Annotated in this window: 46 protein-coding genes and 2 pseudogenes; 20 read left to right on the top strand and 28 right to left on the bottom strand. The window is 40.3% G+C overall.

The annotated features are described in order from the left end of the window. Nucleotides 1-63: 63 nt before the first annotated feature. From ON09_RS26740 to ON09_RS01635, 7 genes are all read right to left on the bottom strand, one after another. Nucleotides 64-357 (bottom strand): calcineurin-like phosphoesterase C-terminal domain-containing protein, encoded by a 294-nt coding sequence (locus ON09_RS26740; RefSeq protein WP_394358211.1) that lies wholly within the window; start codon nucleotides 355-357, stop codon nucleotides 64-66. A 7-nt stretch (nucleotides 358-364) separates the two neighbouring features. Then, complete coding sequence (locus tag ON09_RS01655) at nucleotides 365-1,636, bottom strand: calcineurin-like phosphoesterase C-terminal domain-containing protein (RefSeq protein WP_394358210.1); 1,272 nt, start codon at nucleotides 1,634-1,636, stop codon at nucleotides 365-367. A 78-nt stretch (nucleotides 1,637-1,714) separates the two neighbouring features. After that, nucleotides 1,715-3,253 carry a DUF5689 domain-containing protein gene (locus ON09_RS01650; RefSeq protein ID WP_051010151.1) on the bottom strand — a complete coding sequence of 513 codons (1,539 nt, stop codon included), beginning with the start codon at nucleotides 3,251-3,253 and terminating at the stop codon, nucleotides 1,715-1,717. Between the two features lie 17 nt (nucleotides 3,254-3,270). Beyond that, nucleotides 3,271-4,833 carry a SusD/RagB family nutrient-binding outer membrane lipoprotein gene (locus tag ON09_RS01645; RefSeq protein WP_010599325.1) on the bottom strand — a complete coding sequence of 521 codons (1,563 nt, stop codon included), beginning with the start codon at nucleotides 4,831-4,833 and terminating at the stop codon, nucleotides 3,271-3,273. Nucleotides 4,834-4,845: 12 nt separating this feature from the next. Beyond that, nucleotides 4,846-7,005 (bottom strand): TonB-dependent receptor domain-containing protein, encoded by a 2,160-nt coding sequence (locus ON09_RS01640; protein ID WP_051010150.1) that lies wholly within the window; start codon nucleotides 7,003-7,005, stop codon nucleotides 4,846-4,848. 233 nt (nucleotides 7,006-7,238) lie between these two features. Then, complete coding sequence (locus ON09_RS25805) at nucleotides 7,239-8,114, bottom strand: TonB-dependent receptor plug domain-containing protein (RefSeq protein WP_051010149.1); 876 nt, start codon at nucleotides 8,112-8,114, stop codon at nucleotides 7,239-7,241. A 460-nt stretch (nucleotides 8,115-8,574) separates the two neighbouring features. Further along, on the bottom strand, nucleotides 8,575-8,889 hold the full coding sequence (locus tag ON09_RS01635; RefSeq protein ID WP_010599324.1) for a hypothetical protein: 315 nt from the start codon (nucleotides 8,887-8,889) through the stop codon (nucleotides 8,575-8,577). Between the two features lie 272 nt (nucleotides 8,890-9,161). On the opposite strand from ON09_RS01635, the gene ON09_RS01630 reads away from it, so the two are divergent. The 3 genes from ON09_RS01630 to ON09_RS01625 all read left to right on the top strand — a co-directional run bounded on the left by ON09_RS01630 (nucleotide 9,162) and on the right by ON09_RS01625 (nucleotide 13,009). Then, nucleotides 9,162-10,361 carry a serine hydrolase domain-containing protein gene (locus ON09_RS01630; protein ID WP_157258801.1) on the top strand — a complete coding sequence of 400 codons (1,200 nt, stop codon included), beginning with the start codon at nucleotides 9,162-9,164 and terminating at the stop codon, nucleotides 10,359-10,361. Beyond that, the gene (locus ON09_RS23985; RefSeq protein ID WP_010599322.1) at nucleotides 10,361-10,633 is read left to right on the top strand and encodes a hydrolase; all 273 of its coding nucleotides are present in this window, start codon (nucleotides 10,361-10,363) and stop codon (nucleotides 10,631-10,633) included. Before ON09_RS01630 ends, ON09_RS23985 begins: the two co-directional genes overlap by 1 nt. A 90-nt stretch (nucleotides 10,634-10,723) precedes the next feature. After that, entirely contained in the window at nucleotides 10,724-13,009 is a 2,286-nt protein-coding gene (locus ON09_RS01625) for a M60 family metallopeptidase (RefSeq protein WP_010599321.1), read from the top strand. An 87-nt stretch (nucleotides 13,010-13,096) separates the two neighbouring features. Here ON09_RS01625 and ON09_RS25800 read toward each other — a convergent pair. After that, nucleotides 13,097-14,025, bottom strand: a pseudogene (locus ON09_RS25800) (DUF6377 domain-containing protein). Nucleotides 14,026-15,341: 1,316 nt separating this feature from the next. Between ON09_RS25800 and ON09_RS01610 the strand changes: the two are divergent. The 3 genes from ON09_RS01610 to ON09_RS25540 are packed head-to-tail and all read left to right on the top strand — an operon-like array spanning nucleotide 15,342 to nucleotide 20,064. Beyond that, nucleotides 15,342-18,329 (top strand): SusC/RagA family TonB-linked outer membrane protein, encoded by a 2,988-nt coding sequence (locus tag ON09_RS01610; RefSeq protein ID WP_010599320.1) that lies wholly within the window; start codon nucleotides 15,342-15,344, stop codon nucleotides 18,327-18,329. Between the two features lie 11 nt (nucleotides 18,330-18,340). After that, the gene (locus ON09_RS25545) at nucleotides 18,341-19,027 is read left to right on the top strand and encodes a RagB/SusD family nutrient uptake outer membrane protein (RefSeq protein ID WP_202947098.1); all 687 of its coding nucleotides are present in this window, start codon (nucleotides 18,341-18,343) and stop codon (nucleotides 19,025-19,027) included. Continuing rightward, the gene (locus ON09_RS25540; protein WP_202947097.1) at nucleotides 18,982-20,064 is read left to right on the top strand and encodes a RagB/SusD family nutrient uptake outer membrane protein; all 1,083 of its coding nucleotides are present in this window, start codon (nucleotides 18,982-18,984) and stop codon (nucleotides 20,062-20,064) included. The genes ON09_RS25545 and ON09_RS25540 overlap by 46 nt, the downstream gene beginning before the upstream one ends. A gap of 212 nt (nucleotides 20,065-20,276) precedes the next feature. Here ON09_RS25540 and ON09_RS01600 read toward each other — a convergent pair whose 3' ends face one another. The 4 genes from ON09_RS01600 to ON09_RS01585 all read right to left on the bottom strand — a co-directional run bounded on the left by ON09_RS01600 (nucleotide 20,277) and on the right by ON09_RS01585 (nucleotide 28,505). After that, nucleotides 20,277-21,422, bottom strand: coding sequence for a glycoside hydrolase family 43 protein (locus ON09_RS01600; RefSeq protein WP_039841723.1), 1,146 nt, complete (start codon nucleotides 21,420-21,422; stop codon nucleotides 20,277-20,279). A gap of 355 nt (nucleotides 21,423-21,777) precedes the next feature. Continuing rightward, nucleotides 21,778-23,709, bottom strand: a complete 1,932-nt coding sequence (locus ON09_RS01595; RefSeq protein ID WP_010599318.1) for a RagB/SusD family nutrient uptake outer membrane protein — start codon at nucleotides 23,707-23,709, stop codon at nucleotides 21,778-21,780. Nucleotides 23,710-23,719: 10 nt separating this feature from the next. After that, nucleotides 23,720-26,899, bottom strand: a complete 3,180-nt coding sequence (locus ON09_RS01590) for a SusC/RagA family TonB-linked outer membrane protein (protein WP_202947096.1) — start codon at nucleotides 26,897-26,899, stop codon at nucleotides 23,720-23,722. Between the two features lie 670 nt (nucleotides 26,900-27,569). Further along, the gene (locus ON09_RS01585; RefSeq protein ID WP_010599315.1) at nucleotides 27,570-28,505 is read right to left on the bottom strand and encodes a glycoside hydrolase family 43 protein; all 936 of its coding nucleotides are present in this window, start codon (nucleotides 28,503-28,505) and stop codon (nucleotides 27,570-27,572) included. Nucleotides 28,506-28,777: 272 nt separating this feature from the next. Here ON09_RS01585 and ON09_RS25535 point away from each other — a divergent pair, with 272 nt between their 5' ends. The 4 genes and pseudogenes from ON09_RS25535 (at nucleotide 28,778) to ON09_RS01575 (ending at nucleotide 32,719) form a co-directional block, all read left to right on the top strand. Continuing rightward, a complete protein-coding gene (locus ON09_RS25535) occupies nucleotides 28,778-29,626 on the top strand; it encodes a ligand-binding sensor domain-containing protein (RefSeq protein ID WP_202947095.1) in 849 nt (282 codons plus the stop codon). Continuing rightward, nucleotides 29,577-29,837, top strand: a pseudogene (locus tag ON09_RS26735) (two-component regulator propeller domain-containing protein); the annotation flags it as partial. The gene ON09_RS25535 and the pseudogene ON09_RS26735, both read left to right, overlap by 50 nt. Before the next feature lie 183 nt (nucleotides 29,838-30,020). Next, on the top strand, nucleotides 30,021-31,946 hold the full coding sequence (locus tag ON09_RS25525) for a sensor histidine kinase (RefSeq protein ID WP_202947094.1): 1,926 nt from the start codon (nucleotides 30,021-30,023) through the stop codon (nucleotides 31,944-31,946). Between the two features lie 2 nt (nucleotides 31,947-31,948). Further along, nucleotides 31,949-32,719, top strand: coding sequence for a response regulator (locus tag ON09_RS01575; protein WP_029204043.1), 771 nt, complete (start codon nucleotides 31,949-31,951; stop codon nucleotides 32,717-32,719). A gap of 50 nt (nucleotides 32,720-32,769) precedes the next feature. On the opposite strand, the gene ON09_RS01570 is transcribed toward ON09_RS01575, so the two are convergent. Then, complete coding sequence (locus tag ON09_RS01570; RefSeq protein WP_010599313.1) at nucleotides 32,770-33,873, bottom strand: glycoside hydrolase family 88/105 protein; 1,104 nt, start codon at nucleotides 33,871-33,873, stop codon at nucleotides 32,770-32,772. Nucleotides 33,874-34,749: 876 nt separating this feature from the next. Here ON09_RS01570 and ON09_RS01560 point away from each other — a divergent pair. Both ON09_RS01560 and ON09_RS01555 read left to right on the top strand, forming a co-directional pair. Further along, nucleotides 34,750-36,111 carry a 3-keto-disaccharide hydrolase gene (locus ON09_RS01560; RefSeq protein ID WP_010599312.1) on the top strand — a complete coding sequence of 454 codons (1,362 nt, stop codon included), beginning with the start codon at nucleotides 34,750-34,752 and terminating at the stop codon, nucleotides 36,109-36,111. A 6-nt stretch (nucleotides 36,112-36,117) separates the two neighbouring features. Further along, complete coding sequence (locus ON09_RS01555; protein ID WP_010599311.1) at nucleotides 36,118-37,473, top strand: Gfo/Idh/MocA family protein; 1,356 nt, start codon at nucleotides 36,118-36,120, stop codon at nucleotides 37,471-37,473. Nucleotides 37,474-37,688: 215 nt separating this feature from the next. On the opposite strand, the gene ON09_RS24665 is transcribed toward ON09_RS01555, so the two are convergent. The 6 genes from ON09_RS24665 to surE all read right to left on the bottom strand — a co-directional run bounded on the left by ON09_RS24665 (nucleotide 37,689) and on the right by surE (nucleotide 42,612). Then, nucleotides 37,689-37,886, bottom strand: coding sequence for a hypothetical protein (locus ON09_RS24665; RefSeq protein WP_029204041.1), 198 nt, complete (start codon nucleotides 37,884-37,886; stop codon nucleotides 37,689-37,691). Between the two features lie 241 nt (nucleotides 37,887-38,127). Next, complete coding sequence (locus ON09_RS25450) at nucleotides 38,128-38,304, bottom strand: DUF6496 domain-containing protein (RefSeq protein WP_010599309.1); 177 nt, start codon at nucleotides 38,302-38,304, stop codon at nucleotides 38,128-38,130. A 504-nt stretch (nucleotides 38,305-38,808) separates the two neighbouring features. Further along, nucleotides 38,809-39,081, bottom strand: coding sequence for a hypothetical protein (locus tag ON09_RS01545; protein WP_010599308.1), 273 nt, complete (start codon nucleotides 39,079-39,081; stop codon nucleotides 38,809-38,811). A gap of 1,582 nt (nucleotides 39,082-40,663) precedes the next feature. Continuing rightward, entirely contained in the window at nucleotides 40,664-40,897 is a 234-nt protein-coding gene (locus tag ON09_RS01540) for a hypothetical protein (RefSeq protein WP_157258800.1), read from the bottom strand. 153 nt (nucleotides 40,898-41,050) lie between these two features. Continuing rightward, complete coding sequence (locus ON09_RS01535; protein ID WP_010599306.1) at nucleotides 41,051-41,527, bottom strand: JAB domain-containing protein; 477 nt, start codon at nucleotides 41,525-41,527, stop codon at nucleotides 41,051-41,053. A gap of 353 nt (nucleotides 41,528-41,880) precedes the next feature. Beyond that, nucleotides 41,881-42,612: a 5'/3'-nucleotidase SurE gene (gene surE, locus ON09_RS01530; RefSeq protein ID WP_010599305.1), complete on the bottom strand. Its 732-nt coding sequence runs from the start codon at nucleotides 42,610-42,612 to the stop codon at nucleotides 41,881-41,883. A gap of 57 nt (nucleotides 42,613-42,669) precedes the next feature. Here surE and ON09_RS01525 point away from each other — a divergent pair, with 57 nt between their 5' ends. Then, nucleotides 42,670-43,590 (top strand): diacylglycerol/lipid kinase family protein, encoded by a 921-nt coding sequence (locus ON09_RS01525; protein ID WP_010599304.1) that lies wholly within the window; start codon nucleotides 42,670-42,672, stop codon nucleotides 43,588-43,590. Nucleotides 43,591-44,002: 412 nt separating this feature from the next. Here ON09_RS01525 and ON09_RS01520 read toward each other — a convergent pair whose 3' ends face one another. The 6 genes from ON09_RS01520 to ON09_RS01495 form a co-directional block, all read right to left on the bottom strand. Further along, complete coding sequence (locus tag ON09_RS01520; RefSeq protein WP_010599303.1) at nucleotides 44,003-44,629, bottom strand: alpha-ketoglutarate-dependent dioxygenase AlkB; 627 nt, start codon at nucleotides 44,627-44,629, stop codon at nucleotides 44,003-44,005. A 141-nt stretch (nucleotides 44,630-44,770) separates the two neighbouring features. Then, on the bottom strand, nucleotides 44,771-45,058 hold the full coding sequence (locus ON09_RS01515) for a hypothetical protein (protein WP_010599302.1): 288 nt from the start codon (nucleotides 45,056-45,058) through the stop codon (nucleotides 44,771-44,773). A gap of 41 nt (nucleotides 45,059-45,099) precedes the next feature. After that, nucleotides 45,100-45,720 carry a class I SAM-dependent methyltransferase gene (locus ON09_RS01510; RefSeq protein ID WP_010599301.1) on the bottom strand — a complete coding sequence of 207 codons (621 nt, stop codon included), beginning with the start codon at nucleotides 45,718-45,720 and terminating at the stop codon, nucleotides 45,100-45,102. A 195-nt stretch (nucleotides 45,721-45,915) separates the two neighbouring features. Continuing rightward, nucleotides 45,916-46,596 carry an SOS response-associated peptidase gene (locus tag ON09_RS01505; protein WP_010599300.1) on the bottom strand — a complete coding sequence of 227 codons (681 nt, stop codon included), beginning with the start codon at nucleotides 46,594-46,596 and terminating at the stop codon, nucleotides 45,916-45,918. Nucleotides 46,597-46,680: 84 nt separating this feature from the next. After that, entirely contained in the window at nucleotides 46,681-47,925 is a 1,245-nt protein-coding gene (locus ON09_RS01500; RefSeq protein WP_010599299.1) for a Y-family DNA polymerase, read from the bottom strand. Then, nucleotides 47,909-48,337: a LexA family protein gene (locus ON09_RS01495; RefSeq protein WP_010599298.1), complete on the bottom strand. Its 429-nt coding sequence runs from the start codon at nucleotides 48,335-48,337 to the stop codon at nucleotides 47,909-47,911. Before ON09_RS01495 ends, ON09_RS01500 begins: the two co-directional genes overlap by 17 nt. Nucleotides 48,338-49,007: 670 nt before the next feature. On the opposite strand from ON09_RS01495, the gene ON09_RS01490 reads away from it, so the two are divergent. Continuing rightward, nucleotides 49,008-49,997, top strand: coding sequence for a DUF5700 domain-containing putative Zn-dependent protease (locus ON09_RS01490; RefSeq protein WP_010599297.1), 990 nt, complete (start codon nucleotides 49,008-49,010; stop codon nucleotides 49,995-49,997). A 306-nt stretch (nucleotides 49,998-50,303) separates the two neighbouring features. Here ON09_RS01490 and ON09_RS01485 read toward each other — a convergent pair whose 3' ends face one another. Together ON09_RS01485 and ON09_RS01480 are read right to left on the bottom strand one after the other, a co-directional pair. Further along, the gene (locus tag ON09_RS01485; RefSeq protein WP_010599296.1) at nucleotides 50,304-51,077 is read right to left on the bottom strand and encodes a DNA-formamidopyrimidine glycosylase family protein; all 774 of its coding nucleotides are present in this window, start codon (nucleotides 51,075-51,077) and stop codon (nucleotides 50,304-50,306) included. Between the two features lies 1 nt (nucleotide 51,078). Next, on the bottom strand, nucleotides 51,079-51,363 hold the full coding sequence (locus ON09_RS01480) for a DUF3606 domain-containing protein (RefSeq protein ID WP_010599295.1): 285 nt from the start codon (nucleotides 51,361-51,363) through the stop codon (nucleotides 51,079-51,081). Nucleotides 51,364-51,484: 121 nt separating this feature from the next. On the opposite strand from ON09_RS01480, the gene ON09_RS25055 reads away from it, so the two are divergent. Beyond that, on the top strand, nucleotides 51,485-51,676 hold the full coding sequence (locus ON09_RS25055; RefSeq protein WP_157258798.1) for a hypothetical protein: 192 nt from the start codon (nucleotides 51,485-51,487) through the stop codon (nucleotides 51,674-51,676). 89 nt (nucleotides 51,677-51,765) lie between these two features. After that, nucleotides 51,766-52,776: a zinc-binding alcohol dehydrogenase family protein gene (locus ON09_RS01475; RefSeq protein ID WP_010599294.1), complete on the top strand. Its 1,011-nt coding sequence runs from the start codon at nucleotides 51,766-51,768 to the stop codon at nucleotides 52,774-52,776. A gap of 146 nt (nucleotides 52,777-52,922) precedes the next feature. On the opposite strand, the gene ON09_RS01470 is transcribed toward ON09_RS01475, so the two are convergent. Continuing rightward, complete coding sequence (locus tag ON09_RS01470; RefSeq protein WP_010599293.1) at nucleotides 52,923-53,894, bottom strand: NAD(P)H-quinone oxidoreductase; 972 nt, start codon at nucleotides 53,892-53,894, stop codon at nucleotides 52,923-52,925. A 147-nt stretch (nucleotides 53,895-54,041) separates the two neighbouring features. On the opposite strand from ON09_RS01470, the gene ON09_RS01465 reads away from it, so the two are divergent. From ON09_RS01465 to ON09_RS01455, 4 genes are all read left to right on the top strand, one after another. Then, entirely contained in the window at nucleotides 54,042-54,839 is a 798-nt protein-coding gene (locus ON09_RS01465) for an SDR family NAD(P)-dependent oxidoreductase (protein WP_083837930.1), read from the top strand. A 28-nt stretch (nucleotides 54,840-54,867) separates the two neighbouring features. Continuing rightward, a complete protein-coding gene (locus ON09_RS01460) occupies nucleotides 54,868-56,937 on the top strand; it encodes an excinuclease ABC subunit UvrA (RefSeq protein ID WP_010599291.1) in 2,070 nt (689 codons plus the stop codon). Further along, nucleotides 56,915-57,376 carry an ATP-binding cassette domain-containing protein gene (locus ON09_RS25790; RefSeq protein WP_010599290.1) on the top strand — a complete coding sequence of 154 codons (462 nt, stop codon included), beginning with the start codon at nucleotides 56,915-56,917 and terminating at the stop codon, nucleotides 57,374-57,376. The genes ON09_RS01460 and ON09_RS25790 overlap by 23 nt, the downstream gene beginning before the upstream one ends. 53 nt (nucleotides 57,377-57,429) lie before the next feature. Continuing rightward, on the top strand, nucleotides 57,430-57,671 hold a 242-nt coding region (locus ON09_RS01455), incomplete at its 3' end, for an SDR family NAD(P)-dependent oxidoreductase (protein WP_010599289.1).

Here is a 57,671-nt window from a genome sequence, read left to right as displayed (position 1 = left end):
TTGTAAAGTGAAGTTTAATGGCATGTTAAAAAATCATCTATCCCCACCATCAATTAAGCTATCCTAGTTTTCCAAAATTTTATATTTTTTACTCTGACTGAAAACCTTCCCATACATGTTGGTTGCCTTTACTTCAATAAGGTGCTCTCCTGCGGTTAGATTCATAGGGATAGCAGCTTTCCAAAGATGTTTGCATTCTGCTGCCATACTTGGTCTTCTTCCGGTAAGTAATGTTTCGGTATTATCCCATTTATGCAACGTAGAAAGAAAATTTGGATCTTGTTCTAAAACATAAGTCATTTTCTTCCATTTACCATTGTCTATTCTAAAAAGCACCTCATCTTTTTCACTACCCATAAAAAAGTTAGCATAAATCCCTGCTGAAGTTTTTTTTGTCTTTTTCCAGCACTTTAGGCGCATAAATATCAATCTGATAACTCTTTTCTTTGCCCGCAACCTTATAATCAACATTGTATTGATTTCCTTTGAAATTGATAAAGGCATATCCTTTTGGCGTACCATCGCTCATCGTGGATACCGGCACGCCAATTTCATTGAGTTCTCCTGAATACCAGTTGCCCGAAGTAGTACCCACATTGTAATGATGATGGGCTTTGGGTTGCTTCCAACCATCCTTTTGAGTAAAAAACATTTGCTTTTGATTGTGGGTATGTGCCGACATGGATAAAGTATTCGGGAAGTTACTCAATAAATTAAAAAGCTCAATTCTGTCAGCCTCCCTGAAAGCTTCATTTTCGCCGGCAAAACCAATAGGGATATGGAAGGCAATCACAATGAGTTTATCTTTGGGCACAAATTTTAAGTCATTTTTTACAAATTCCAATTGATCTTTCCTTAGGCCACCCCAGTAAGATTTACCACCCCTTGGATCTGGATAAATAATGTCATCGAGCACAATGAAATGAACATCTGCATAATTGAAAGCGTAATCCGCAGGCCCAAAGTGTGCCTCATAAGATTCATCTGAATATCGGTCTTCCTTAACATCAAAATTGATATCATGATTACCCATGAGGTTATACCACGGAATACCAATTTTCTTTACGGCCTTGATATAGGGCGTGAATAATGAGGGATCGTTTCCAACCAGATCGCCCATACTTAATCCGAACTGAACATTCTTTATATTTTCCACTTCAGCAACTACGCCTTTTGCAAAATAATCAATCTCTGTTAAATTGTACGCCTGTGGATCACCAAAGATCAATGCCGTAAAATCTGGATTTTCTTGAGCAGCAGTGAGCGGAAAGTCGGCCGATTTAGGCAACCCTCCTGTTGGTGAAACCCCTTTGTACTTCAAAACTGGTGAACCATTCGGTTTGTGATTATAAAAAAATTGAGGTAATTGGTCATCATTTACCGGCACTTTGTAGCCTGTGGGTTTGATGAGGGAAATGATCTGATCATTGCCGATAGGGAGTTCATACCTACCCTTCTCATCGGTTTGTACCACTTGAATGCCATTCGTTACAGAAATTCTGGATAATCCTTTTTCTGATCGATCATGCTTTCCGTTTTTATTTGCATCAATATACACAAAACCTGTTACTTTTTGCTGTGCAAAAACACTCAACGAGAAGATCATACCCGTTCCAAGTAAAATTATATTTTTCATTGTAAACTGTTATTGAAATTGTTAGAATCTGAGATTCAATTCAAAAAAAACTGCCCCGATTGGAGCAGCTAAAAGCTTCTAATTAATTACCCTTGTTGCACCGGTCATTTCCTGAATCACCGCGAGTGGTGATGTTTTAGGAACTGCCACTGTTTTGTGGCTGCGCTTGGTGGTCCAGGTTTTGGTCGCGGCGTTGTAAACACCACCTAAATAACTGAACTGGGCAGCTTCCGGATTAGCACCAACCTTATCCGTATTGGTGCCCTGACGGTAAAAAGGCTGGAAACTTGTTCCATTGTTTCTTTTGTAAAAATCGTTATCAACAATGGCATAACCTACGCCACTTGCAAATGCATTTCCTGTTCCTGCATAAAATGCAACATCAGATGGAACGGTATTCAAACCAACATTAGTTGTTGCAAAGACTGCCATACCGGCTGCATTACCACTGTTGGCCAGTAAGTTTGCAGTAACATCACCCACCCCATCATCGCCAGGCAGATTGTTATATAACTTGCTCACTACCCAGTTTGCCTGACTGATATCTGTTGAGTTTGTGCCACCAATTACCTTATATCCGCCTACATAAAAAAATGTACCTTTTGCAACAGTTCCTCTGGTGATATTGAATTTATAGGTACGTAACCCGCCTGTTGCCCAACCGCCTGTTGGCGCACCCGTTGGGGTTGAAGCACCGGCATTGTTCGTAGTGAATACACTAAATGGTTTTTGTCTGAAATCCAGATCCTGCGTTGCCATTAACTGGATATATTCGTAATTGGCATCTGTTCCATCAGGATCTGCAAAATAACCAGTAATAATTGCAGGATTCGGACCAAGAGGAACCGAAGGATCTACAACAATACTTGTTGCCATAAAATCAGATTTGATTCGAGGCCATATTTGCGGTACGCCAGTTGCCGAGGGAATAATTAAACCCATCACATTTGCTGAATATGGCAGGAATTCTGTTTTGAAAGTTGCTGTACTATTCACATTCATCTGAATATTACCCGACCCTTCATTGAAAGTTTTAACACCTTCAATACGCTCTACCCCAATATTTGGTTCGAAGTTCGAGTTATAAACGACACCAAATAAACCCTCAAAATTTTCAGGTTTAGCTAACATGGTGACAGCAGATACCGGTGTCATAATCACATTGATACCACTAGCCACTTTTTGAACATTTGAAGCTGGGATACCTGTAATCTGAAGTACGCCGTTTAATCTTTTGAGTACACCGCCTTCAATTCTGATGTGTACTGAATCACCTGGAAGGTAGTTCGCAGCCGCAGCTCCAATATTAATGGCTATCCCCCTCAACGAATCGATGGTTGCACTTACTTTTCTTGAATTTTGGACAAAAAGCAAACCTTCTGGCAGGTTTCTGCCAGTGTGATCTGAAGTAACCTGACCAGCAATGACTGTCGCTTCTCTCATCTCTTCCTTCGTCAGGGTAACATCGTTTCCTTTATAAAGCTTGCGAATATCCAAATTTGATATAAATGGACTCGGTGTACTGATTACAAACTGATGATCTTGTTTACTGCAGGCTGCCAGAATGAATAGCAATGCGCCTGCGACAAGTAAATTTATTTTGAAGATCTTTTTCATATCTGATAAAATTGAGCTTAAGGTCTTTGCCACCAAACTAATGTATTAATGTCGTCAGCGCCTTGGGCAGCAACAGCGTTTCTGTAACTTGTTGGGTTGGTAGACTGTGTAATCAATGGATAATTTAACCTGGTTGGCATCCGTCCGCCGTTCACTAAACCAGGGCCTTTAGGAAGGATGGGATGCCCTGTACGTCTATATTCAAACCATTGTTGAAAATCGACCAGAAACATTGCATAATACTTTTGTACCAGAATAGATTCCATCTGGCTTTTGCTCCCAAAAGCAGTGGCGTCTAATGGCAAAGTAGCATCCCAGGTTAACCCAGCAGTATTAATATAATTCTGAAAATTAGCATCTGTAGGATTGGTAATGTAAGTAGGCATCCAGTAATTAATTGCATCTGCCATTCCTTTATAGTAGTAGTTTTGAACCGGACCTGAAATCCATCCTTTAGCCGCAGCTTCAGCTTTTATAAAAGCAACCTCGGCACTGTTCATGATAATCCCCGTGTTTACGTCGGTTTGTAAGGTCAGTTTATTTTCCGTATCTGAATTGAAATGCGTTTGTTGCACCACCCCCGATCCTGGGGAATAACCACTCGAAACGCCAACCCATCCATCTGGTCCCCTATCAAGTCCGAAACGCGGCACGCTTGCGGTACCTAAAGCCGGATCAACACGAGGATCATCCCAGTTTACCAGTTTCCCCAAGAAGAAATCGCAAACTGGCATATTTCTAAAATCAACGGCCCTGATATTAACCATGAATGGGGAAGAAAATACAGCGGTGCTGCTGTTTGTTCCGTTCCATAAAATTTTGGCAGTATGGGAATTATTTTCCATCACCGGATACTCTGCTGGCGCAGTATCTACCATTTGTTTGATCTTGGCGATGGTAGTTGCCGAAACTTCAGCCTTACCGGCTACACGCAATAACAACCTTAGGTACAAAGAGTTGCCGAAACGTCTCCATTTAGAAACATCTCCTTTAAAAACAGGGTCACTGGTAGGCACAATGGCAGTACCTTCTTTTAAAAGTTGATTAGCCTGCTCAAGTTTTAAAAACATATCTTCATAAATTGCCCGTTGTTTATCAAATGCGGGCTCCATGATATCTGCTTTGCCAGAATTCGCATCCGAGTAAGGCACATCACCATAAGTATCAGTGAGCAACGAATAAACCCAACTTTGTGTAATCAGTGATATCGCCTGGTAAGATTTATTTAACGATCCCGGCTGGCTGGCGATGGTGTAGATATCTCTTAAGTCTGTTAGGTTGGTATACCAGTTATTCCAGGTATAATCGGCCTGATTTCTCCGTACATCATAGCGAAATACCCTGCCTTCAGAATCGTTGATTTCAACCGTTACCTGCATCAACTGGTTATTGAAATTCCAGTTGCGCACCATGTTGGCATTGAGCACGTTTACCAGTGCGGGAGTAAGCAACTGGTGTGCTTCAGCAGTTCTTCTGCCTATTGGATCTGTGTTCACCTCCGTAAAATCCTTTGTACAAGAAACTGTCGATAAGGAAAGAATGGTTAACAGCAAATAGATTATATTTTTATTATTTTTCATGATATCTATAGATTAAAGACCGACAACTAAACGGGCACCATAAGTTCTGGTCGAAGGCAATTGCCCCACTTCAAAGCCCTGTACAATATCAGAACCGGCAAGTGTTCCAAATTCCGGATCGAAGGCTGGCCACTCCGACCAGATAAATAAGTTACGACCGTAAACCCCTAACGATAATTTGTTCAGGCCCAATTTCTTAGTGAATTTGTTAGCGAATGTGTAGGTAAGGTTAGCCTCTCTGAATTTCAAATAATCCGTTTTGAAGATACTGCCTTCTGCCTGGCCACTTCCATAAAGGGATTCGTAATATGCCGCAATATCAGTAGCAATCACATCATTCTTACGGTAGGTTCCATCAGCATTTTGCAGCACGCCATCACCAATTACACCATTGTATCGTCCTGGAACGGTAATGGCATGTTTTCCTAATGAGGCCATTCTTGAGAAAGTTAAGGAATGACCAACAGCGCCCAATTGCGCATCGAACAATGCAGATAAGCTAAATTGTTTATACGTTACTCCCGTTCCAAAACTAAATCTGAACTGCGGAGTGGTATTGCCTAAATAAATTAAATCCGGATTTTCCAAGGCTACACCAGTACTTGGATTGTAAACAATTTGTCCATCAGGTGCACGAAGGTACCCTCTTCCAAAAATGTCGCCCATGCTTCCACCAACATTGGCCACTACCTGGCCGCTACCCAAAGCACCTGTTCTCAACACCAAAGAACTATCTGCTAACTCTTTAATTTTGTTTCTGTTTGCAGTAAAAGTTCCGTTCAGTGTCCATTTAAAGTTTTTAGTTTGAACTGGTGTACCATTTACAGCTAACTCGATTCCTTTATTATCTACCCGTCCAATGTTCACTACCTGTACATTGTAACCAGTTGATTTATCTACAATTCGATTCAGAATTTGATTTTTAGTGTTTCCAGAGTATACTGCTAGATCGAAGTTCAGTCGGTTTTTAAACAACCTTAAGTCTAATCCCAATTCTACCGTAGTTGTTATTAAAGGTTTTAAATTTGGATTTGGCAGAATTCTGGTATTGTTCAATGCACCATCCGGATAAATTCCATCGGCTGCCGAAAGATATGTATACTCTGTTCTGAAAGGTGTTGTACTTCCACTACCTACCTGAGCAATTGAACCTCTTAATTTAGCATAGCTGATTGATGCTGGAAGTTTCCAGAAATCTGAGGCAATAAAGGCCAAACTTGCAGATGGGTAGAAAAAGCCAACATTATCTGTTCTGGTAATGGTTGCCAAGGTACTGTTCCAATCCTGGCGAGCCGTAATATCCAAATAAAGATAATTTTTGTAGGCTAGTGATCCTGTTCCATAAAAACTGTTGATTCTATATCTGGCCGTATCAGGGGCATAAACTAAAGGGCTTCTATTGTTATTCAAATCGTAAACACCTGGAATAATTAATCCATCGGCACGTGTTTCCAACCTGTTATAGCTGTTACGCAGCTGGCTTCCGCCGACGGTTGCAGTAACCTGGAAATCTTTACCAATTTTTTTATTGTATCTCAACATGAAATCAGCACTGATTTCATACGAGCGGATGTTAGCCAACCTGAATGAACCCTGTGCAAATTTATTTCCTGAAGCATCCCATGGACGTTTGGTTTCACGCACATCATTGTTTAAATCACCAGATGCCCTTACCATTAAGCTTAAATCAGATGTGATTTTGTAGTTTGCCGATAAACTTCCTAAAAACCCATTCCTTCGTTGCCCGTTCAGATATTGCTCTGAAATTGCATAAGGACTTTCGGGATTCGTTGTCGTAATATTTTGGAATTGCAATAGTTCTCTTCCTGGAGCCCAATAATCCCTGTACCAATCTACGTTTACGTTTGGTTGCGCAAACATAAACCAATACATTAGCGACTGATTACCGTAACCCGTGGCCGGTAAGTTATCACTATGCCGGTTGCTATATTGTCCTTTAAAATTGATGGTCAGTTTTTTCGCGATTGTGGTATTTGCATTTAAGGCTACCGTTGTTCTTTCCAGACCTGTATTGGGTACAATCCACTCGTTATTGCCGTGGCTGGCCGACAGGCGCAACCCGACACCCTTGTAAGTTCCATCTAAACTTAAAGAGTTGCTCGACTCGAACCCCGTTGTAAAAAAAGCATCAACCGGATCTTCGTAAGCCACCCATGGGGTACGCTCAACACCTCTTGCTTTGGTTGCAGGGTCGTATTGATAAAACGAACTTCCTAAAGAAAATGGCGGCCCCCAGGTAGAACTGGTAGCATTAGTACTCGGACCATCAGGACTTGTACCATATGAAAAATAAGAATTACCATAAACACCTGCTCCGAATTCCTGTTGCCTGTCCGGACCACTGTTTACCTCTTCCCACGCACTATTTGAAGTAAACGTAATACCTAGTTTTTTCTATCTAGCGTTGCTGATTTGGTCGTGATGATGATCGCACCATTTGCACCTCTCTGACCATACAAGGCAGAAGCTGCAGGTCCTTTCAATACCGTTACGTTCTCAATATCATCAGGATTTAAATCGTTTAAACCACTACCGAAATCTGCAGGCATAATATCGCCCGAAGTACCATAAACGCCACCACCAGTTGGACTGCTGCGTCGGGCGCTACTGCTTGCAACCACACCATCAATAACAATTAAAGCCTCGTTATCGCCTGTAAGGTTATTTTCTCCACGAAGAATAATTTTGTTTGACCCGGCAGGACCACTATTGCGCACCAAATTTAAACCAGCAACCTTACCCGAAAGGGCTTCAGTCCAGTTACTGGCTACCGCATTGGTAAGCGCCGTGCTGTCTACAACCGTAGTAGCGTAGCCTAGTGAACGTTCTTCCCGCTTAATACCTAAAGCAGTTACCACAACTTCATTTAAAATATTGTCTCCTGATTTTAAACGAATGTTTAGGATACCTGTATTTTGCGATACCAGGCGTTTGATTACCGTGTAACCCAACATACTGAAATTTAATTCAGTTCCCAGAGGCACGCTAATGGCATACTCTCCATCGTTATTGGTAATACCAAATACCCTTTTGTTTCCATCCATTATGGTTACCCCAGGCAAAGGCAGATTATCGGCATCATCAACCACTTTACCTTTAATCGTAACATTTTGTTGGGTTTGGTAATTTGAGATCAGTTTTCCACCAGCAAACAGGCTAAAAGGCTGGGCTAAAAAAAGAATGAGAATACAGCTTACTTTAATCCACATTGGATTAAAGGACTTTTGCTTCCTATACTTTTCATGTAAAATTTTCTTCATCAGTTTTTTTAATTAGTTATCCTTTCCTTGCCGCAAAGGTTCACTTTTAAGATAAAGAATATGTTAAACTCATATTAACACAAATACCAAAAGAAAATAAGTTTTAGTCTCACTATTTAATGATTAAATCGCTTATAATCAGTTAATTGAAGAAAGAATATAAGATTATCGCAAACCAGCGATGAGGAATTGCAACAAATATTTTAAAAAAAATTAACCCAGGGTTAATCCTGATAAGCAAATTAATTTAATACAAATTTCATAGACAGATATGTCTTGAGATGTTGCCGGCTCCAAACATCCTTGACAAAGTAATCGCAACAGTACTATGTAAGCGCTTTGCAGGGAGAACTTCGGTATTTTTTGGCACAAAAGATATAGAAATGGCCGGCCTGGAAGCGTGAGCTATAATGATCATGAAAACTAGGTATTTAGATTCCGTTTAGTCAGTAGAGGTTTGTTAAAGGTCCGCCCTGCTCACCCCGATCGCATTCGCCTTCCACAGAATATAACCCAACCTTCCGCAACACTCGGCCACAAAATATTCGATATCAGCGGGAACATCATTCACAATCCGGAAACGGATTTTATATTTGGGATTATAACTGATATACACTACCAGATCATCAGAAGAAAAACCCCTGCCCGATAACGGTTTGAAATGAACCTCCTGAAGATCTCTTGCCGTCCGCATCAAACGATCGTTCATTACCTTCGCTAAATTCTTTTCCGGCTTAAAATCAGTCTCCAGTATGGCCAGTACAGTTACAGTCATAGCGCAAAAATAAAAGCAGTTTCCATCTGCGCAAGCCTGAAAAAGTAAAGCCCTGAAAATGAGCCATAATAATTTTAACCTGTATTTTCTTAATCACCACAAGTACTTACTATACGAGAGGCCATTCATCAAATATCGCCACCAGCAGCACCGCTATTCATTCCATTGATTCTACACCGAAAAAAATTAAGTGCAACTTGAAGCCAATAATTGCTTAGCTTAGCCTTAGGCAATAAATACTTATGAAACATACGCTCAACGTCAACTTCAAAATGATAAGGACCCCTAATGCAAATCCCATCCTTCTTACCGGCCTTTTCACCATCTTATTAGGCTTATGCGTTTTGCTTGCCTCTGCTCAGCAGGTCCCGAACGAAAGGATTGTTCAGGTGGAAAACAACCTCACCGGCAAAACCCTTATCGGCGGAGAAAAACCAATGAATCTTCAGGAGCAAATGAGACATTACAATATCAAAGCCCTAAGCATCGCAGTCATCAAAGATTATAAAGTTGATTTTGCCAAAGCTTATGGCATGGCCGATTCCGCTACCCAGACTAAAGCAACGATAAATACCCTTTTTCAGGCTGCTTCCATCAGCAAATCTTTCAATGCCCTGGCCATCATTAAGCTCTTTCATGATAAAAAGTTAGACCTTTATACCGACGTCAATACCTACCTCAAAAACTGGAAATTCCCGTACGACTCTCTTTCCAAAGGTAAAAAAATCAATACCGCTAACCTACTCAGCCATACCGCAGGCCTCAGCGTCCACGGATTTGGTGGCTATCAGATTGACGCACCTTTACCCAATACAATCCAGATACTCAACGGCACAAAGCCAGCGAACTCTGATCCGGTACGGTCTCAATTTGCGCCCGGAGAAAAAATGCAGTATTCCGGAGGGGGAACGACCATCACCCAGCAACTCTTAACCGACCTTACCGGTAAACCTTATCAGGATTATTTGAACCAAACTATCCTTAAATCCCTGGACATGAACGAAAGCACTTTTGCCCAGCCGCCACTAGACAACAAAAAACGACATCTCGCCACCGGGTATCTGGCAGATGGTTCAGCTATTAAAGGGAAACACCACGTTTACCCCGAGCAGGCAGCTGCCGGACTATGGACCAATCCATCTGATCTGGCTAAATACATCATCGAAACCCAGCTGGCTTACCAGGGTAAATCCAGCAAAGTCTTAAATCAATCCGACACCAGAATTCGCCTGACGCCCTACGCCAACAGCAATGGATCCGCCCTCGGCGTTTTCATTGAATCTCCTGACAGCACCGCGTATTTTGGACATGGCGGCTCCAATTACGGATTCCAGTCCGCCTACTACGGTAGCCTGGAAGGCGGAACGGCCTTGCAATTATGGTTAATTCGGATAATGGTGCCATCATCCCCGAAATCATCAACAGCATCGCTAAAGTTTACAGCTTCAAAGGCCTTTACCAAACTAAAGTAATGAATATAAGCGATGTTCCCGAATCACTGCTGGAAAGTTATACCGGACGATACGAACTCATGCCCAATTTTATCCTCACCATCACAAAGCAGGGCAAACGTCTTTTTGCACAGGCCACCGGTCAGCCAAAAATAGAAGCCCTGCCTGAAAGCCAGACCAAGTTCTTCTCCAAAGAAATCAACGGAACCATAGAATTCGTTAAAGATGAAAACGGAAAAATAAAAGAGCTGATCCTGATACAAGGCCGGACTATACATGCCAGAAAACTCTGAAATGGATTGAAATGTTAAATATCGTTAACCTGGCAATACACGCTTACTAAAAGGATTTATTATCGCTATTTTAGAAAAAAAAATATTGTGATGAAACGCTTGTATCTCCTATTTAGCATACTTTTTATTGTAAACCTGACCGCAGGAATTTGCCAGACTGCACCTACTTTAAAATCAGTTATTACAAAAGACATTTCGAATCTGCCGCTTCCGGATTCAACAAGATTTACCTCCACGTTTTTAGCTATTGATGAAAAACCGGAAATAATAGGGACAATCAATCTGGGTATATTCAACCTGAAGGCAAATGCTATCGTTGCTTCCAGCCTGGGCAGCGGTAAAATACTGGCATTTGGTTCAACAGCCTATTTTGAGAAACACCTTCTGAAGAACCCTTCCGTTGTTAAAATAATTCAAAACACCTTAAAAATCGCAACAGGGAACATTGCCGTTTTTAATCAACAGAACCACGATCTTGCAGATTACCTGACGGCGAAGAAGTTTGAGGTGAGAAATCTAGGGAGCCTCCAACTGACAAAGGATATCAAAACACTTTTTCTCTCAGCAGATATCAATGACTCGCTACAGTTGCAGACCCTGGAAAAATTCGTCAGAGCGGGGGGAACACTTGTCGTAGCCTCACCAATCGAAAGTATCAAAATCCGCGAAAAGGATGCTGAGGTTTTTCCAAAACTAAATACTTTATTAGCTAAAGCGGGAATAATTAATCTTGATATGACCCTCCGTTCCAGCTGGAACAATAACCTTATTTCTATAGATCAAGCTCCACCCTATCTTCATATCAATACCATACCTGAGTGCTCTTTAACGCTTCAATACACCGAAAATCCACGAGACTACTACTCGTTTATCTGGTTCGTCAAACCTACCTTATATTTTAGTACCGAATACAATGACGAACACACCCTGATTGTAAAACGGCTGAAAGAATTTTACGGGATCCCCGATACATTCTACCGCCCGACACCAAAAAGCCCACTGGGTTTATCTTCGCCAAAGAAAAAAATGGCCTACCTGATCTCGGGTAATATTCAGGAGTCACAATTAAAAATGAAATATGGAACAAAAGCTAAAATAGCCGGACATGAAGACTTTCCGGGAGTGGTACCAGATACTGCTCCAAGAGTCACTAAAAATTTAAACATCAATGTGCAAGTAGGCAAACAGGGACTTTTCGAACCGCATTCGGCCTATTACCGCCCACATAGCACTGGTCTGTATATTCCAGCCGGAGAAGTAGTTAAAATAATTGTAGATAAAAAATATCGCTCACAGAAACTTAAAGCCCAGATCGGTCTTCATGACGATGACCTCGCCAGTGGTGCGGATCACCTGGTGAGGATTGGATTCAACCTGACCAGAAATTTCGAACTGAATCAAGATACCACACGGATTTATTCCCCGTACGGCGGGTTACTGATGGTCAACATATCAGACACCACAAAATTAAAATCTATTTCGCTAAAAGTCATCGGAGCCGTAAACGCCCCTTATTACAAACTCGGTGTGACCGATGACAGTACATGGAACCAGACAATCAAAGACTACCCGGCACCCTGGGCAGAACTGGCCACAGACAAGATTGTGTTTGCTGTTCCAGCTGACCGGATCAGGCAACTCAAAAATCCAACTGCGCTGATGAAGTTCTATGATCAGGTAATGGATGCTGATGCCGATCTTCGGATGATCAACCGGAAAAGATTATACCCGGAAAGAATCATCGTTGATGAGCAAGTAGCTTTCGGGGCATTGTTTACCACACCAGCGAAAATTGTAGTCCCCAATGATGACGAAAGTACCGGAATTATGCTTGATAAAGATCAGATTGAAACAAAAGGATCCTGGGGGCTTTTCCATGAGCTCGGCCATAGACACCAGTTTCATGACCTCGATTTCAATGGTCTCGGTGAAGTCACCGTCAATCTCTACAGCATGTATATTTATGATCAGGTTTTAAACCTGGGTAAGTACCATAACCAGGACAACATACCCAGCAAAGCGGGCGTGATCGAGAAGATTAAACAGTATATGAGAAGTCAGCCCAGCTATGATAAATTCCAACAAAACCCCTGGATAGCGCTGAGCATGTATATCGAGCTCATCGAGCACTTTGGCTGGGACCCAATCAAAAGCGCTAACAAAGTTTATGCAAATTTGCCAAAAAATCAATATCCTAAAACTAATGAAGAAAAAATAAATTTATGGTTTAAAACAATCAGCCATGTTTCGAAGACAGATCTGTCAGATTTCTTTAAAATATGGCAGATCCCGGTTTCAGCATCCGCAATAGCTGTCGTAAAAAAGGAAAATTATCCTGTTTGGCTTCCTGATGAATTAAAGGAATTCAATCAATGAAACTTTTTCGTTTTTCAGGTTAATACAGGAAGCTATCCATTGCCAATAAACCGTTATTTAAGTACCTGGATGTGAGTCCGGTCAGGTTTAGATTGCTTTCACATTCATCACTGTTCTATCAAACACTTCGGCAGAAACAAGCGCTTTCGCTTTGATTCTCATTTTGTAGATATAAATGGTGTTTACCGAGTATTCCAGAATTGTGGCAATGGCTTGAGTGTCGGTGATCCCAAGCCGGATTAAGGCAAAAATCCGAAGTTCGGTGTTAAGTAGTTCGGGTTGTTTAGGCCAAATCTGATCCTGGGGAGACAACATTGAATTTAACACGTTTATAAAGTTTGGAAAGATGCTGATAAAACCTCATCAAAAGTATTAAACAACAACTGCCTTTCTTTTTTGATGTTAATCTCATTTAATGACGAGAGTGCTTCGTTGTATCTCCCCGTCATAATTTTGCGTTCCACACTTTTCTTTTGCTTATCAAGCTTAACAATATATCCAGAAATCGAATCAAAAAAGTAACCAATGTACCTTTCTTTTACGGTAGCATATTCCTGCAATTTTTCATTAATGGCAAGAAGCTGATGATTTACTAAATTCAATTCTTCATTCTTGTCTTCAATGATTTTTTCTTTAGTTTTCAGCTTTCTCAGCTGAATAAATATCATAAATAACACAAGAGAAATAATGATCGAAATTAACGAGATATAAAAAAAATAGTTAAAGAAACGATCTTTTTGTCGCGCAGTAGCGAGATTAACCTGAGTTGCAATTTCTGGCAAAATAGATTCGATTTTGAGTTTACGGAGACGGTTTCCGTAAAAACCAGCATCGTCGCGGGAACATTGTATAAACAAATAAGCGTTCGGTAAATCACCACTATAAAACAAATCTTCAGCTAACAATAATGTTGCAAGCGTTTCTTTAGTTGAAGAACGTATATCGCAAATTGCTGACTTAGCGAGTACCTGTATTCTTTTATCATGATCTTCTTTTTTAAGATAAAAAGCTGCCATTGCAGTGAGCACCCTGGCACTGTCGTGCGCAGATATTTTATCGTGGTTTAAAATATCAAGAAAATAGGTTGGAGGCACATCAGTTTGCCCTGATACCACCTGCTTGTTTCCCTTGGTAAACTTCCATTCGAATGATTTCGGCTTGCAGAGAGAAAGCGCCGAATCGAGATAATTTATGGCCTTTTCATTGTAGTTTTTACTAAAGTATCCGTCACTATTGTAAATGGCAAGATTGGAGTAAGCACCCGATTTAAGGCAGAAGAAATCATATTTTGTTTTCGCATCCAATAAAGAGATATCAATATCCTTTAAATAATCAAATGTCTCTTTGAACAATCCTGCATGCAATAGCAAAGAGGCGAGTTTGACTTTACTTTGATTGATTTTAACCGGATCATTTCGCCTTAAGCTTAAGCTAAGCAGTTTATTCCCATAGACAAAAGCAGAATCAAACTTATAATATTCATACTCATCAAAAAGCGATGCATAAATTTTCAGCTGATCCAAAGGGCGTTGATTCAGGCTATGTTTTAACTGCTTTATCCTAACATGTTTTATTTCATCGTATCGGTCTTTCTTTGACAATTCATTTTTCAACATTTTTAAAACAGAATCCTGTTCAGCAGGAGAATAGACAGACAAACTGGCAAGGATGAATGAAAAGCAAACGAAAAGAAATTTCATGATGAATGATAGGGTAACCAAAATTATGATAAAATGTGCAGCTTTAATTTCCAAACAGGAATTTTTTAATTAAGCAATTTCGGCAAGGAATAAATTTTAGTTCCTTTTAACCGCAAAGTGTGGGATATAATTCCGAACCAATCTTTAAATCGATGTTTTCCGCATAGAGATCAGGTTGCCTGCAGTGGAGTTAGATTGAATTTTTCCGAAAACACTATTAAAACGATTTATATAATTAGGAAAGCATCCATTTTTAAACATCTGTTTTTCAACATATTACATTTCTAAAAACCAGTTTTTCATTATAAAATTTTTGAGCTAATTAATATCCAGCTAATAGCGGAAAAGCTTTATTTATTTTTAGATAGTGGAAAACAGCAGGATATTAAACTGTGGTGTTGCCCATTCCCTAATTAACCAAATATAAATCATTCCGAAGGCTGTGGATCAATCAAGTTGCGTTTAGGTGCATCGATTTTCCGCATTCAAAGGGATTAAAATCGCTTGAAATGTGCCCTTACATCCCACCCTGATTTTAGGTATAGCGCAAAATCCTGATTGATTAATCAGATTGACTGATGCTCATGATTAACCTAAACTCCAACTAACCAAAACCTTCTAACATCGCTTTTATGCATAAGAATTTTATTTACATTATGATGCTATGCTGTTTTCTTTGTCTCTACACGGGTACAGCAAATGCACAAACCAGAACCATTTCGGGCGTAGTGACCGACAATACTGATGGGGCACCTTTATTAGGCGTAAACGTTACTGACAATCTCAAATCAGCTGTCACCACCACGAATAACAAAGGCTATTTTACCATTTCAGTTTCAGCCAACGCTAAATCTCTTTCTTTTTCATACATCGGTTACGACACCAGAAATATTGCCATTACATCGGCAAACACGATAAATATTACTTTAGGATCGTCCGCTAATCAATTAAATGAAGTTGTAGTAGTCAGTGTGGGTTACGGAACGCTTGATAAGCGAGAAGTATCAAGTTCGATTACACATGTATCAGGCAAAGATTTACTAACCGTTTCGGCAAATAATCCACTCATGTCCCTTCAGGGAAAGGTTCCCGGCTTGAACATTACGAACACCGCTTCGGCTGATCCAAACTCGAGTCCAAGGATACAACTTCGCGGTGTTTCTTCAAGAAGCGCAGGCTTAGGTCCTTTATACATTATCAACGGTGTACCTGGAGGAAATATTGACAACATCAACCAAAACGATATAGAAAGTATCGATGTATTAAAAGGTGGTGCCGCATCAGCAATTTATGGTACCAGAGGAAGTAACGGTGTAATTATCATCACTACCAAGAAAGGAACAGCTCAGTCGCAAATGTTTTATGATGGTTTTACCAGCTTCGATTACCTGAACAATAAACTGGAGAATTTGAGTGCTGAAGAATTTATCGCAAACAGGGTTCAAAATAAACAGGGGCAAAATTATGGCGCACAGACCAACTGGCTCAACGAGGTTACCCGATCACCCGCATTTGCCCAAAAACATACGGTCCAGTTTTCAGGCGGATCTTCAAAAACCAATTATTTTGCATCAGCAGATTATCGTAATGCAGAAGGAATAGATCTTCGGGCCAGTAAACGAGAGTATGGTGCAAGGCTAAATATAAACCATACCACAGATAATGGCATGTTTGTGGCTACCTTGACCGCAGCACCAAGATACATGAATACAAGCAACGCCGACCAGGGAAATTTCAACAACGCGCTGACGCTAAATCCAACCTACCCGATTTTTAATAATGCTGGAAAATATAATTTCATCAACACTGGTTTCTTCTCCAATAATCCGGTGGAGAATGCAAACCTGATTAAATCACAATCAGAAATTAAAGAGCTTGATATCAATGGATCCCTAAAAATGAATATTCTTTCAAACCTGAGTACATTAGTCACCATTTCTCAGATTAGCCGTTCAGGCAAGAATCTTAACTTTTCCCCCTCAACACTCTCTTCGATTGTAAATGCCAACAGGGTAACCCAAACTAATTTTGCTTCTCAGGAACAACGGGAAGATGATCAGAAAAATATTGAATGGACCGGAAATTATGGACTGGATTTAGGTAAGAATCACTTTAAGCTCTTAGGTGGTTACTCCTACTCCCTCTATAATTACAAACAGGTGTATGCACAAAATTATGATTTTCCTTTCGACACTTACTTATGGAACAATTTAGGTTCTGGTTTGTATAACGGCGGAGCCGCAGGACAAGGTCAGAATGCTGTTTCATCCACTCAAAACGGTTCTACATTGATTGCTTTTTTTGGTAGGCTTAACTATGATTTTGATAACCGATATATTTTAACCGCCAGTTTACGAAGAGAAGGTTCTTCAAAATTCGGAGCAAATAATAAGTGGGGAAATTTCCCAGCCATATCTGGTGCGTGGAGGGTTTCTGAAGAAACATTTTTTAAAGAAAAACTTCCATGGATTAACGAACTAAAGGTTCGGGCAGATTACGGCGTAACCGGAAACCAGGATTTTGGAAATTACCTGTCGCTTCTACTTTACGGAGGAGCTGGCTACTTTCCTTTTAACGGACAGTATTATCAGGTTTACGGACCATCATCGAACGTAAACCCAAACCTAAGCTGGGAAAAGTCTGAAAATCTCAACATGGGTATCGACTTCTCAATACTTAAAGGACGCCTAAGCGGTTCAGTTGATTATTATACCCGTAAGAATAAAGATTTGCTGGGAAACTATAATGTATCTGTTCCGCCAAATACACAGGCTACCACATTTACCAACGTAGGCACCATGAAAAACTACGGTATTGAACTGGCTTTAACCGGTCAAATCATTAAAAAAGAGAATTTTGAATATACAGCAAACCTGGCGCTTTCTTATAATAAAAACAAATTCATCTCTTTTTCAAATGACCTTTACCAGGGAGGAACTTTTCAGGATGTTGCCGGATTACCTGCACCAGGTTCGCCTGGAAATATTCAAAGAATCCAGGAAGGCCACAGCATCGGTGAATTTTATACCCTTCGTTCTGCTGGTGTAAATGATGCCGGCGCACTTTTAGTGTATAAAAAGGATGGATCTGTAGTTCCTGCCAATCAGGCAAATAATGATGATAAACAATTTGTAGGAAATGGCTTACCAAAATTTATCGCGTCTATGGGAAATACATTCAGGTATAAGCAATTTGACCTGGGTATATTTTTGAGAGGAACTTTCGGCTATAAAATTTTTAATACTACAGCATTTTATCTAGGAACACCATCCAGTCAAACCGATGCTAACGTACTTCAATCCGCTTATGACAGTGGAAGCAAATATTCTTTATTAAAAAGTACTTCAACCACTTCAATTGCCTCTGATTACTTCCTCGAAAATGGTTCCTTTTTAAAGATAGATAATGTCTCACTTGGCTATCGCCAGAATTTAAATATTAAATATCTAAAATCTTTCAGGATTTATGCTGCCGGCAGGAACCTGCATACTTTTACTAAATATACCGGTGGAGATCCGGACCTGGTAGAGGTAAATGGTTTAACCCCAGGTGTAAATACATCCCTGAACTACTACCCGTCCACGCTCCAGTTAATTTTTGGCTTACAGGTAAATTTTTAATACGAACAGAAATGAAAAATTATAAAATATTGATGTTTATCGTCCTGTTGCTGGCGGTAGCAGGATGTACAAAACTTGATGAAGAAGTTTATGATAGAGTTGACGCAGCGAATTTTCTTACCCGAAGAGATGATGTCATCAGGGATTTCTTGCGTCCGTTTGAACATGCCTACTGGAGTATTCAGGGGAATGATGTTTACGCGGTAGGTGAAAACTCCACAGATGAAATCGGTACCTTTAACCGCCAGGGCGACTGGCAGGATGGCGGATACTATCAAAGAATGCATTATCATACCTGGACGCCCCAAGACGGATTTACCAATGGTGCATGGAGAAATTTCTACCAGGGAATTGTGCTGTCTACAAACTCCCTTCAGGATATGGAAGCCATTGCCGATCCTGCGAAATTAAACGTCACCCAGGCAGAATTAAATGACTTTAAAGCAGAACTCAGGACACTAAGAGCCTGGTTCTACCTACGCGCTTTCGATTTTTACCGCAACATTGAAATTGTAACAGATGTAAAAAGCAGCACGCAAGGCGGGGTTCAATCTAGCCCGCAGGAAACTTTCAATTATATCGAATCGGAATTGAAAGCCGCAATTCCAGATTTACCAATGCGGGAACAGCTTGGAGCTACAGGTATAGGGAGATGGACAAAAGCTGCTGCAGCCACGCTGTCACAAGACTTTATTTAAACGCCAAAGTATATATCGGAACAGATAAGTTTACCGAATGTGAGGCGGTTTGTCGGGATATTATTAGTGGAAAATATGGAAGTTATACCTTAGACACCAGATGGGATGCGCCTTTCGATTATACCAACAGTTCGCTGAATTCTGAAGTTATCTATGGATTTCCAGGTACGTTGGCCCGAACTCACTGGCAATATGATAGTGGAATGTTCTTTTGGGGAATGACCTATGATGCTGCACCCCTGTATTGCGGATTTACAGATTTCGGTAGATCAAACCCAAGATTTGCTTTACAGCCCGGACGGGACGTGGATAGCGTGGAATACAGCCATACGCTGGGAAAACCATTTGTAAAATTTCAGAAATACCCTGATGATTTGCGATTGAAAAAATACAAAAATCTCGGAAACAGTAAACGGGAAGGAATGTTCCTCTATGGCTATCTTCCTTACACCGCTACAACAAATGGTGTTACCCGACCGGATACAGTACGTGGCAATAAGGGTCCTTATGCACTTTTCATCAGAGACCAGGTGGGATTCTTTCTAGCGGCAAAACCAGGAACAAGAATTAACGATAAGGAATCTAATATGAATCATGCAGATCACAATTCCGGTGTGTTTCTGGTAAAATATCCAGTGTACCCTACTCCGGATCCAAATCGTATCACTTCTGCCTATGCAGAAATACGCCTATCTGAGGTGTATTACACCCTTGCCGAATGTAGGTATCGTGCGGGGGACAAAGCTGCTGCCGCAGGATTTTTAAATCAGGTGAGGCAGCGCAACTATCCAGCAGGATCTCCAAGCCTATATACTTCAAATGGCAGTCAACTCACTGATCAGGAAATGCTTGACGAATGGGGACGAGAGTTTATTGGCGAAAACCGTCGGAGAACGGATTTAATACGTTGGGGTGTTTTCAATGCCGGAACCTGGTGGGATAAAAAACCTGATGCGGATAAACACACGGAAATTTTCCCTATAGGAAGGGACATTCTTGGCTCAAATCCAAAGTTGAAACAAAATCCAGGTTACTGATATGCGATTTATTTAAAAACATTTGGTTTGGTTTAGTTGGGTGTTTCCGGTAAAACGGAAGCACCTTTTTATTTGCAAAGCCGTAATTTCGATAGTCATAGCCTTAAAGGTCTCATAAATTTGGTATGATCTAAAACTGCTTATGTAAAGAATAAGTTATCAAAGAAAACAGTGAGATGAGGTGACGGCCGAACATTTACCCCAAAGCAATCTCAATTAGATTGTGCTCCTATGGTCGGACCGATTACGCTGATCTTGCCCCCTTTTACCGACATGCGGTCAATAAAAACTAACCGCTCTTTGCCTGTAGATTCAGTGCGGGCATGATATACACAAAACATTTGTTTTCCATCCGGAGCATAAAAAACGCTGTTATGCCCCGTTCCTGAAACTTCCCCCCCTTTATGTGTATTTTTTTGTAATATTGGATTATTTTTAGCTTTTTTGAACGGACCTAATGCATTTTTTGATGTCGCGTATCCAACTGCATAGTTTTCTCCAGCAAAGTGATTTGCAGAATACATCATGTAATAAATGTTATTTTTTTTGAAAGTTACAGAACCTTCCGTCCAACGCCTATTAATCTCTTTAGCTGCAACTGATCTGCTCTCCCATTCAGCCTGCTTATCTTTAATTTTTACCGGTGGTCTAAGTAGAAGTACCGGCTTACCGATCGTTGCTGTAAAGTCAGCATTAATTTCTATGCCGTAAACCCAGCTTTCTTCAATTTCGTTATACCAGCCCTTGCGTTTAGCTTCCCGAGCGATCTCACTATCGACGGGATGTTTATAACAACATCTGGAATAATATAAGTATGATTTGCCATCGCTATCAATAAACAAATTTGCATCTATCACCGGATAACCAAAGTCGAATAAAGGTTTATCACTAATATCCTTAAAGGGTCCTTTTGGTGAATCAGCTACAGCTACACCAATTTTGAAATTTTCCACTTCATTGTTCAAGTTATATTTAGATTGCGCACTATAGAATAGATAATACCTATCGTTAACAGCATATACTTCCGGTGCCCAAAATGAACTGACACCCCAAGAACCCGGCATGGCGCCAAAATAAACCTGGCCTTCATCTTTCCAGTTTACCAAATCCGAAGATGAATAGGTAGAAAATCCGGCTTTGGCTACACCCCCAGTACCGTACATATAGTAAGTGGAAGTTTTTTTATCATAGAGAATGTACGGATCACCAAATTTTATGCGAATGGGGTTCTTGAAAGTTGTATCTATCAATTTGCGTTTGTGATGCTTAATTAAGCATGCTGATACTTTTTCAGAAGAAGTATGAGCAATACTCAACATCCCTAATAGCGTGGATATATAAAGAATTGAGTTTTTCATGTCTTGGTCAGATGTTGTAAGTTAAGATCTTAAATCAAAAGTCAGATATGGAATTTTAAAATAATACCCTTAGTTCGTGTTTATAGAACAGATTCGATTTAATTATATCACATATGTTTACCATTAAACATAGTAAATTTCCTCATGGGTAAAGATGTCGTCGTTGAATAACGCAGTCTGTCAGAATTTCGTGAACTTGTTTTCGATAAACAATTCATCTAATCGTTTAGATTTTTACAATAAACCGCTGGCAAAAGCAAAAAGCATATGCCAACGGCTCTAAACTAACCAACCAATGAACTAAACATGCTAATCAAGCAACAGTATAAAGTTTATACTGGTATTGAAAACACTATCAATTCACATTATCTTCATCGGCAACTGCATCATGCCAATCATTCCAAATCTGTACCGATGCATCATAACCGTTATATCCCGGATTCTGGCGTAGCTTTCCAAATAGGTTCGCATTGATCGCGTTTTGCGGAATTGGCCAGTAGATATTATGGGGCGCTATGGTATAATTTCTGTTTCGAACAGAAACTTTGTTCTTGTTATAATAATCATTATAATGTTGAATGCGCTGAAACCAATAGTTATTGCTCGCTAAATTGGCTACCTGATAAGTATTACCCCACTCATCCGGTTTATTGCTTAAAGCCAGGCTATAGGATATTCTACTAAGTTCCATATGGCGCCACTCTTCCATATACAACTCCCTCGCCCTTTCATTTACAATATCGCCGATGTTAACCGTTGTGTAAAGCTGACTGCATTGTGCCCTGCGTCTCACTGCATTCACATCGTCGGCAGCTAAGGCAGCATTACCTTTATAATAGTAAGCCTCAGCTCTGAGCAGATAAGTTTCAGCTAAGCGGTAACAATACCAGTCTGCCGCTCCGCCATCGTTTCTATTTGAGGTAGGGGTTGCCTGAAAGACAGGATCATCAATATATATTTTATAGTGCGGCCAGTTAAACCAACTGCGAATAGTATCTGTACAGAGTAGCGTATTTCCATTATACAAGCGGAGATTCTGACCATAAAAGGAATCCGTTGGATCATTGTATTTGAGCATTTCCATTTTTGCCCAGTTTCCAGTTGCACTGCTATGACGCAGATCAGTGACATCATCCAAACCGTTCACTTTCCATAAGCCAAACTGAGCGAAATGAGTAGGCCTGATCATGGCAATCCCCCGGCCAATAGCACTGTTGATGTCGTATTGCGCACGGTAGCGGGAATCTGTTTTGGCTACGGAAAGTAACACCTTACCGCTAGGCGATTTTAGCGCAGCCTGATTCCACATCGGCCCCCAATTTCGCATAGACTTGTACCTGATGGTTGCATCTGTCCCTTCACGATTGGGCATGACCAGCAGAGCTTCTTTATTCGCTGCAATCGCTTTATTCACAGGCCTGTGCAGATCCCAGATCACATTCCGGTTTACCGGCCAAGTGTTGGGATTGGGATTGTCGAAAGTACCAAAATTCGAAGTCATCAACGCGTATCCGGATTGATTGATCAAGATATTTGCCTGATCAATTGCTTTATCCCATTGTCCGATAGCCAGGTAGCACTTAATCAGCAATTGTCGACATGCCGCTTTATTGACCATCCCTATATATGCCATTTTTGATTGTTCAGGAACCCATTTCACGGCATTTTCCATATCCCCAGTAATCATCTCGAGTATAGCCTGCCGGCTGGTGGTCTTGTAATTTTGTTTTGGAACCGTTAGGATTTTCGTAACCAGGGGAATGTCACCATATTGGAAACATAGCGCCAGGTAGCGGAAAGAACGATGGAAATACGCCCTTCCCAAATACTCCTGTTTAGTCGCTTCATCCAAACCAGGCACCCTGTCTATGAAACTGGTGATGGTATTGGCATATTTAATTCCATTATAAGTTTCGCCCCAGAAATAGGAAATCATGTTAACGTCATTGTCGAACATCCCGTCCAGAGGCGTAAGTCTCGTCGCGACATCAGCGAAGATATTCCCATCATCCGTTTTGGCAGATACGCCGATATCTGATAGCATATATTCAGTACCAATGGGCACGGAAATATCTCTGGTCGTCAAATGGCTCCAATATGCCCGCAGGTGACGATCAGACAATGCAAGGGTAGCATCCAATCCAGAACGGGAGGAGAATGTTAATTCCGGTTCATAAAAAGAAAGCGGATCGGGCTTTAGGAATTCTCTCTTGCACCCAGTAAATAACGAAACCGATGTGATGATGCTTAACAGCAATAAAGATTGATATATATTATTTGCTTTCATATTGTAGCGTTTAAAAGTTTACATTTAAGCCAATGCTGAAGATACGCGGTGCCATCTGACCTGTTTCAATGTCCCAGTAGCGCCAATTTTTATCTTTGTTCCAAACCAACGCATTTCGTACGGAGCCAAAAATTTTCAATTTTTGAATATGGTAAGCTGATGTAAGTTTGGACGGCAGGGTATATCCGATACTAACATTATCTAACCTTATAAATGACCTATCAAATACCCTTTGAGGAGAATTGACTCCCGCTGGGCCTTTGGACTCCAACCGTCCCCAGAATTCACTGGGATTTTCAGGTGTCCAGTAAGGCTTCTCGTAAGTATTGGCCAAACCCTGGCTAATGGTAGATGTACCATTATCTTGATTTAGGTAAGCCCCATTCAGGCTTTTATGCCCCCAGTAGGAATAGATATTGAAAGAAAAGTTAATGTTTCTGTAGGTGATATCATTCCTTAGTGACCACATGACAGGTGCCTGCGTTTGTCCCAGAAACTCTTTATCACTGTTATTATATACCGGAGTGAAGCCTCCATCAGCATTCCGGATATCATCGCCCGTATAATTGTTTGCGACTTTAGGGTCTCCAGGTCGTTGTCCATATCTCGCAGCTTCAGACAATTCATTTACCTGCCAAATCCCTGTTATTTTGTAGTTCCATATTGCACTGATAGGTTGTCCAATAAACCAACCATTAGCGATATCATCCACTTCCCTACTGGAAACTACATTACCATTTGCATCCAGAATATCCTCATATCTGTTATACAGATGCTTGATTCTATTACTGTACCGGGAGAAACCCAAAGTGGTGCTCCATTTGAAATTATCATTAACGATATTTTGCGAGTTTATAGATATTTCCAAACCGTTGTTTTGTACTTTACCGAGATTGGTGGTAATGCTTGTAAACCCTGAAAATCCTGGTAACGACTGGTTCATGACCATGTCAGTGGTAGACATCTGAAAATAGTCTATGCTGGTAGATAATCGGTTTTTAAAGAAAGCAAGATCCAAACCGATGTTAAAAGAGGCGGTTTTCTCCCATTCTAAACCTGAGTTAGCCATCCTATCTATTCTCAGGTACTGAAACTGAACATAATCGCCATTGGCATTAATGTACCCTTGTGTACCCACGCCATTAGCTAAGTTAGCTAACGCAATGTAGGGGTTTTCAAGTGAGCGGTTCCCGTTCTGGCCATAGGACAATCGCAGTTTACCATTGCTGAGTGGTTTCCATTTCAGGAACTTTTCGTTAGTGAATGTCCAGCCGACGGCTGCAGACAGGAAGGTGGCCCGTGGGTTTGATGTTCCGAATGCTGAATAGCCATCGCGACGAACAGAACCTGTAAACATATACCTGTCATCATAGGAATAAAATAATCTTCCCAAAAGACCATCCGCAGTCTGACGGCTATCGCTTGAGTCGAATTCACTCAATAAACGATCGCCACCACTTGTTTCATGAAAACCTAAGCCATCTGTTGGGGTTATATTTCTTGCTCTTATAACATCCCACCATGACTTACGCTCTTCTGCTTCTTGTACTAAGGTCACATTCACACGATGCTTTTCTGCAAAAGTTTTTTCCCAGTTGATTGTATTATTGAGAGACCAGTCAAAGTTTTTACTATTTTCCCGGTCCACGCCAGCGCTATTTGATAAAGGGCTCCAACTAGGATGGGCCGATGAAGCAAAATATCTCCTGTAATAGAATTGATAACGCGGCGCGGCATTGAAAGAATAACTGATGTTAAATGGCAGCTTCACCTTTGCATTGAAAATTGAATTCAAAACCGTATAACCACTTTCCAGATCCTGAAACTGCCTGTTGAAATCATAGTTATAGCCTCTTACGGTTCCAGTTAACCCTGCACCCTGAGGGAAAACCTCCAAATTTCCGTTACTATCCCGATATGATGCAAACGGACTATTGAAAATAATGGCAGACCCCCAGTCTGTAGCAATATTTCCGTCAGAACGATCCTGAAAATTAATGTTGGCTCCAATTGTAAGCCAGTTTGTTACGATCCCTTCTACTTTCAAATTAGATCGTATTGCTCTATAATTATCACCGACAATTACCCCCTGGTTACTGAGAAATCCGGCAGACATGTAATAATTAATTTTATCACTTGCACCGGAAACGCTTAGGTTATAATCCTGATTAAATCCATTACGGAAACTATGATCATACCAATCGAATGTTTTTCCAGCCAGGTAATTGGACAGCACATTATGGTCTAGTCCTATACGTTTGGCATAAATTTCCTGATCCGATGCACCGGCTACGTTCACTGAATACGAGCGCCATGTTGATTCTGTAATTCCATATTTGGAAAGCATGCCTGTATTAAGACTCTCATAGAACCCTGGTTTACCTGCAGCGTCGGTACCAATTGTGTAGGCCTCATAATTACCTGTTGCCGGATTCACGCCATAGGTGGCTGATTTGTACCAATCCTCTCTATACTTTAAATATGCATCCGGTCCCCATACCGGACGGTTTGCTCCCATCGTAGAAATTGCAAAATTCGAAGTTAAGTTAATCTGCGGCTTGCCTTTTTTTCCTTTTTTCGTACTTACGATGATTACCCCATTTGCAGACTGCGCACCATAGACTGCGGCCGCCGATGCATCTTTGAGCACATCTATCTGCTCTATATCATCTGGATTGATTTCCGATAACTCTCCATAAAATATCATTCCATCCAGTATTAGCAATGGGGAGTTATGGCTTGATGCGGTGTATACTGAGCGTTGCCCACGTATATTAATTGTACCCCCATTTTTAGCAGAAGCATCCAACCCGATGGTCAATCCGGGGGTACCTCTTAGGATATCCTGTACGGTACGCGGATTTTCATCAGCAATTTTATCTGGTTTTAGCTGCGTAATGGCACCCGTTAAATCGCTTTTTTTTGCCGTTCCATAGCCTATTACGACCACATCATTCAAATCATAAGAATTGGCATTCAACTTAATGACAAGATTATTTTGATTTTCCAATTTAATCGTTTGAGTATCGTAGCCGACATAGGAGATTTGCAAGGTCGCATTCAATCCAACTTGTATTTGAAATTTACCATCTGCATCTGTAGCGACCGCATTAGCTGTATTTTCAGCTTTAATCACTACGCCTATTAAAGTTTCGCCGGTCTTGGCATCTGAAACAGTTCCTCTTATCAATTTATTCTGCGCATGTAGCGAGAAAGGAATGAGTAGGCAGCAAAAGAATGTTATCGGCTTGAAATCCCTTTTTAGCCATTTATAACAAAAACGTAGGTATTTATTTATCATAATGAATATTTGGTTTATCGTTCTGATTGGTTTCTTATTTGGTTAGATACACCAGTAGTTTCTATGCTACCTTGTTGTATTGTCAGAAATGTAGATAAAGTGTATAGCAAAAACGAGATGGATTTCCTCGTTATGCTGAATATATTTGGTTAAAAACTTGCTGAATTACTTACTAATGCATTTATAAAATGATGATTAAATATATTCAATGATCACCCTAAATAAAGGAGTCGTTAATGGTTATACAAGTTATGTCCAGCAAAGTAAATGAATATGAAATTTGGCATTAGTTCATTCTTTTGTCGATTTATCTCAAAAGATGAATGATTACAACGTTTCGTCGGCTGATATGGACTATTGTGATATCATTGTGCATTTTCATTGACGGGCGCATCCAGATCCACACCAGTTGCTTTAGCCACTCCAAAATCAGGAGATCCATCACTATTCCAACTTAGCTTTTGCATTCTGGGTGTCCTTGTGCCATTTGATGTATTGGCTACACTTCGGGCATGGTAGATGAACCAATTCTCTTTGACGGTAGTACCATCGGCTTTGGTCAGGCTACTGGTAAAAAACCATTGTGACCGGGTCCGTAGACATTATTTTCATGGCTTGATACAAACACTTGCTTTTTATTTATCCAGTCGGCTGGGTTGGTGGGATTGCCACCATTTTTTAATTGAATTTGCGCCAGACAATAATTATCGCCACCATATCTGCTTGCGGAATAAATTAAAAATAAAGGACTGTTTTGGTCTCTTTGCAGCATGATAGGCCCCTCATTTACACCAAGTCCTTGCGATCCGCTCGGCTCATATTTCTCCCAATTGTTGGTTGGTGCGGAAATCATAATCCGCTCACCGCTGATCGTCCAGGGATTGGTCATTGGCGCAATGTATATATATTGCTTATATCTTGTAGCAGGGCTATCCCACCCTGACCAGATGAAATAGTAAGCTCCATTATAGTTCAATATTGAACCATCTATTGCCCACTGATCAGAAGTATCGGAGATTTTCCCTTTTAACGTCCAGGTTCCTACGGTAGGATCCTGGCTTACATTTTCCAATACATACATCCTATGGGAATCACCACCTCCATCATTTGCCGCAAAATAGATGTACCACTTTCCGGAAATATAATGTATTTCTGGAGCCCATAAATTAGAAGAGTAACCTGTGCCGGATGGAGGGGTCCAAATGACTTTTTCGGTAGCCTGGGAAAGCTCGGACATCTTTGTGGTCTTTCGAAGGCCAAGATTGTTTCCTCTGGTATACATGAAATAATAATTACCATCTTTTTGTGCGACAAACGGGTCGGCCCTGCTGGCATCGATTAATGGGTTTTTAAAAGTAACTCCAGCTAAATGAGGTATTGATGCTGTGGTCCCGGTTTGAGTTTCATCAATTTCAGGTGTTGTACTTTTTTTGCAAGCACCACTAGCTAAGAGTACTGCTGCTAAAAGTAATTTGAGTAATGGTTTACTGTTCATACACGATTAAGTTGTGAAGCGAATACCAGGAGGATATCCACCACAGGATTATCAGATATTTGGTTATTATTCAAAGAAAAGAATCCTTAATCTCCTATTCTGTTCATATTCTTGTCAAAACGTCTCAAAAACATTTAGATAATTATTTTTTTTTACCTGTAACCATTTGATTTACAACTACTAGATCAATTGACCTGGATTAGTCTCCGATATCGGGTTTGATGGAAGAAATGATATGAAATTGGTTTAACTATATTTGTTTTTAACCATTTATGCGCCTGTTAAAATTTATCAGTATTCAAGTAATCCTGTTACAGCTCATCACGATGACCTGTGATGCACAATATTATTTTAGACATTATCAAACAGATGATGGCTTATCGCATAGTTCAGTCAGGAGTATCATTCAAGACAGAAAAGGCTTTATATGGATAGGAACCCGGGGCGGCTTGAATCGTTTTGACGGTTACAAGTTTAAGTCTTACAAAAACAAGGCAGATAAGTTTGGTTACATCGGGAATGACATCATCACCGGTCTTGCTGAGGATCAGGAAGGAATGTTATGGATTGGAACAGGAAGAGGTGTTTTCAGATTTAATCCAACCACAGAAGTGTTTACTAAACTACCTGGTATAAATGGCTATATTAATCAGGTGTCGGTCGATAAAAGAAATAACATTTGGATCATCGCCTTTGCATCTTTATATCAATATGATCAGCAGGCAAAAAAAATCCTGAATTATAAATTATCTGCTACCTGTTTAGCCATTGACAAAAAGCATAACATTTGGTTTGGTAATAACGATGGGGTACTCAGCAAATTAAACACCAATACCAGGAAAATTAATACAGTTCGCTTAATAGAGAAAAGTGCTTCAAAAAATCTAAGATCTATAAGTGCTATCTTCCCAACAGATGATCAGATTTTGGTAGGATTTTTTAAAAAAGGATTAAAAAGCTATAGCCTCAAAACAGGGAGAATTTCACATTTAGCACTCAGTAAGAATAAAGATTTTGAGATTTTCGTGCGTGACATTAAGTGGAGTGATAGCCAAAATTTTTGGATAGCTACTGAGTCCGGGATTTATATTTACGATACTAAAAAAAAACACGAGCATTAATTTAAGAAAGAGAATAGGTGATCCTTATGCACTTTCGGACAATGCCGTTTACACTGTTTGCAAGGATGACAACGGCGGAATCTGGGCAGGCACATTTTTTGGCGGCATAAATTATTACTCCAAAGAAAATGCAAAGTTTAAAAAATATTATCCAATACCAAATGTCAACTCCATTTCGGGCAATGCCGTCCGTGAAATTTCTGCTGACCATAATGGTAATCTGTGGATTGGAACCGAAGATGCAGGCATCAATAAAATTGATCTAAAAACCCAGAAAGTCACCACCTATACTAATACAAATAAACAGGGCGATGTATCCTATCCGAATATTCACGGGCTATTAGTTACTGGAAATAAATTATTTATTGGTCCATTTTTTCACGGACTGGAAGTAATGGACATCCGTAATGGCCGAATTTCCGAGCGTTTCAGATATATTGGTAATAAGGGCGATAGCATCAGTGATTTTGTACTCAGTTTGTATCTCAGTAAAGACAGTACACTGTATGTAGGCACCGCATATAACGGATCGGGCTTGTTCATCTTTAATCAAAGATCCAAAACCTTCACCAGGGTCAAGCAGATACCTTATAATTCCTATGTACTAACCCTCACTGAAGACAGCCAGGGTAAAATATGGACAGGCAGTATTAACGAAGGTGTTTATTATTTTGATCCAAAAACAGGAAAAAGCGGTCATATCAAATTTGGGGACAGGGACATTGCAGATTTTCCAATATATAGTATTTTAGAAGACAAAAATAATGACATGTGGTTCGCCACAGAAGGTAGTGGACTAATTAAAGTAAATGCAAAAGGTCAAATTGTAAAAAAAATTACACAAAAGAACGGACTGCCATCCAATACACTTTTTGGGATCCTTGAAGATAATAGTGGAAATTTATGGATCAGTTCGTTAAAAGGATTGATCTGTTATAATATAGCTAGCGAAAAAATAAAAGTATATACAAAAGCTAATGGCCTGATCACGGATCAATTCAATTATCATTCTGCTTATAAGGACAAAAATGGAATGATGTATTTTGGTTCAATAGCAGGTATGATCGCCTTTAAGCCTGAAGAATTAGCGATAAGGCAAAAAAGTCCACCCACATACATTACTGATTTTGAATTGGATAACAAAGAGGTCGGTGCAAATGATAAAAATAGCCCATTAAAAAAATCAGTAATTTATATAGATACACTGATACTCCAATATAACCAGAACAATTTTAGCCTTAAATTTTCGGCATTGAATTATTCATTCAGCGATGTGACCCAATACAAATACCGAATGAAGGGGCTTAGCAATGACTGGACCTATTTAACCACAAACAGAAATGCGTATTTCACGGACCTCTCACCAGGAAAATATACTTTTATGGTACAGGCTCGAAGTAATGTCGGGAGTTGGGTGGGTAAGGAAAAAATGTTATACATCATCATTTTACCCCCTATCTGGAGAAGTACGATAGCGTATATATTCTACACGATTGGAATTATTGTTGTACTTTACTTTGCCATTAGTTATTATCACCAGTTGCAAGAACGCAAAAATATAAATAAACTAAAGCTCTTCGAACATGAAAAAGTAAAAGAGGTATACCAGGCAAAAATTGAATTTTTCACTAATATCGCCCACGAAATACAAACACCTCTCACCTTGATCAGCGTTCCGGTAGAAAGAGTGATTGAAAAAATTGAAGACTATCCCAGGATAAAAAAAAGTATGTTGATGATTGAGAAAAACACCAAGCGTTTGGTGGAACTCATTGGTCAGCTACTGGATTTTAGACAAACCGAGATAGAACAATTTGGCTTAAATTTCGTAAATGTAGACATCAATAACATTTTGAAGTCTCAGATCGAAGCCTTCAGGGAATATGCATCAGAGCACAACATCACCATCAAATTGAAAGTACCACAAAAGCATGTGATAGCCTTTGTAGACAGAGAAGCCTTAATAAAAATATGCAGCAATTTGATTTCTAATGCAATTAAATATGCTACGTCAGTAGCGAGCGTGGTGCTTTCTGAACCAGCTGAAGGAAATTCGAGCTTATCCATCGTCTTTTCAAATGATGGGCCGGCAATTCCTCAGGAATTTAGAAATAAAATTTTCGAACCTTTTTTTAGGATGCGTCGCAAGGATAAATCTGGTACAGGAATAGGTTTACCACTTGCCAAATCCTTGACAGAGTTACACAAAGGTTCATTAGTTTTAAGTTCTGCTGAAGCTGACAATATTGTTTTTAAATTAACTTTGCCAATACATCAAGATGTTGAATTTCAACTCAGTAGTTGGAAGAAAATAAATTAACCATGAATAGAAGCCTCTTAATAATTGATGATAATAAGGAAATTCTGGAATTATTGTCTGATATTTTTGCAGATACATATACTATACACACGGCTGAAAGCGGAGAACTTGCACAGATCATTTTAGACAACGAGATCATACACCTTATTATATCTGATGTGATGATGCCAGAAATCGATGGATTTGAATTATGCAAGCTATTGAAGAGTAATGTCAATTATTGCCATATTCCTATTATTTTACTCACATCGAAAAATACATTTAACGCTCAAATTGAAGGGCTGGAAAATGGTGCCGATGCGTATATACAAAAGCCGTTTTCTCAGTTGCTTTTGCAGACTCAAGTAGCAAACCTACTTCAAAACCGGTTGAAGATCAATGATCATTTTGCCAGTTCGCCCTTTGAAGACGTGAGAGTGATGGCACACTCTAAAACCGATGAGATTTTTCTAAAGAAACTGGATGACTATATACGTAAAAACATGAAAGATCCAGATTTGGATGTTGATCAGCTTGCTTATCACATGAACATGAGCCGACCTACATTTTACAGAAAAATCAAATCGCTGTCTGCATTGGCTCCGAAAGAACTTATCGACGTTACGCGGTTAAAGAAAGCAGCCAGCTTGATCGCCGAAAATCAGTTTTCTCTATATGAAATCGGCAATATGGTAGGCTACCGGTCTCAAAGTGTTTTTACTAAAAGCTTTCAACGCTATTTTAAATTGTCCCCACGAGACTACTTCAATTCCTTAAACAAAGAAGACCAATAACAGATTTGATAAATCAATGCCACTGGTCTTCAACTAAACTTACAAACGTATTATTTCTCTAAAAGTGCATTCACACACCAAAGATATGGTGCCTGTCCATGGTAGTCTCCCACACTTCGCGGACGATCGTAATAGTATTGCCTGTCATTCTTTTTATTTGTACCTACACAAACGTCGGAAACTGCGCCTTTATCGTTGACATAACCAACCATTGCCATCCAGGCTTTCCGTGCCGATGGCGCATATTCTTTTCTATCCAGCCATCCGTTTTTAACACCAATAATAAAAGCGTAAGTGAACATCGCTGATCCTGAGGTTTCAGACCAACACGCCGGATCATCGATAAGTTGATTCCACATTCCATTTGGAGACTGGAAATCCTTGAGACTTTTCATCATCTTTAAATAACCATCCATAATGCGCGGACGATCCTGATGGTTTTTTGGCAAGTAACGCAACAGTTCAGTTACCCCAGCCGCCATCCAGCCATTTCCTCTTCCCCAGAAAAAAGGCACATCAGGAGCATGATAAAATAAACCATTAGGCTTCTGAAGTTCGTCTAAATAAAGAACCATTTCCTTTGCCGCCCTGTCAATATATTTTTGGTCGCCGGTTGCTTTGTAAGCCTGCGTTTGCACAATAGTGATCATATACATGTCATCAATCCATAAGCGTGTTTGCCAGGTATATCCCTTCTCTGCCCATTGCTTTTCGTTAGGCTTTGCATCATTCGGCACCTCCCATTGGGTATTGGCATACGGCAGGCCCAGGTCTAAATATCGCTGCGCTCTTGTAACCTGGTAAAACTCGATTGGAAGACTTCCGAACATATTAAGATCGACGTGATTTTTGATGGGTAAATACTTGCTCTCTGTGGTGAACAAGGGTTCAAACTTATTTTGTAAAAGTTTTACCAATTTCGCGTCCTTCTGTAAAGAAGCATATTTGAGTGCACCCATCCAGTAGAATGTTTCAGGGTAACTGATCCACTTCCCTGCATGCAAGGCATGTTTAGCATCTACAAAACGATAGGCAATAAGTTTACCAACCTCTTTAGGGGAATAACCTTTGGGAAAGTTTTTTAGCAGCTTGCCTTGAGCAAAAACACTTTGATAAGAAATACATAATAAAATTACGAGAAGTCTAACGTACATAGCAGTAGGTTTAATAGGTGATTAATTTATATTTGGTTTAGCTTGATTGATAAGTCTTTGCAAATTGTGACATGGAATCAATTTTACTTAGACAAAGAAAGTATCTTAAATACACTCAAACTGTTCAATATTTTAACCATTTGTCTCAAAATATCTGAAGTACGGATATTAAACAAGATTGTTCCATCCGGTAAATCTTTACGTGAGTGTTTGTTTCTACATCAAATACTCAGTAAACCAACACGAGCGAATACATATGATATTTTGGAAAGAATTTGGCTTGGTGTGCTAATAGAATATGCTAAAGATCGTGCTGCTTGTATCAAACGCAATTAACTCGGTAGTCTTGTCAATACACAAAAACCCTGGTAGAGCACTCGATATATTGCATGTGCAGATTTTCGTTACCGCATTCAATCTGTCATATTTTGAGACGATAAGACAAAAATTTGACAAGATCCGTTCCGATAATTTCACGTCTTTTGATTTAACCAAATAATCTAATACCCTTAAAAATCGACCTATGATAAACCTTATAGCGTTAAATAAAAAATGCTCTTGCTCCCTGACTCCTTTTAAATGCATTATTCAGCACCAATCTCTGCAAACTAGTTTTGTTCAGCATATGCTTTATCACTGGTTTGAAATGTCATTTAATCTAACTCGTGTCTTGTTCTATCCAAGACAAAATTAATTTTTATTTAACTCAATCTGGGGTCAACAGTAAAACCCCCTATCATCAAAATTTACTTTACCAAACTGGCAGAAACAGTATTAAATTTTATTACTGATGATGTTAGCATTTAAAAAGATCAATAACACAAGACACTGGTTTAAGTAAATAGATCATGTCATAAACAAGCACAACAATACACCATGAAAGATTACATCATTTTACTTCTCTTAATTCTTGGCTTCGGTAATTCCGAAGCCCAAAAAAAAGATAATACGGCATGGGTTTCATTATTTAACGGTAAGAACCTTATTGGATGGAGAAACTTAAACGGAAAAGCAGATTATAAAGTGGTTGGCGGAGAAATTGTTGGAACCAGCAAATCTGGCGAACCAAATTCTTTTTTAGCAACAACGAAACAATACGGGGATTTTATTTTAGAATTGGAGCTTTTTATAGATCCACTAATGAATTCAGGCATACAATTTAGAAGCAAACAGAAAGGAAAATCAGCAAATGGCCAGGTATATGGCTATCAGATGGAAGTCGATCCTTCCAGCAGGGCCTGGAGTGGAGGTATATATGATGAAGGCCGTAGAGGTTGGCTATATACCCTCGAACAAAACCTTGAAGCAAGAAAAGCTTTTAGAAATGGCAGCTGGAATAAATACCGGATCGAAGCTATCGGCAACACCATAAGAACCTGGGTAAACGGTGTCCCTACCGCAAATTTGATAGATCAACTTACACCTAAAGGCTTCATCGCGCTTCAAATTCATTCAATGGGAACAAATAATCAACCTGGAAAGCAAATAAAATGGCGGAATATCAGAATTCAAACCGAAAACCTGAAACCAACTCACTCAGATCAAATTAGCGTGGTCAATCTAATTCCAAACAACCTGTCTCTTCAAGAAAAACAAAATGGTTTCTCTTTGCTTTTCGATGGAAAAAGCATGGATCAATGGCGAGGAGCTTATAAAAGTGTGTTTCCCAGCAAAGGCTGGATGGTTAAAGATGGCGTGTTATCTGTAGAAAAAACAAATGGTGCCGAGTCGACTAACGGTGGAGACATCGTCACTAAAAAACAGTACGGCTCATTCGAAATGAAATTCGATTTTAAACTCACTGAGACAGCAAATAGTGGCGTAAAATATTTTGTTACCGAATCTGAAGGTAACAAAGGTTCTGCCATTGGCTTGGAATATCAAATTCTAGACGATCTGAGACATCCAGATGCAAAACTCGGACGGGGAGGAAACAGAACTTTAGGTTCGCTTTATGATTTAATGACATCTGAAAAAATTCCAGCCTCCCAAAAGAAAATCGGTGAATGGAATCAGGGTATCATTAAAGTTTATCCCGACAACAACGTGGAATATTGGCTAAACGGCTATAAAATCCTCGCATATACTCGGGGTTCGAAAGAATTTTTAGACTTAGTAGCCATAAGTAAATATAAAAATTGGCAAAATTTCGGCATGGCACCCAAAGGCCATATCCTGCTACAAGATCATGGAGATAATGTTTCCTTTCGTAGTTTAAAAATCAGAGAACTCAACTAAAACTATATGGATCATTCTAGAAGAAATTTTATTAAAACCTCTGCCATTGCTGCTGCAGGAACTTACGTAGGCACTTTGGGTTTTAGCGCAAAAAGCTATGCCAATATTATAGGCGCTAATGATCGTGTCCGTGTAGGTATAGTTGGCTATTCCGATCGATTTAAATCTGCATTATTGCCTAGTTTTATGAAAAGTCAAAAGGATCTTAACTTTGATATCGTAGGGCTTTCTGACATTTGGAACTACCGCCGTAATCTAGGTTTGGATTACGTTAAAAGCATTATCGGACATGATTTAAAATCATGCAGAAATAATGATGAACTCTATGCCATGAAGGACCTTGATGCGGTGATAGTAAGTACTGCAGATTTTCAACATGCGCTACATACCATTGAAGCGGTGAAGGCTGGCTGTGATGTATATTGTGAAAAGCCCTTTGCCGAAACAATGTCTGATAATCGGGCGGCACTAAAAGCTGTTAAAGCATCTAAACAAATTGTGCAGATTGGATCTCAAAGGCGTAGTGGTAATAATTATGTTGCAGCGGCTGATTTTATCCAAAAAGGAAAGTTTGGAGACATCACGATGGTTGAACTGAGTTGGAATGTTAACCAACCTGGCAGATGGAGAAGACCGGATTTGGTGGCTCAAATAAGGGAACAAGATACCGATTGGAAGCGATTTTTGATGAACCGACCATTTGAATCGTGGGATCCCAGAAAATATTTGGAATACCGTTTGTTTTGGCCATATTCTTCCGGAATGCCAGGACAATGGATGAGTCATCAAATCGATACAGTGCATTGGTTTACGGGATTAAACCATCCACGTAGTGTAGTGGCAAATGGTGGAATTTATCAATGGAAGGATGGTCGAAGTAATTGGGACACCACCACTGCAGTATTCGACTATGGTCCTCAGAATGAAGCGCAAAAAGGTTTTCAGGTTGTATTTACTTCAAGAATGCACAATGGTGATGAAAATCCGGCAGAAGTTTATTATTCCAACGGTGGTGAGTTAAATCTCATTACAAATACGGTTTCGTCAAAGGGTGGTTTATCAAAGCGAGCTGCAGCTGCTATGGGCATGAAAGAAAACCTATTACCTATTCTAAAGTTGGCAGAATTGGTAAAGGTAGATGCCGCTGCAAATGCAGGTGCGGATGATCTGGTGAGCAATCACATGCGGAACTGGATGGAATGTATTAGAAGCAGAAAACAAACCAATGCTCCAGTTGAAGCAGGTTATTACCATTCAATCGCAAATATTATGACCAATGCGGCAGCTAGAACAGGCTACAAGGCGACATTTGATGAAGGTACTCAGGAAGTCATGGTAAACGGAAAAGTTTTTGAATACTAAAAAATAAGTTCAGCAAAGGAAAGACAACTATTCTTTTCCATCAGTTCTGTCTTAGCAAAACCAAAAATCACAGCAGACTTTAGTAAAAGTACGAGAAAACAAATGTAATGTAAACAACTCTATCTGATCACAAAACATCGAAGGATTCATGTTTACCCTAAAAAAAAAGGGTTTACTGCTTTTAAACAGAAACCCTTTGGAATACGTTATGAAAATTACATCTTACTCATGGTGTCTTTCATTGTCGTATCAGTCATCATGGTATCCTTGGACATCGTATCCTGCATCATGGTATCAGTCGATGTAGAATCCATGGTGGTTGAGTCAGCACCATCGGCTTTCTTTTCTGAACAAGAAACTATTGACAAAGATAATGCGAAGGCCAAGAAGCCTAATTTGAATAAATTTTTCATGTGGTTTTGTTTTGAGGTTAACATTGCTTGCCTTTTATACCGAGAAATTTATTAAGGTAACCCACTAAAAGATAGTAATTTAGTTAATATTCCCGCAGGTGGTAAGAAATATTAAAATCATTACCTCTGCCTATGAGCGAACAATCCACTGAGTTACAACACTGGAATTAATCCTGCAAAAAATAAAGGTGTTAAAACTAGTTTAACAGCTTTCAGATCATTCTTACATGACACACTTACGTCAGGATTTTTTTTTAGGCACCTTGGCGCCCTCCTTTTTGGCCTCTGAAAGTCCAATCGCGATTGCCTGTTTTTTGGAGGTAACTTTTTTACCACTTCCGGATTTAAGCTCTCCTTCTTTCATTTCATGCATCGTTTCTTCTACTTTGTCAGATGCTTTTTTTGAATACTTAGCCATAACGATATTGTTAGCAGTGTTTAAATTATAATACGTCCTTTAGTCATCAGAATCGTTGCACCCGCTAGGTAACTTAGTTAATCAGGGCCGAACAATATAAGCCGGCGCAATTTCTACGCCTGACCAAACCCACCAATATAGGTATCCTTTCCGAATCCGGAGCCATCAAAACACCTAATTCGCTGGTTTATAACAAACGCTTTCTAAAGCAACATGGTTTTGCCAAAATTAAAAACCTCGATTATGATTAAGAAGAATTACAATGTAAATCAAGGCGAAAAAAAACAGCAAAGTTTTGGGTTCTAAAATTAAGAGGTGATCCGTCAAAGGATAGTTAAAGTCAGATGACTTCGGTAAACAGTTTCTAATGAGTTATTCCGAATCCTTCAAAAAGAACTATTTCCTGATAAACACGCGCATACTTCGGAAACGAAAGGCGCTTTGTCGATAAAATAATGTTTGTTCTTAGCTGATGATGCCCGTTAAGATTAGAGTTTGTTGCAATTATCTAATGATGAGTATGGTTCCAGCCCCTTTTTCTAACCTGTAATAATAATGGCGTTCATGGCGTACCTCAACAATATCTATCTGAAGGACTTTACCTTTTAAGCCGCTATCACTTTTTATATAAGTGCCCAGCGTAACATTAGCCAGATCGCTCAAAGTCGACTGGCGGCCGATACGCACAAATTTGATTTTAGATTTTGACTGGCCTTTGGATAATCTTGTAGGTTGACTTTCTGACTCCAGACCGAATGTATGTTCGCTTTTCATCATAGTTTCGTTATAAAGATATACGAAGTGCAACTAACTTGAGATTTAATTGCGAAAAAATACGCGAGAGATACGGATGCGGAAACCAAACAAAAGCAGAACCAGAAGGGGTCGACCGTGACTTACTTCCTGATGAAAATGCTCGGTGACCATTAAATGAGGAGATATAAAATGAAGTTGCACCCTATTCACTTGCTGATTTTTTTTCGATCCTTATCTTGATGAATTGGTATTACAATTTTGTGGATTGGCATAGCTATAATAGTTTGCTTTTCCTTTTAGCAAAGATTTCAAGAGATAATTAAATTGAAAGCCAGTTTGTCTTCTTAATGCATTTAGCTAGTTGAGGTCTTTCAAAAGCAAGCGAATTTTTTCGTGATACAAAAGGGCTATTTATTACATTGAACAAACTAATATTTTTGTAATGCGATCTATAAATAATACCATTTATTAACTTATGCCCGGATGGGATAGGGTGACTTTAACTGCAAGGGCGATACATACCCTTGCGTTTGTTGAATTATAAAGCCTTACACTCAATTCGTAAGGCTTTTTATGACACAAAAGGGCTATATAGTATACAGGCTGCAACAATTAATTTTGATTACTTAATCTTTCCGGGACGATAGATTGATAAAGCGCTCTGCAGGTAGAAGGCAGAGCGCTTGACAAATTAGAAAAAATATTAAGCGCCCTGCTAACGTGGGGCTTTTTTATGCGCAGAACTTTTCCTTAGATTACTTAAAATATTAGTAACATTTGCTTTATGAATAGTAAAGCAGCAACCGAAAAGAAAGAAATCAAAATTGGTCCAGACTTGATCACCATCGAACCCCTTAAAGGCGATAAAACCGTTTTAGAATTTGGATTAACAATGCTTTAAAGGTTACGTAAAAGAAGGGGGAAGAATACTCCCTGACTGGAGAAAGAAAAATACCCACCTTGATTTATGCTAGAATTATCGCTTGCATCAAAAGCGGCTTATGTACTTAATACCAATATCTTTTATTAGTGCATTTCCGGATGGTGATAAAGTAATAAGTATTGCCTCACCTATTAATAGTGGAGGTAGAACGTAGCATCTAACGGTTGATAATTTGTGTTGGGATTTAATTGGTTATTATACCACTGGGCGGTAAGTCCGTCTGCAAGGTGTCAATCCAGAATACTCCACTGGTATTGAACTTGAGATTATCTCAGTATGGGAAAGAATAGTTTGAAGAGTATAACATACATTTCAGTAACAACAAATTACTCCTTTTTCATCCCATTGACGTTAATACGCTAAAGTTTTTGGAATTAGTGAATGGCTACCTAACCTAAATTGAATTATCTTCACTAATTTCTGATACATCAAATCAACAAAAAACAAAAAGTGGAATATATAACGATCAGTATTCGTGAATTCAAATGCGTTCTGATCAAATCAAAATTAACAAAGCAATATTCATTTGGAAGAATTCCAAATTTACTCAAGACAATTGGACGCTATTAAGTTGTGAGCCCAATTATCAGTATTCCTTTAGTTTACTTTCGATAAGCATTCAGAAGGCATTATTTAAAAGCTATCCTTTAAATGTTCGCATTAGTTGACTAACATTGCCAGCGAAACCCTTGATCCATTTTTGTCAAGTACTGGAATGACATTAACAGCCTTTAACGCATTATCAACAAAGCCAACGGAAAACCTGACGACATCAAGTACTTTGAGCCTCACTTCAGGATGCTCGTTGTAAAACCTGATTTTGTGTTTATTGGCATCTTTAATGACGCCACACCTGATCACACTATTATAGGAAACTATGACTCCGGTCCTCATGAGAAGTTTACTTAGTGATATATTAATTAAAGGGTCCAGATAAAGATAACATAAAAACAAATTATTTAAAAATTTCATGCTGAAGGGGTATCCCCCATCGACAGATTTCTTAACGCTAGAAAACTCACGCAGCGAAAACAAGTAAAGATGGGATTATAATATCCCATCATCTGCAAATGAATAGTAGCCATTATCCTTGGTTAAGATGATATGGTCAAACACCTCGATATCTAGCAATTTTGCACCGTCTTTGATTTTTTTTGTAATATTTATATCAGACTGGCTTGGTATCAAATTACCAGAGGGATGGTTATGAGCCAAAATAATTCCTCTGGCATTCGCCAATAGCGCTGTGGAGAAAATAAGTTTACTGTCAATTGAAACAGTAGACATTCCACCAGATGCAATACTTGATATACCTAATATCCGAAGATTAGTGCTCAATAAAATAATCTTAAATTCTTCTCGTAACGCTATCTGGTTTAAATTCCAGTGCTCTCGCAATATTGCATACAAATCCTCGCTGGAATCTGCTTTAGGACAATCTGATATTATGAAATCTGGATGGTAGGTGATTTCGATTTCACAAATTGTTGAGAGTTGTTTTTGATGCACATGATAGTTTTCCATAATTCTATTTTTTTATGCACCGTTTAATGAAGGCTGGCAATTTGTCAATGGCGGTTTTTCAACCGTTTATAAACCATTGACAAATTATAGGCTGCCTTTATAGGTTTGCATACAAAAAAATAGAATGGAAAACTTAAGCATCATATCTCACTTTGAATTTTGGCAATCCACTTGATTCAAGTATAGGAAATTTGTAGCGACATTTTTGATTAAATTTATGATAGCATTTTACTTTAAATAGATTATTAAATACGAGTTACAATTTCACATGTTTATTGATAGCGACTCTACAATTGCACTTTACAATCAGGAATAACTTATATAGTGTAAGTCAGTCCCTTTATAAGCCGTAGTTAAAGCATTATCGTTGAATACCGCTTTAGTTCTGCTTCATCAGTTAGATCGAGTCTAAGCGGGGTGATTGAAACGTAATCATGTTCTACCGCCCAGCGATCACTGCCTTCGTCTGCTGGTTCTAATGGGCTTACCGTTATCCAGAAATGTTTTCTTCCCATCGGGTCTGTACCAGGCACTACATTTCCATCGTACAACCGGACTGATTGACGTGTCCATTTAATTTCTTTTGGGAATGGTGGGAAATTAACGTTGAACAAAGACAAATCTTCTACAGGCAAAAGCATTTTAAGTGTAGTTTTAACAAATGGTTCGAGTGCGGCAAAATCTGGCTCAGTCTGTCCTACAGGAGTACTTAAAGCAATACCCTTTACTCCTAGCAAAACAGCCTGCTTTGCCGCAGCAAGAGTACCTGAGTGCCACATCGAATTACCCAAATTAGGCCCCATGTTGATCCCCGATAAGACAACATCAGTATCCGGATACATATGAATGCCAAGTGCTACACAATCTGCAGGCGTTCCATTAACCCTAAAAGCTTCGACACCATCAAAAACGATTGGCGACTTTTTATATGAAAGTGGCCTGGAATGGGTTATTGCATGCCCCATTGACGATTGTTCTACATCAGGCGCTACAATTCGTACCTTTCCAAAAGCACTAGCCATTAGAGCCAAGGCCGCAATGCCCGGGCTATAGATTCCATCGTCGTTGGTGATCAGTATATTCATAATATTTTATTTTACCTACCCTAAAAACCATCTAGTTAAACCATTGTTTTGTTGAATATGAACAAGACACCTCAACAGGTAAGGTTAATCCATAATCCGAATGCTGGTCAAAAAGGCTTCAGTAAAACTACCCTTGGTAAACTGATTAAAAAACAAGGCTTTAGTGTTGATTATGCCTCATCGGAAAAAAAATCTTTAAAAGATATAAGGCCCGACACTTCATTCATCGCCATTGCCGGTGGCGACGGAACTATACGGAAGACAATTATCAGATTATTAAACAAAAAATTGCGCCTCAAACGCCCCATTGCTTTGCTCCCAATGGGAACAGCCAATAATATCGCTACATCGCTAGGCATCTCACAAAATGTTACTCAAAATGTATCCAGCTGGAAGCACTTTAACATCCGGAAATTTGACATCGGTCAAATCAGCTCGGTTGCTGGAACCTCATTTTTTTTGGAGTCCTTTGGCTTTGGCATATTCCCGAAACTAATGAAACAGATGGAAGATTATCAGCGGCCGGAAAATGCTTCTACGGAAGAAGAGTTAACCTATGCCCTTGATTTATTACAACAAATTGCAACACAATATAAAGCCAAAAAATGTACGTTGGAAATAGAAGGGAAATTAATAGAGGACAGTTTTTTGTTGATTGAAGTGATGAATATTTCAAGGCTAGGCCCCAATCTTAAACTGGCAGTGGATGCCGATCCAGGTGATGGCTTTTTTGATGTCGTGATGGTACGTGAAAATCAGCGGCAGAGCCTTTGCACCTTTATAGAGAACACCATTAATGGGAAAACGAGTCAATTTCCAATTAAACCTATCCGAACCAAATCCTTGAAAGTTAAGTGGAATGGCCAGGATTGCCATACGGATGACCAGCAGATAAGTTTTTTAAAAAACAAGAAACTATCGATAAACCTAATGCACAGTTTAATCGAGGTGATTGTTGGAGAGGATAAGCTAGTCTAAAACAACTATAGAGGAATAAATAGAGGACATCAAATGCATTGATAGGGATGATACTCGCTTTTTCCCATGTTATTTTAAGATAATTGTCGAAGATTTTCCCGTCGCAAATCAACCTTTAAATCTAAATAACGAAAATCAATTTGAGCACCTCTTTAAAAAAAAGTGTGTATTTCAAGACTCTTAAGCTATAAAGCACAATGCCAAAATAACATATTTTACACGTACATTTTGGAATCCATTCAATTGAGCTAAGTTGTTACATCATAAATGCGTTTGGAAACGCTAAGCAGAATCCAAAGTGTTAACGCAAACGGAAAGAAGATTAAAGCCTTTTCATCGTGAGATTTTTTTCGTCAGAAAGGGAAATTGTAAATTCAGTTCTTCGATTGATACCTCAGCATTAACTGAAAGCTCACAAAACAATGCCAAAGAGTTGCTGTAACATTCCAGCCACCTTTCCTTCGGGATTAATCGGATGAACTCTGGAGGCTTTTACCTTTCGATAGGTAATTGATACCCTTCTTTCCCGGTGGTGGATAATACCATTTAGGACATCTTTCTTCCTTGGAGGTATGCCATGACTCCATTTTCTTCTCGCATCGTCCTGCATCACATATATAGACCGCCTCGGTATCTGAACATCTATCGTTTCCAGGTTTGCACCTTTTATAAATCTCATCACACAGCCGCTTCCCAGATTCACACCGCATATCTGATTTTCATAATAGTTGCGATCCTTATGCGGCCTGATCCCTTCACCAGGCATATATTCATTAATGATAACCTGGTCAGGCGCATCATCTAGAATCCCCTCTCTAACAATATTATCTGACAATAGTCGGATTTGATCCGGAAGTGGTACCGGGAACGGTACCAGATCATAAGGGCTTTCCAACTCGTTTCTGTAACCGTAGTATTGCAGCCTTCGGGCATAATCAACCATCCAAACTTTGCTATCTATCTCATCAAGAAGATCTTTCTCTTTTCTTTCATTTATAAAATCCGGAAATAGGAATAATCCTGGCACTGCTGTTTCCATAGTTTAATAATGTCCAAAATGCGGAAACTGTTTTAATTGACGGTATATTTATATCAAGTGATTTCCACCAGCTACAGTAGAGCTGTTGAAGCATAATATCATGGCACATTAGAAGGTTTTAAAAAATTAAATTCTAGACTATTAATTTATGTCCTCTCTAGGTATCCCCTTTAAGATTATACTAGTTTCACGCTTGGCAAAATCGATAAATACCAATTCCAAATCAGAATATAATTGTATCCCTGCAGCAGTTAGTGACTGATAACCGAACGCATTCATAGCATTTTCATCCTTAAAGGAAATCTCGTATGGTAGATTGATGGCAATAATATTTGGAATACCAACTTTAAGCGTAATATTGAAATTTTTAAATATCTCTTCCAATCTTCGCGCTACCAGTGCAAGTTCAGCGGGCGTCATGCAAGCCATAATTCACCTTTTAACGATATATCTAAAAAACATAAAATTACTCATTCTCCCTTCCTCACGCACCACGTGGTCATGCTTCGCAAATTCTGCACGTTAGTAGTTTTTATAGGCTCATGCAATATTCCGCCAAGCTTTTTGGTTAAACGGATAAGCATTTCCTGATTGACCAAAAAGCGTTCTGACTCATCAGGCAGTATGTATCTTCCGTTTCCGATAAACCGCACGGAAGATTCAATTCCAATATCTGACGCCAGTCTGCAAAACAGATAGCCACCTGGTTTCAGCACACGCCACATCTCACACAACATCCCCTCAAAATGCCCGAGACTTTGGGCAAAATGTAGAACCGCGCTGCTGATCACCAGGTCAAATTTTTCATTTTCAAACGGCATATCTTCTACCGAAGCGATATGAAAATTTTCAGCTGCCTTTAAATTTAAAGTTTCTTTAACAAGACTTTTTATTTGATTAATGGATTCAGGATAATGATCAACTCCATGAACATCATACGCATTGTTCAGAAAGTAAATCAGATTTCGTCCGGTTCCGCAACCCGCATCTAAGACGGTGCGACAATTTTGATAGGTGCCTTTAAGCAGTTGATCAAAAAGATAAATATCAATATTTCCAAAAGTTTCCTGTATATCTTGTATTCCGTTCATGTGTACTGGCAAAGATAAAAAATGATATTAATCGAATACCATCAGTTTGCAAAGAGGCGGAACAAAAAAAGGCTATCTCACGACCGCCTTTAAATTGTTTTTTGAAGTTAAACTATTTACTCATAAGTAAAATGTAGACGAATAACAACGTACTCTTCCCTTTGTTTTAATTGGTGGCATTTTTCATCCATCATTTTAGTTGAATAACGTCAGATCGGGTCCTGAGGGCTTATTATTATCCTCGTCCTTATTTCTGGCATTGTTGATTTTTTTATCGACCTGCCAACCTTTCAGCAAATTATTATCCGCAGGATGCAAGACTTTTAATCTTTCCTGAACTGGAAGTTCCCTATCAAGCCAGATGGCGCTTTCGCCCTGAGTGAGCATGCAGGGCATGCGGTCGTGAATCCGGGACATAAATTCATTGGCGGGCTGCATGATCATAGTACAGGAGGGAATGACAATGCCGGTCTTTGGATCCTTCCAGCTGTCCCAATAACCAGCAATCAGCATCAGTGCTTTATCCTGGCGCTCAAAAAAGTAAGGCTGTTTTTGAGCACTACTCCTGTCCCACTCATAAAAACCTTCCACAACAAACACGCAGTGACGCCTGCCGACCAGGTGTTTATAAGTGGGCAAAGACTGCATAGTTTCAATGCGGCAATAGGTGGTATTAAACTTTGGAATTTCGCTGGAATATGATGGGATCAGCCCCCACTTGATATAATGAAGTTTACCCGGACGGGCATCCAGAATGACAGGCATATCGGTACCCGGAGGACGATTGGTATCTTTTGGTTTTGCTTCCCCGCCTAAGATGAGGCCTGCTTTTGCTGCCATGGCTTTGCTCTCGCCGATCAGTGTTCTTCCGCACATCGCTATATCTCCTTTACTTTTTTGTTTTATGTGTTTGTGGATTCTTAGTTGAGGCCGTTTATTATTTTGATGTTGACGTTTAATTTAAATTACTTTTATGATATCACTCCAGCGTGTGGTATAACCCTTGGAGAGGTATTCATGCTTAAGTCTCCATTTTTTCTCAAATCCTTCAGTCGCCATTCTAAGGGTTCCCCTGCCATAGGCAAGATTGAGCTTATCTAGGACTGCAGAAACCGTATCTTTTTTGCCACCATCGTGGTCTGAAAAGATGTTAAGCTGAAGTTCACTTTCCGGGATGAGCCCCGTTGCGATCACCCCGGCTTTTCGATACTTGATGCCATACTTAAAAAGTTTCTGCGCTACCTTGACCGCGATGCTCACAAGGTCAGTAGTACTGTTACTGGCGATTAGTAATTTGTGGGTATGGCTGGGAAAATGCTGTGGATGGTCTTCGCGGTTTTTATTGGTATATAAGAACACCTGTAGGTACATGCAACGGAGCCCCTGCGCCCGCAGCTTTTCAGCCAGTCTGCTCGCGTAAAGCGTCAATGCTTCTGAAAGTATTTCGGGGCTTTCGATGTAGTTGCGAAACGAACGGCTGACCGTGATCCCTTTGGTTGCCTCACGAATTTCATCCAGCGGGATAGCTGGCCTGCCCCACAGCTCATTGTACATGCGTTGGCCCATAATAGTCATATTTTGTTTAAACCACATTTCAGGCATTTCTCTCAACTGTGCGACCGTTTCTATTTTCAGTGCCTCAAATTTTTTATAGTATTGTCTGCCCACTCCCCACAAATCATGTACAGGAAAGTCTTTAACGGCAGAGGCAATTTTCTCATCAGTATCCAATACCAACACGCCATTGTATTTTTTAGCGAGCTTATTCGCAAGTTTAGCCAAGGTCTTGGTCGGTGCCACACCAATGGATACGGGAATGCCGGTATTCTGCACTACCGCTGTTCTGATTTTTGGGACATAGGAATTCAAGTTGTTGATGCCCCCCAGCCAGCCGAAAGCTTCATCAATGCTATAAACATCAAGTCTGGGGAACCACCGTCCAAGCTGGTGCATCACGCGTTCACTCATATCACCATAAAGTACATAGTTGCTGGAAAAGACATTGATCTGGAATTTTTTAATCAAGTCTCTAACCAAAAATTCAGGATCCCCCATCCTGATGCCACAGGCTTTCGCCTCTTCACTTCTGGCAATAACACACCCATCATTGTTGCTTAACACCACAATAGGCTTACCTTGAAGCTCCGGACGAAACAGACGCTCGGCAGAGGCATAGAAGTTATTGCAGTCACAAAGCGCAAACATGGCGGTACTTCCCGGTTTTAAGTGATTTAGGCAATACGTTGCGGCAGATCGAAGTCACTACGCCCCAAACTTGCAAAGTATTTATTTCTGTCTGGAAGATGACATCGTTATCATTTTTCAGTACCGGAACCTTACTTGCGATCTGATAGATCCGGCAGGTAAAGTTTCCATTCACAAAGGCAATGACAATAGCGCCATGTTCAGGATTTAAGCTGCGATCAATAATCAGAATATCTCCGTCATGGATGCCGATCGACGACAAGGCATCCCCTTTCATTTGAAAATAAAAGGTGGAATGAGGATCTACGACCAGTGTAGAGGCGATATCAAGCCGCCCCTCCAGATAATCCGCAGCAGGTGACTGAAATCCCGAAATCTTTTGCTCTGCTCTATTTTCAAACGTCCTGATCATAAATGCCCTGCCTTAGTGCATTACAAATTTATACTAATATTTTTAGTATTACAAATTTTTATGATTCATTTTTTAGTACAATACAAGCTTATGAGTGAGTACCTTATATCCAAAGCGATATTTTCTGCAAACTTTATAGGTAGAATTCAGAAATCTAAGACCCTCATTTGTAGTGACACCCCCAGAACAATTTTTATAGCTTAAAACAGTATCTATGCATACGTAACAATAGTTTTATTGTATTTTGGGATCCCGAAAAATAAAGGGTAACTATCAAGGTTCAATTTGACAGTGGAAGCCATATATTCTAATATCGCAAAAAGATGTAAGACGGCACTTGCAGTCTCATTAAATGATTTTGTCAACAGATGATACCAATTGGTTTCTTGCTGAATTGAGTACCTGATTCCTAATCAGGCTTGCTAATGGGCGGGAATGTAGAGCTGCCAGCATCATTGAGAATTGTATTTTTGCTGGATTCTTAAATTGAAATATCTCGAAACAATTGCGTTGATACCAAGGCATTCTGCGAATTGAACCTTTGTCAACAAATGATTCTATGATTTTAAGTGAAAATTGAAGAATCTTATTCCAGAAAGTTTTTGGTTTTAAAAACCAACATTTGCTTTAGTATGTTTGCGACCGAAAAGCAAACCAAACCAACATAGCAGTGAATAAACCAAATCATTTTCTAAGCATCATCATTTTAGGGCTTATAGCTCTAACCCTTCACTCGTCTGCCCAATCCTTTGTAGACTCAACGTGTTACAAATATTTTGAGATCACCGCAAAACTTAAAAATGGCGATACCTTAAGCCGGTCGGCATGGAAAACATTTATCTCTGACAAGGCCATTAAAGACTATATGGCTGATCAGGGTGTAGATGATGAGTATTTTGAGTCCTATCGTAAGAATATGCAAATCGTGTATATGCCTCAAAATGCCGATCGGTTGAAGAAAAGACTTAATGATCCAAATTCCTATTGGCTTACCTATATGATTAATCAGTATAAAATTAACGAGGAGGATATGAAAGCATATCTAAAGACAATTGATGCAAACCCAAAGTCTTATTTTGAAACCTCTTATCAATATGCCTATTCGGCGCTCCCAAAAACTTCCCATAAAACGCTGCCCGATCTGAAAGTAGCTATTATTCCTATTCATAATGATGCGCATGCGCAGGAAGGTCTAATTATTTACACGCTGCTCTGTGCTTTCAAAAATGATCAGAATAAAATAGGCGCATTGGGCGGTCATGAACTTCATCATATGCTTCGCCCTCAACCCACATTCGATATAGAGCCACAGGATGAGAGCGCTGTTATGGCGATGTACAGGGTACTGAATGAGGGATCAGCTGATATGGTGGATAAAAAATATATGACTGATACCGCAACTAAGTTATTGCCTACCCAGAGATATTTCCAGGAATTTTTTGATGAGGGCAAAAAAATCCTTCCACGAATGGATTCTTTATTTCAGATGGGTGCAGGTAGCTGGAAAAGTTTACGCACCAGAGATTACTTTAAGGGGACACCGTTTTCAAGTGGTCATGTCCCAGGGACATACTTATCACATTATATTGAAAAAAATGGTCTTAAACGTAAGCTTTTAAAGTCACTCAATGATCCCTTCTCCTTTTTTTTAATTCTATGACCAGGCATCCAGACGAGACAAGGATAAGCCATTCCGTTTCTCAGCAGCAGCAATAAAAAATATCAAAAATCTGAAGGATAAGTATATCAGAAGGATATAGATTTTTCTTTATCCAGGGATTTCAAAAACTAAATTTGATCAGGCGACATATACAATATGCCATATCCTATGGAATCTCCTTTTTGAGGATCAATGTGAGCATCAGCACTATCATATTCCTTGAGTGATCGTGCTGATGAGCATTAAAAACACAAGTACTATTTTTTTGCACCGATATTATTTTGCACTATCCGCAGCCTTTACATATCAATTGTATAAATGCTGCGATTTTACAAAATAAGTCTTGCGGCCACCGATTCTGTCACTTAAGACTTCTTCCCCCTTTGCAGTTTCTTTGATCCCGGCCCCATGTATACGCATGAAATCACGAAGTTCCCCCTTAAGTTCATCTCCATTTTCTTTTTCAATATCCCTGATCGCATTCTCCAGCACGTGACGCAGACTCTTAAAAAGCTTTTTGGCTTCCTTTACAGGAATGGCCTTTGCTATTGAAAAAGGTGAGATTCCAGCGTGATATAAAATCTCGTCGGCATAGGAGTTACCAATCCCCCGCATTTGATGCTGATCCATCATCAGGGTTTTCAGGTTTGTTCTCTTTCTGGAAAGCAGATCCAGAAAATACGCTTCATCCATTTCCAGCGCATCAGGAACCTTTGTACTTGGAGGGTTGAGGGTTGGAGTAGCCTGTTTTTGAAGGTCCACCACAGCAAAACCTTCTCCACCCTTAAAATGAAATCCCAGTATCTGATATTTCGGGTTCACCTCGACATCTAGCGAAACCAATTCACCGCGAAGCATCAGATGTATACCCAGCACCTGGTTGGCAGAGAAATGTAGCTGAAGCGTTTTCCCCTCACGCGATACGTTTTCAAGCCGCTGTCCTTCCAAACATTGCTTAACTTCTTTACTACTTACATTTAGCTTTTCAGCAACAGTAACCTCTACCCTCTCCAAAGTCATACCCTTAAAACGCCTGTTGAGTATCTTTGCAAAAACAGAAAGATCTGGTAATTCAGCCATATTAAATGCTTAAATATTTTTTTACGTCCGGAATTTTATGGCCATGGAGTACAATGGCCGCCTTTAAATCTTGTACACTTATCTGGAATTTCCTTGCCCATTGATCGAGCTCATCTGGATCATCAGCATTTATTATTCCGGTAGTGGCACCAAAACTTTCCGCCTCAAGGGTATCTTCGTCACTTTCCAGGGCATTACGGTCCATTTCCTCCTTCCTGTGAACAGCCAATTTATCTGATCTGCCCGCTAGATTTCCAGGATTGCTCTTAGTAATTGAAATTTCCATAATCATTTTTTATAAGTTTAAACTTGATTGCTAATCTCACAACACACCGATTATGCAATTGGTTTTCGATACCGAAAGCCCTTGGCAGTAAGGGTATTAAAAGCGCTCATATCTGTGCGGCTTGGAAAAGCTCATAACCAATCATGACATGCGGAAATCGTACAGAAAGGTACTGGTAGCTACCGAAACGACTTCAGCACGCTTTAATGATGCAAATGGTTTTTTCAAAAAACCACAATCGTGTATCGGTTCGAAAACTAAAACTTTTGAAAATGACGGAACTATTATTGTTACTGATACGGCATGCCATTAATTTAGTAGTTGGATTAATTTATAAAATAAATCCTGTAAAAATTACTCACTTTTTAGTGCTAACACTTATCAGTATTTAAAAATATTTCAATGAAAGCAATAGGATTTAGACAATCGTTACCAATTAGCGAAGAGGAAAGCTTTATTTCCTTCGAAACAGAAAAACCTGAAGCCAAAGGCAGAAACCTGCTGGTTAAAATCCTCGCAATTAGCGTCAATCCGGTAGATTATAAAGTAAGGCAGAACAGCGCAAAAGATAAGGTACTTGAGCAAACCAAAATAATTGGCTGGGATGCAGTAGGTATTGTTGAAGACACCGGAAGCGAGGTCACTTTATTCAAAAAGGGAGACCACGTGTATTATGCGGGTGATATCACCAAAAGCGGCAGCAATGCAGAATATCAGCTGGTGGATGAGCGCATTGTGGGTAGAAAACCCAAGAACCTTTCCTGGGCAGAAGCCGCCGCCATGCCTTTAACCCTTCTTACGGTCTGGGAGCTTTTTTTTGACCGGATCCGGATCAATGAAAGTGACAGCGGCAAATCATTGCTTATCATCGGTGGCGCAGGAGGTGTGGGCTCTATTGCCATTCAAATCGCGAAGCAGGTAGCCGGATTAACCGTCATCGCTACTGCCTCCCGTGCCGAAAGTCAAGAATGGTGTAAGCAACAGGGCGCAGATTTTGTCGTGAATCATCAGAACCTTGTTGAGGAAGTTCAACAGGCCGGTTTTCAACAGGTAGATTTTATAGTTGACTTCGTGGACGTCAATATGTATTGGGATGCGATGGTTACCCTCATCAAGCCACAAGGTCAGATCGGATCGATCAGCGATCCGGTAGAAAGCGTAAACTTAAGGACGCTAAAAGGAAAAAGCGTCAGCTTTCACTGGGAACTGATGTTTACCAGATCAATGTTTCAGACAGAAGACATGATCCGTCAGCACCACATTCTGAACCAGGCGGCGACCCTTTTTGAAAATGGAACAATCACCCCCACAATCAATCAGTGCCTTTCTGGATTTAGCACCGAGAACCTGAAACGGGCCCATGGATTGCTGGAAAGTGGTAAGTCTATCGGTAAGATAGTCATAGAATATTAATGCATACAGCCGGATACTTTTTAAATTGACACTAACGTCATCCGGCAGCTATTCTGTTTGGAATCCAGATTTGCTTCCTTTAGCAGTTAAGCTGATTTGGATTCCAAGCTATACAAACAAGACGCTGGTGTAAAGCGAATATTTAGCTACTCACGCACCAAAACAATTTTCCCGATATGTTCGCTGGACTCCATCAGTTCATGCGCCTGGATGACATCCTCAAAACTAAAAGTTTTGTAAATAAGCGGTTTTAATTGACCAGTGTCCAATAATGGCCAAACCTGCTCCTCAATTTCTTTCGCTAGCTGTTTTTTGAAAGTATATTCCCTCCCCCTGAGTGTACTCCCGGTAATGGTTAGCCGCTTTTTCATCACTTCGCCAATACTGATTTCCGGAGAATTACCCTCCATCGCATTAATATAAACCAGGCGACCCTCCGGACGCATTATGGCAATATTTCGTGGTAAATAACTTCCCCCTATCATATCCAGAATTACATCGACACCTTCCGGAGCGAGTAACTTCTGAAAGTCCTGAGTTTTATAATTAATTGCAAGGTCTGCACCGAGTGAAATACAGGTTTTTGCTTTCTCAGCAGAACCTACCGTTACAAAAACCTTTGCCCCGAATGCTTTGGCCAGCTGGATAGCCGTAATGCCGATACCGCTGCTGCCGCCGTGAACTAAAAAATGTTCACCTTTAGTCAATGCGCCTCTTTGAAAAACATTTGACCACACCGTAAAGATGGCCTCAGGCAGGCTGGCCGCCTCGGCAAAGGATAAATGTGCGGGGATAGATAAACATTGTCCTTCCTCTACTACCACCTGTTCTGCATATCCCCCTCCGGCAAGCAATGCACATACTTTATCGCCTAACTTCCACTGACTTACGTTTTTTCCACTTTCAATGACCACACCAGCAATCTCAAGCCCGGGGATTTGTTCAGGAACACCGGCCGGCGGCGGATATTTCCCTTGTCGCTGCGCAATATCTGCACGGTTCAGGCCGGCGGCTTTAACCGCTATTCTCACCTGCTGATCTGAGGGAGAAGGATCCGGGTAATCTACCAACTTTAAGACACCTGGATTGCCGGGACGAGTGATTTGAACTGCTTTCATGATATGGTGTTTTTTAAGGTGAATTTAATTTTTATGATATAGGCAATTCGCATACCAATAAAACCAAAATAATAAATGCGCTAAACTTAAATCTTTTTACGCCAGGTAATGTTCTTCCATTACATCTTCACTTGAAAACATGGAACAATAAAAAAAAATTTAGCACTCATCACCGGTGCCACCAGTGGAATCGGATTGGAACTGGCTAAACTATTCGCCCAGGATCACTCCAATCTGATCCTTGTCGCACGCGACGAACAGAAACTCAATGCTACTGCTGAAATGCTGAAAGCCGAAGGCGTGGAAGTGGTGACCATCAGCACCGATTTGTTCATAGCCGGGAATGCCCAGGAGGTATACCACCAAGTCAGTGCATTAGCCCTGCACGTAGAAATACTGGTAAATGATGCCGGCCAGGGCGTGTATGGTAAATTCACAGACAACGAACTGGACCGGGAACTTGACATCATCCAGCTGAACATCTCTTCGCTGGTTACCCTAACCAAACTCTTTCTCAAAGATATGGTGAGCCGGGGATCAGGTAAGATACTCAATGTTGCCTCTGTAGCAGGAAAAGCCCCAGGGCCATATCAAGCGGTATATCACGGCACAAAAGCATTTGTACATTCTTTTAATGAGGCCATCCGCAACGAGTTGAAAGACACCGGAGTAAGCGTCACTTCACTTTTACCCGGAGCGACAGACACAGACTTCTTCAACAAAGCAGATATGCTGGAATCAAAAATCGTTCAGCAGGGAGAACTGGCAGATCCGGCAGTGGTCGCAAAAGACGGCTACGAGGCTTTGCTGGCAGGAAAAGATATGGTGGTTTCAGGCTTTAAAAATAAAGTGCAGGTGGCTTTGGGAAATCTTACGCCTGATAGCATGCAGGCTGCTCAAATGGAAAAAGTACAGGAACCGACAGATACCAAAAAGAAATCATAATGAGAATATAATAATCCTTGTAATCGCTATGGCAGAAAGAAGCAGTAAAAAAATGATTATCGTTCGCGGCGCAAGGGAGCACAACTTAAAAGATCTAAGCCTGGAAATCCCAAGGGATAAACTGGTGGTTTTTACCGGAATTTCCGGATCAGGCAAGTCCTCACTGGCATTCGGAACGTTATATGCCGAAGCGCAGCGACGTTATCTAGAGTCCGTTTCGCCTTATGCCCGACGGCTTTTTAACCAGATGAGTGTACCCGAAGTGGATTCTATCGAAGGGCTCCCGCCGGCAGTTGCGCTTCAGCAACAGCGTGGCGGTACCAGCACTCGATCCTCTGTAGGTAGTGTCACTACCCTTTCCAACCTGTTGCGCATGCTCTATTCCCGGGCGGGAGACTACCCCGATAATCAATCCATTATATATGCAGAAGGGTTTTCACCCAATACACCCCAGGGTGCATGCACAGTATGCCACGGATTGGGCAGTGTTTTCGAAATTAATGAGCAAACCATGGTTCCTAATCCTCGATTGAGCATTCGTGAAGGGGCCATTGCCTCCTGGCCCAAAGCATGGCAAGGACAAAACCAGCGGGATATTCTGGTTTCCATGGGGTATAACGTTGATGTTCCATGGAAAGAGTTATCCAAACATGATCGGGAGTGGATACTCTTCACTGAAGAGACGCCAACAGTTCCGGTATATCCTGGCTTTACGCCAAAGGAAACCGCAAAAGCGATCCAGAACAAAAAAACGCCGGATTATATGGGGACCTTCATCGGCGCCAAACCCTATATCCTTAAAACGTTTTCCTCGAGCCAGTCTGAACTGATGAAAAATAGGGTCAGACAGTACATGATTAGCACTACCTGCCCCCTCTGTGAGGGTAAACGTCTCAACAAAGCATCCCTTTCAGTAAAATTTGAGGGAAAAGACATTGCGGAGCTGTCCCGTCTGCCGCTTTCAGCCTTAGCAAGGATTTTTGACCATTATACAGGGCTATCAGCGAAAAATGAAAAACAAATTGTCACTCAGCGCATTTCCGCCGACATCAGCTCAAGGTTATCAGTGATGCTTGAACTTGGTTTAGGCTATCTTACCCTGGAACGCAGCACCCCGACACTTTCACCAGGGGAACTGCAGCGGTTAAGGCTCGCAACCCAGGTGCACTCGAATCTTTTTGGTGTAGTTTACGTTCTCGATGAGCCATCGGCGGGACTACATCCAGCCGACACGCGGGCATTGCTTAATGTCCTAGATAAATTGAAAAAAGCTGGAAACAGCATCTTTGTTGTTGAGCATGAGATCGAAGTGATCCGTCATGCAGACTGGATCATCGATGTAGGACCTGGAGCCGGCTCGGACGGTGGCCAGATTATCTATAACGGCGTACCTGAAGGATTACAAAGAGCGACTAAGTCCCTGACTGCTGATTTTCTTTTCGATAAAACACCACATATTCCAGTTGAACCAAGAAAACCTGTATCAAATCTTTGCCTGAGCGGTGTAACACGTCATAACATCAAAGGTGTGGATATTGACTTTCCATTGGGTGTGATGACCTGCGTCACCGGGATTTCCGGTTCCGGGAAAAGCAGCCTGGTCAGTCAGGTATTGGTAGAGCTTGTGGCCAGTAGCCTTGGACAGCAGGTCGAGATTGATACAGAGGTTACAAAAGATTTTCCGCTTGTCGAAATACCCCTCCCTGTAAAGGGAAAAATCACTTCCGGAATTGAAAAAATTTCCCGCCTGATTGTTGTTGACCAGAAACCCATTGGAAGGACGCCCAGATCTAATCTGGCAACCTACACCGGACTATTTGATCTGGTCCGAAAACGTTTCTCCAGTACTCCGCTCGCCAGAAAGAGAAAGTATGATGCCGGACGGTTTTCTTTCAATGTAGCCAAAGGCCGTTGTCCGCACTGCCAGGGCGAAGGCTATATTATGGTTGAGCTCCTCTTCCTGCCAAGCGTGTATACCCCCTGCCCAACCTGTGGGGGCACCAGATATAATTCCGATACCCTGGAAATAACCTATAAAAAGAAGAACATTGCCGAGGTATTGGAAATGACTGTGGATGAAGCCTGTGATTTTTTTTGATGATGACCCTGGTGTTCACCGCTCCCTTCGCTTGCTTGGGGATGTAGGTTTAGGCTATATCAAACTTGGACAATCTGCTACAGCTTTATCGGGCGGCGAGGCACAACGCATCAAACTGGCTACCGAACTTCAAAAAACCCAGAAGGGCTCCGCACTTTATATCCTCGATGAGCCGACAACCGGCCTGCACCCCTCAGATGTGGAAAAGTTACTCATCCAGCTAAACCATCTTGTTGATTCCGGAAACACAGTAATCGTTGTGGAGCACGACATGCAAGTGATTGCGCAAAGCGACTGGATCATCGATATTGGTCCGGGAGCAGGTGATCAGGGCGGGAATATCGTCTATTCCGGAGTCACCCACGGCCTCACCAGGATCAAGGAAAGCAAGACCGCTCCCTTTCTCAAACGTTATCTAACCTCATTTCAAAGCGCATAAAGTAGGTTTGGCTATCTCCTCAAACCAATGTCGTTTCAAATGGTTAAAAGAATATGGAAAAAATGAAAAGAAATGTAGTGATCACCGGTGCTTCGAGTGGTGCCGGCAGAGCCACCGCTCTGACATTCGCAAAAAATGGTGATGATTTGGTCATCGCCTCCCGACACTCAAAGGCGCTGGAAGAACTGGCTGATGAATGCAGGGCTTTCGGCGTGCTTGTAAAAGCTATACCGACCGACGTTTCCAATTACCACGAAGTAATCAATCTCGCAGGAATTGCCGCTGAAGGAAACCG

Source organism: Pedobacter agri PB92 (assembly GCF_000258495.1).
Classification (GTDB): Bacteria; Bacteroidota; Bacteroidia; order Sphingobacteriales; family Sphingobacteriaceae; genus Pedobacter; species Pedobacter agri.
This window is presented reverse-complemented; position numbering and strand designations above follow the sequence as displayed.

Bases quoted from the DNA above. Each gene is read 5' to 3' on its own strand.
- ON09_RS26740 (WP_394358211.1), bottom strand. From the start codon at position 357: ATGGGTAGTGAAAAAGATGAGGTGCTTTTTAGAATAGACAATGGTAAA.
- ON09_RS01655 (WP_394358210.1), bottom strand. From the start codon at position 1,636: ATGAAAAATATAATTTTACTTGGAACGGGTATGATCTTCTCGTTGAGT.
- ON09_RS01650 (WP_051010151.1), bottom strand. From the start codon at position 3,253: ATGAAAAAGATCTTCAAAATAAATTTACTTGTCGCAGGCGCATTGCTA.
- ON09_RS01645 (WP_010599325.1), bottom strand. From the start codon at position 4,833: ATGAAAAATAATAAAAATATAATCTATTTGCTGTTAACCATTCTTTCC.
- ON09_RS25805 (WP_051010149.1), bottom strand. From the start codon at position 8,114: ATGAAGAAAATTTTACATGAAAAGTATAGGAAGCAAAAGTCCTTTAAT.
- ON09_RS01635 (WP_010599324.1), bottom strand. From the start codon at position 8,889: ATGACTGTAACTGTACTGGCCATACTGGAGACTGATTTTAAGCCGGAA.
- ON09_RS01630 (WP_157258801.1), top strand. From the start codon at position 9,162: ATGATAAGGACCCCTAATGCAAATCCCATCCTTCTTACCGGCCTTTTC.
- ON09_RS23985 (WP_010599322.1), top strand. From the start codon at position 10,361: ATGAATATAAGCGATGTTCCCGAATCACTGCTGGAAAGTTATACCGGA.
- ON09_RS01625 (WP_010599321.1), top strand. From the start codon at position 10,724: ATGAAACGCTTGTATCTCCTATTTAGCATACTTTTTATTGTAAACCTG.
- ON09_RS01610 (WP_010599320.1), top strand. From the start codon at position 15,342: ATGCATAAGAATTTTATTTACATTATGATGCTATGCTGTTTTCTTTGT.
- ON09_RS25545 (WP_202947098.1), top strand. From the start codon at position 18,341: ATGAAAAATTATAAAATATTGATGTTTATCGTCCTGTTGCTGGCGGTA.
- ON09_RS25540 (WP_202947097.1), top strand. From the start codon at position 18,982: ATGGACAAAAGCTGCTGCAGCCACGCTGTCACAAGACTTTATTTAAAC.
- ON09_RS01600 (WP_039841723.1), bottom strand. From the start codon at position 21,422: ATGAAAAACTCAATTCTTTATATATCCACGCTATTAGGGATGTTGAGT.
- ON09_RS01595 (WP_010599318.1), bottom strand. From the start codon at position 23,709: ATGAAAGCAAATAATATATATCAATCTTTATTGCTGTTAAGCATCATC.
- ON09_RS01585 (WP_010599315.1), bottom strand. From the start codon at position 28,505: ATGAACAGTAAACCATTACTCAAATTACTTTTAGCAGCAGTACTCTTA.
- ON09_RS25535 (WP_202947095.1), top strand. From the start codon at position 28,778: ATGCGCCTGTTAAAATTTATCAGTATTCAAGTAATCCTGTTACAGCTC.
- ON09_RS25525 (WP_202947094.1), top strand. From the start codon at position 30,021: ATGGACATCCGTAATGGCCGAATTTCCGAGCGTTTCAGATATATTGGT.
- ON09_RS01575 (WP_029204043.1), top strand. From the start codon at position 31,949: ATGAATAGAAGCCTCTTAATAATTGATGATAATAAGGAAATTCTGGAA.
- ON09_RS01570 (WP_010599313.1), bottom strand. From the start codon at position 33,873: ATGTACGTTAGACTTCTCGTAATTTTATTATGTATTTCTTATCAAAGT.
- ON09_RS01560 (WP_010599312.1), top strand. From the start codon at position 34,750: ATGAAAGATTACATCATTTTACTTCTCTTAATTCTTGGCTTCGGTAAT.
- ON09_RS01555 (WP_010599311.1), top strand. From the start codon at position 36,118: ATGGATCATTCTAGAAGAAATTTTATTAAAACCTCTGCCATTGCTGCT.
- ON09_RS24665 (WP_029204041.1), bottom strand. From the start codon at position 37,886: ATGAAAAATTTATTCAAATTAGGCTTCTTGGCCTTCGCATTATCTTTG.
- ON09_RS25450 (WP_010599309.1), bottom strand. From the start codon at position 38,304: ATGGCTAAGTATTCAAAAAAAGCATCTGACAAAGTAGAAGAAACGATG.
- ON09_RS01545 (WP_010599308.1), bottom strand. From the start codon at position 39,081: ATGATGAAAAGCGAACATACATTCGGTCTGGAGTCAGAAAGTCAACCT.
- ON09_RS01540 (WP_157258800.1), bottom strand. From the start codon at position 40,897: ATGAGGACCGGAGTCATAGTTTCCTATAATAGTGTGATCAGGTGTGGC.
- ON09_RS01535 (WP_010599306.1), bottom strand. From the start codon at position 41,527: ATGGAAAACTATCATGTGCATCAAAAACAACTCTCAACAATTTGTGAA.
- surE (WP_010599305.1), bottom strand. From the start codon at position 42,612: ATGAATATACTGATCACCAACGACGATGGAATCTATAGCCCGGGCATT.
- ON09_RS01525 (WP_010599304.1), top strand. From the start codon at position 42,670: ATGAACAAGACACCTCAACAGGTAAGGTTAATCCATAATCCGAATGCT.
- ON09_RS01520 (WP_010599303.1), bottom strand. From the start codon at position 44,629: ATGGAAACAGCAGTGCCAGGATTATTCCTATTTCCGGATTTTATAAAT.
- ON09_RS01515 (WP_010599302.1), bottom strand. From the start codon at position 45,058: ATGGCTTGCATGACGCCCGCTGAACTTGCACTGGTAGCGCGAAGATTG.
- ON09_RS01510 (WP_010599301.1), bottom strand. From the start codon at position 45,720: ATGAACGGAATACAAGATATACAGGAAACTTTTGGAAATATTGATATT.
- ON09_RS01505 (WP_010599300.1), bottom strand. From the start codon at position 46,596: ATGTGCGGAAGAACACTGATCGGCGAGAGCAAAGCCATGGCAGCAAAA.
- ON09_RS01500 (WP_010599299.1), bottom strand. From the start codon at position 47,925: ATGTTTGCGCTTTGTGACTGCAATAACTTCTATGCCTCTGCCGAGCGT.
- ON09_RS01495 (WP_010599298.1), bottom strand. From the start codon at position 48,337: ATGATCAGGACGTTTGAAAATAGAGCAGAGCAAAAGATTTCGGGATTT.
- ON09_RS01485 (WP_010599296.1), bottom strand. From the start codon at position 51,077: ATGGCTGAATTACCAGATCTTTCTGTTTTTGCAAAGATACTCAACAGG.
- ON09_RS01480 (WP_010599295.1), bottom strand. From the start codon at position 51,363: ATGGAAATTTCAATTACTAAGAGCAATCCTGGAAATCTAGCGGGCAGA.
- ON09_RS01475 (WP_010599294.1), top strand. From the start codon at position 51,766: ATGAAAGCAATAGGATTTAGACAATCGTTACCAATTAGCGAAGAGGAA.
- ON09_RS01470 (WP_010599293.1), bottom strand. From the start codon at position 53,894: ATGAAAGCAGTTCAAATCACTCGTCCCGGCAATCCAGGTGTCTTAAAG.
- ON09_RS01460 (WP_010599291.1), top strand. From the start codon at position 54,868: ATGGCAGAAAGAAGCAGTAAAAAAATGATTATCGTTCGCGGCGCAAGG.
- ON09_RS25790 (WP_010599290.1), top strand. From the start codon at position 56,915: ATGAAGCCTGTGATTTTTTTTGATGATGACCCTGGTGTTCACCGCTCC.